Here is a 56665-nt window from a genome sequence, read left to right as displayed (position 1 = left end):
TCATGCTGTCGCGCATCGACGATCGCCGCGTCAAGCTGCTGCTGCGCATCACCACCATCGGCCGCCGCTTTTCCGATCCGCCGGCGGTGCGCCTGCGCCGCGCGCTCGAAAGCCTGGGGCCGATCTTCGTGAAGTTCGGCCAGATGCTGTCGACGCGTCGCGACGTGCTGCCGCCCGATTTCGCGATCGAGCTGACCAAGCTGCAGGACCAGGTGCCGCCCTTCGATTCGGCGCTGGCCATGTCGCTGGTCGAGAAATCGCTGGGCGCGCCGATCAGCGCGCTGTTCGACGAGTTCGACCCGGTGCCGGTGGCCAGCGCCTCGATCGCCCAGGTGCATTTCGCCAAGCTCAAGGAGGGCGCGCACGCCGGCAAGGAAGTGGCCGTCAAGGTGCTGCGCCCGAACATGCTGCCGGTGATCGACTCGGACATGGCGCTGCTGCGCGACATCGCCACCTGGGCCGAGCGGCTCTGGCCCGACAGCCGGCGCCTCAAGCCGCGCGAGGTGGTGGCCGAGTTCGACAAGTACCTGCACGACGAGCTCGACCTGATGCGCGAGGCCGCCAACGGCAGCCAGCTGCGCCGCAACTTCGCCGGGCTGGATCTGCTGCTGGTGCCGGAGATGTTCTGGGACTACAGTTCCTCCTCGGTGCTGGTGATGGAGCGCATGAAGGGCGTGCCGATCAGCCAGGTCGACACCTTGCGCGCGGCGGGCGTCGATATCCCCAAGCTGGCGCGCGAAGGCGTGGAGATCTTCTTCACCCAGGTGTTCCGCGACGGCTTCTTCCATGCCGACATGCACCCGGGCAACGTGTTCGTGAGCCTCGACCCGAACCATTTCGGCCGCTACATCGCGCTCGACTTCGGCATCGTCGGCGCGCTTTCCGACTTCGACAAGAATTACCTGGCGCAGAATTTCCTGGCCTTCTTCAAGCGCGACTACCATCGCGTCGCCACCCTGCACCTCGAGTCGGGCTGGGTGCCGCCGCATACGCGCGTCGAGGAGCTGGAGAGCGCGATCCGCGCGGTCTGCGAGCCGTATTTCGACCGCGCGCTGAAGGACATCTCGCTGGGCCAGGTACTGATGCGCCTGTTCTCCACATCGCGCCGCTTCAACGTCGAGATCCAGCCGCAACTGGTGCTGCTGCAGAAGACCATGCTCAACGTCGAGGGCCTGGGCCGTTCGCTGGACCCGGAGCTCGATCTCTGGAAGACCGCCAAGCCCTATCTCGAGCGCTGGATGACCGAGCAGATCGGCCTGCGCGGCTGGTACGAGCGCTTCAAGGTCGAGGCGCCGCAATGGAGCAAGACGCTGCCGCAACTGCCGCGCCTGATCCACCAGGCGTTCGCGGAGCGGCACGATTCGCCGCGCGGGCTCAGCGACGAGTTGATGCAGCAGATCCTGACCGAGCAGAAGCGCACCAACCGGCTGCTGCAGGCCCTGCTGGTGTTCGGGCTGGCGGTCGGCGTCGGCGCGATCGTGGCGCGCGTGCTGCTGGTGCTGGCGGCCGGCGCCTGAGCGCGGCGATCGACGGCGCCTGGCCGTGATCGGCGGTGAGTGTTCGCGGCGATGCTGCCGGCGGCGAAATCGGGAGAGCAGATGAGCGATACCAGCAAGCAGGCCGGCGCTTCGGCGCCGGCCTCGGCCGAGGTGCCGGCCGCAGCGATCGCCCCCGGCGCGGCAGCCGGCTTCGCGAGCCGCGATCCGGGCAGCGCCGCGTTCTGGGACGAACGTTTCGAACGCGGCTTCGTGCCCTGGGACCTGGCACGCGTGCCCGATGCGTTCGCCGCCTTCGCGGCCGCGCGTTCGCCGTGCCCGGTGCTGATCCCCGGCTGCGGCAGCGCGTACGAGGCGCTCTGGCTGGCGCGCGCCGGCTGGCCGGTGAAGGCGATCGATTTCTCGGCGAGCGCGGTGGCCGCCGCGCGCCGGCAACTGGGCGAGCATGCCGGGCTGGTGGAGGAGGCCGATTTCTTCGCCTACACGCCGCCGTTCCGGCCGCAATGGATCTACGAGCGCGCCTTCCTCTGCGCGCTGCCGCCCGCGCGCTGGGACGACTACGCGGCGCGCATGGCGGCGCTGCTGCCCGAGGGCGGTTTGCTGGCGGGTTGCTTCTTCATCGGCGCGACGTCCAAGGGACCGCCGTTCGGGATCGACCGCGATGCGCTCGATGCCTTGCTCGGCCGGTATTTCACGCTGGAGGAAGCGTGTCCGGTCACGGATTCGCTGCCGGTGTTCGACGGGCGCGAGCAATGGCTGAGCTGGCGCCGCCGCTCGGGGAGCTGAGCGGGCTTTCGGATATAATTCAAGGTTTTGCAAGACGTTTCTAGTTTCCGCGGGAAAAGATCATGCCGATTTACGCCTATCGTTGCGATGCATGCGGTTTCGCCAAGGACGTGCTCCAGAAGATGAGCGACGCGCCGCTGTCCGTTTGCCCGGAGTGCGGCAAGAATGCCTTTCGCAAGCAGGTCACCGCAGCCGGGTTCCAGTTGAAGGGCTCGGGCTGGTACGTGACCGACTTCCGGGGCGGTTCGGGCGGCACCAGCGCCGCTGCCACCGGCACGCCGGCCGAGGCCGGCGGCAGTACCTCCGGCGGGGACGCCGCGGCGGGCGCGGAGGCGGCCAAGCCCGCCGCCGCGCCGGCAGCGGCACCCGCGGCAGCGGCTCCGGCGGCGCCGGCCGCCGCCAGCGATACCTGACTCGTCCGGCGCCCGGTTCGGGCGGCGGCTTGTGCGTGCCGAGCTCCGGCGTGCTTACCTGACGGCAGATGATGAAGAAGACGACCCTCAAAACGGTATTCCTGACCGGCCTGCTGGTCCTCGTTCCGCTGGCGATCACGCTGTGGGTGCTCGGCTCGGTGATCGGCATCATGGACCAAACCTTGCTGCTGCTGCCCGAATCCTGGCAGCCCGAGCGGCTGCTGGGCTTCCACCTGCCCGGCATCGGCGCGGTCCTGACGCTGGCCTTCATCTTCATCGTCGGGCTGGCCACGCAGAATTTCATCGGCCAGAAGCTGGTCACGTGGTGGAATGCGGTGGTGCGGCACATCCCGGTGGTCGGGCCGATCTACACCAGCGTCAAGCAGGTCTCGGACACGCTGCTGTCGAGCAGCGGCAACGCCTTTCGCAAGGCGCTGCTGATCGAGTACCCGCGCCGCGGGTCTTATACGATCGCGTTTCTGACCGGCGTGCCGGGCGGCGACGTGGTCAACCACCTGAAGGAAGAGTACGTGAGCGTCTACGTGCCGACCACGCCGAATCCCACCTCGGGTTTCTTCCTGATGGTGCCGAAAAGCGAGGTGGTCGAGCTCGACATGTCGGTCGACGCCGCGCTGAAGTACATCGTTTCGATGGGCGTGGTCGCGCCTTCGGTGCCCGTGCCCGCACCGGCGCGGCCGCCCGTCGAGCCGCCGCTGTAATTTCCGGGCGCCAGCCGCGCCCCGTTGATCAAAAACCGAACGAAAGCAAACATCATGTCGATGCGAACTGAATACTGCGGTCTCGTGACCGAACACCTGCTGGGCCAAACCGTGTCGCTGTGCGGCTGGGTGCATCGCCGCCGCGATCACGGCGGTGTGATCTTCATCGACCTGCGCGATCGTGAAGGCCTCGTGCAGGTGGTGTGCGATCCGGATCGCGCCGAGATGTTCGCGACCGCCGAAGGCGTGCGCAACGAGTTCTGCATCCAGGTCAAGGGCCTGGTGCGCGGTCGTCCGGACGGCACGATCAACGCGGGCCTCAAGAGCGGCAAGATCGAGGTGCTGTGCCACGAGCTGACGGTGCTGAACCCGTCGGTCACGCCGCCGTTCCAGCTCGACGACGACAATCTCTCCGAAACCACGCGCCTCACGCATCGCGTGCTCGACCTGCGCCGCCCGCACATGCAGAACAACCTGCGCCTGCGTTACCGCGTGGCGATCGAGGTGCGCAAGTACCTCGACGAGCAGGGCTTCATCGACATCGAGACGCCGATGCTCACCAAGAGCACGCCGGAAGGCGCGCGCGACTACCTGGTGCCCTCGCGCGTCAACGCGGGCCAGTTCTTCGCGCTGCCGCAGTCGCCGCAGCTGTTCAAGCAGTTGCTGATGGTGGCGAACTTCGATCGCTACTACCAGATCACCAAGTGCTTCCGCGACGAGGACCTGCGCGCCGATCGCCAGCCCGAATTCACCCAGATCGACTGCGAGACCTCCTTCCTCGGCGAACAGGAGATTCGCGACCTGTTCGAGGAAATGATCCGCCACGTCTTCAAGAAGACGATCGGCGTCGAGCTCGACGCGAGCTTCCCGGTGATGCCGTATTCGGAAGCGATGGCGCGTTTCGGTTCGGACAAGCCGGACCTGCGCGTCAAGCTCGAATTCACCGAGCTGACCGATGCCATGAAGGACGTCGAGTTCAAGGTGTTCAGCACGCCGGCCAACTCGAAGGACGGCCGTGTCGCGGCGCTGCGCGTGCCCAAGGGCAGCGAGCTCACGCGCGGCGATATCGACGGCTACACCGAATTCGTGCGCATCTACGGCGCCAAGGGCTTGGCCTGGATCAAGGTCAACGAGAAGGCGAAGGGCCGCGACGGCCTGCAGAGCCCGATCGTCAAGAACCTGCACGACGCCTCGATCGCGGCGATGCTGGAGCGCACCGGCGCCCAGGACGGCGACATCATCTTCTTCGCGGCGGATCGCGCGAAGGTGGTCAACGACAGCCTCGGCGCGCTGCGCCTGAAGATCGGCCACTCGGAATTCGGCAAGGCCAACGGCCTGGTCGAGTCGGGCTGGAAGCCGCTGTGGGTGATCGACTTCCCGATGTTCGAGTACGACGAGGACGAGGTTCGCTACGTGGCCGCGCACCACCCGTTCACGAGCCCGAAGGACGAGCACCTCGAGTACCTCGAGACCGACCCGGGCCGTTGCCTGGCCAAGGCCTACGACATGGTGCTGAACGGCTGGGAAATCGGCGGCGGTTCGGTGCGGATCTTCCAGGAAGACGTGCAGAGCAAGGTGTTCCGCGCGCTGAAGATCGGGCCGGAGGAGGCGCAGGCGAAGTTCGGCTTCCTGCTCGACGCGCTGCAATACGGCGCGCCCCCGCACGGCGGCATCGCCTTCGGCCTGGACCGCATCGTCACGATGATGGCCGGCGCCGATTCGATCCGCGACGTGATCGCGTTCCCGAAGACCCAGCGCGCGCAGGATCTGCTCACGCAGGCGCCGAGCCCGGTCGACGAGCGCCAGCTCAAGGAACTGCATATCCGCCTGCGCCAGCCGGAAGCGCCGAAGGCCTGAGGCTTCGCGCTAGGCTGCGCATGAAAATAACCCTGCCGGCGGCAACGCCGGCAGGGTTTTTTATCGCCCGTCGATCGGGCACAGGGGCACAGCTAGGGCAGGCGCCGCGCTTCGGTACGCTTCAGGCGATCGCCAGGAAGCGCGCCAGGCAGGGGTTGCGATTCGCCGGCGACCAGACCAGCGCCTGCTCGATGGTCGGCGCGTCGACCAGCGGGCGGAACACCACGTCGGCCCATTGCGCGCGGCGCATCGATTCGGGCACCAGCGCGACGCCGACACCTTCGTCGACCAGCCCGAGCACGGTCTGCTGCAGTTGTACCTCGAGCCGGATGTTCGGCTCGAAGCCGCCCTGGCGGCAGTGGCCGACGATGGCCGCGCGCAAGGTCGGCGCGACCGATTCGACCGCCATCACGAAGGGCTCGCCGGCCAGTTCGGCGATCCGCAGTCGGCGGGCCCGTGCGCGCGGATGCTCGCGGGAGAGCGCCACGCACAGCGGCTCGGTGACCACGATGCGCTGCTCCAGCCCCTCGTGCGGCGGCCCGGGGAACAGGATCGCCGCGTCGATATGGCCGTTCAGCACCTGCTCGGCGAGATCGTTCGAGACCGTCTCGCGCAGGTGCAGCGCGACCTCCGGCCAGGCGGCGCCGAATTCGCGCGCGTAACGCGGCACCACGCTGTAGGCGGCGCACATCGTGAAGCCCACCGTCAGCTTGCCGGCTGCACCCGAGGCGGCCGCGCGCGCGTGGTGGGCGGCGCGCTCGACGGCGGCCAGGATCGCCTTCGCGTCGTCGCGAAAGCGCTCGCCGGCCGGCGTCAGCGTCACGCCGCGCGGGCCGCGCTCGACCAGGGTCACGCCCAGCGAGGCCTCCAGCGCCGCGATCTGGCGCGACAGCGGCGGCTGCGACAGATTCAGGCGCGTCGCGGCGCGGCCGAAATGACCCGTTTCGGCCAGCGCGACGAAATAGCGGAGCGGCTTGATATCGAGCACGATGCAGAAAAGGTATGAGTAGACACTAAAAATCGCATTGGATTGTATCAAGCGGGCGGGTTAGGCTCGTCGGTTTTCCCGCCCGGCCGTCACGCCGCCGGCGCTTTTCCGTTCCTCCTGCCTTGCCGAGTCTCGCCGTGTCCGCCACGCTGCCCATCCTGCTGCCGATCTTCGCGCTGATCCTGGCCGGTTTCCTCTGCCGCCGGCGCGGCTTGCTGGGCCCCAGCGCCGCCTCGGAGCTGAACCGCTTCGTGGTCTGGCTGGCGCTGCCGGCGCTGCTGTTCGACGTGATGGCGCATGCCACCTGGGCGCAGCTCGACCAGCCGCGCTTCATCGCCGCCTTCTCGATCGCCTGCGCCGCCGTGTTCGGCGCGGTGCTCGCACTGCGCCTGGCGCGCGGCCGGCCGCTCGCCGACGCCAGCGTCGACGCGATCGCGGCCGCCTACCCGAACACCGGCTACATCGGCTTTCCCCTGGCCCTGCTGGTGTTCGGCCCGCCCGGGCTGATGCCGACCACCATCGTCACCATCATCGTGGCCTGCGTGCTGTTCGGCTTCGCGATCGTGCTGATCGAGATCGGCCTGCAGAGCGAGCGCGCGCCGCACCGGCTGGCGCTGAAGGTGCTGGCCTCGCTGGGCCGCAATCCGCTGATCGTCTCGCCGATCGTCGGCGCGCTGGTATCCGCCGCGCATGTCGCGCCGCCGGCCAGCGTCGAGACCTTCCTCAAGCTGCTCGGCGGCGCGGCCAGCCCCTGCGCGCTGGTCAGCCTCGGCCTGTTCCTGGCCGAGAAGCGGCCCGCGCACGGCGTGCTGCCCGATGCGCTGCTGCTCACCGCGATCAAGCTGGTGGTGCAGCCGGCGCTGACCTGGTGGCTGTCGGCGCGCGTGTTCGGCCTGCCGCCGGTGCTGGTCGCGATGGCCGTGGTGCTGGCCGCGCTGCCGACCGGCACCGGGCCCTTTATGCTCGCCGAGTTCTATCGCCGCGAGCCGCAGGTGACATCGCGCACCATCCTGTTCTCGACGGTGGCCTCGATCGCCACGCTGTCCATGCTGCTGATCCTGCTGCCGCGCGCCTGACGTCGGCGTCTCGTCGGCGGTGCCGGGCGGTTCCGGCGGATTGCCGCGGGCCCCGTCCCGACACGCGCCGGCCTTCGTTTTGCGGTACAGTCTGCCGGTTCCGAAGCTGCCGGCCGGCAGGCTCGCCGAGCCCCGGCCGCCGAACCGCAAGACATGACGAAGCCACCGAAAATCCCCGAATCCGTCCTGGTCGTGATCCACACCGCCGCGCTCGACGTGCTGATCATCAAGCGCGCCGACCTGCCGGGTTTCTGGCAGTCCGTGACCGGCGCCAAGGACTGGCTCGACGAGCCGCTGGCCGCTACCGCCGTGCGCGAGGTGGGCGAGGAAACGGGCATCGTGGTGGGCGGCGAGGGCGTGCCGCCGGGCGCGCTCCACGACTGGCGCCACCAGATCGAATACAGCATCTACCCGCAATACCGGCATCGCTACGCGCCGGGCGTCACGCGCAACACCGAGCATTGGTTCAGCCTCGAGGTGCCGGCCGGCATCGCCGTGACACTCTCGCCGCGCGAGCATACCGATTACGTCTGGCTGCCCTATCGCGAGGCCGCCGCGCGCTGCTATTCGCCCTCCAACAGCGAGGCGATCCTGCAACTGCCGGCGCGCCTGGCGGCACGCGGGACATGAGCGCGGGCGGCCGGCTGCGCCTGACCCAGCTGCGGGACCTGTTCCTGCAGGAACGCGGGTCCTCGTCGCGGCTGGCGTTTTCCTCGGGCAATACCGTCACGCTCTGCGACGGCGGTGCCGAATTCTTCCCGGCCCTGGTGCGCCGCATCGACAGCGCCTCGCAATCGGTGCTGCTGGAAACCTACATCTTCTGCGACGACCCTGCCGGCCGCCTGGTCTCGGATGCGCTGCTGCGCGCCGCCGCCCGCGGCGTGCACGTGCGCGTGATCACCGACGGCATCGGCACGGCGCGCCTGCCGCTGTTCGAGACCTGGGGCGAGGCCGGCATCGAGCACCGCATCTACAACCGCTACCTGTTCGGCCGCTTCGGCTTCTCGCGCACGCATCGCAAGCTGGCCTGCGTCGACGATTCCCACGCGTTCTGCGGCGGCATCAACATCGTGGACGACTACGACCAGAACGGCGAGACGCTGCCGTATCCGCGCTGGGACTTCGCCGTCGAGCTGGCCGGCCCGGCGGTGGCCGACATCCGCGCCGCCTTAGAGGTGCAGTGGTACCGCGTGCGTACCGGCCACAAGCGCTATGCGCAATACGCGCCGCCGGTGGCGACCAGCGAGGCCTTCGCGGCGCGCTTCCGGCGCTGGATGCGCAGCCATCGCTGGATCAAGGCCGGCGCGCTGCGCAACATCAGCGAGCCGAGCGTGGCCTTCGTGGCGCGCGACAATGTGCTGAACCGCCGCGCGATCGAGAAGGCCTACCTTGCCGCGATCGGTCGCGCGCGCCAGGCGGTGGTGCTGGCCAATCCGTATTTCATGCCGGGTCGCAAGCTGCGCCGGGCGCTGACCAATGCGGCAAGACGCGGCATCGAGGTGAGGGTACTGATCGGTCGAAAGGAATTCGTGGCACTCGATACCGCCGTGCCATTCCTTTATCATGCCCTGCTGAGGGCGGGGGTCCGCGTCGCCGAGTACGATCGCACCATCTTGCACGGCAAGGTGGCGGTGGTCGACGACAACTGGGCGACGGTCGGCTCGTCCAACCTCGACGCGCTGAGCCTGATGCTCAACAACGAGGCGAACGTGGTGCTGGTCAAGCACGACGCCGAGATCCAGGCGCTGCGCGAGGCGATCGACGCGGCCTTCGCCGATGGCCGGGAGATCGATCCGGCCCGTTTCGCGGCCCGCCCGCCGATGGAGCGCCTGCTGAATTGGCTGGCCTACACGGTCTACCGCGGCGCGATGAAGCTGCTGACGGTGGGCGGCTACGACTGACGGCCGGCCGCACGCGCGATCATGACAGGCCGATGAAAGGCCGCCGACGGGCCCGTTCGTTGCGCGAACGCAGGCTACCCGGCCGGCATCCAAGGGGGCGGACAAGCCCTGCTTCCGGTTCCGCCCGAACCTGACAACAATAGCGGGGCGGTTAGACACCGGTATCTAATAATTTCCTTGTTCGAACGACGGCCGCACTCAATAATAGTACGGCCGTTCGATTTTCTGGATTACCCGTGAACGGTTTAGACATCAAGCTTATGCGAAAAGGCGAACAGACGCGTGCCGCGATACTCGAAGCAGCTTTGGACCTTGCCAGCCGGGACGGGCTGGAAGGTCTGACGATCGGCCTCTTGGCCGAGCGCATGCAGATGAGCAAGAGCGGCGTGTTCGCGCATTTCGGTTCGCGCGAGGACTTGCAGGTGGAGGTGGTTCGCGAGTATCACCGGCGCTTCGAGAGCGAGGTGTTCTTTCCGAGCCTGCGCGAGCCGCGCGGCCTGCCGCGCCTGCGTGCGATGCTGGCTCGCTGGATCGAGAAGCGCATCCAGGAAGTGACCACCGGATGCATCTACATCAGCGGCGCCGTCGAGTACGACGACCGGCCGGACAGCCCGGTGCGCGAGCAGTTGATCGCGAGCGTGACGGCCTGGCGCGCGGCGCTGCTGCGCGCGATTTCGCAGGCGAAGGACGAAGGCCATCTGCGCCCGGATACCGATCCGGACGTGATGCTCTTTGAGTTGTACAGCTTCACGCTCGGTCTGCACCATGACGCCCGTTTCCTGCATCTGCCGGATGGCGTGCGTCTGACGTGGGCCGCGCTGGAAAAGACGATCGTTTCGTATCAGAGCGAGAGCCGGTAGCGGTGCCCTGACGCCCGCGCGAGGCTCGAGCCAAGTGCCCTATCTTTGGAGAGAGTCATGGGACAGTACGTTGCCCCGCTGCGCGACATGCAATTCGTGCTGCATGAGTTGCTGAATGTCGAAGCCGAACTGAAGCAGATGCCGAAACACGCGGACCTCGATGCCGACACCATCAACCAGGTGCTCGAGGAAGCCGGCAAGTTCTGCGCCGAGGTGCTGTTCCCGCTCAACCAGGTGGGCGACCGCGAAGGCTGCAAATACGAGGGCGACGGCGTCGTCAAGACGCCGACCGGCTTCAAGGAAGCCTACCGGCAGTACATCGATGCCGGCTGGCCGGCGCTGGGCTGCGATCCCGACTACGGTGGCCAGGGGCTGCCCGCCTTCGTGAACAACGCGCTCTACGAGATGATGAACTCGGCGAACCAGGCCTGGACCATGTATCCCGGCCTCTCGCACGGCGCCTACGAATGCCTGCACGCGCACGGCGCCCCCGAACTCCAGCAGCAATACCTGCCGAAACTCGTATCGGGCGAATGGACCGGCACCATGTGCCTGACCGAGCCGCATTGCGGCACCGACCTCGGCATCCTGCGCACCAAGGCCGAGCCGATCACCGGCGGCGCCTATTCCATCAGCGGCACCAAGATCTTCATCTCCAGCGGCGAACACGACATGGCGAAGAACATCGTCCATCTCGTGCTGGCGCGCCTGCCGGATGCGCCGCAAGGCACCAAGGGCATCTCGCTGTTCATCGTGCCGAAGTTCATCCCCGACGCCTCGGGCGAACCGGGCGAGCGCAACGGCATCAAGTGCGGCTCGATCGAGCACAAGATGGGCATCCACGGCAACGCCACCTGCGTGATGAACCTCGACAACGCCACCGGCTGGCTGGTCGGCGAGCCGAACAAGGGCCTCAACGCCATGTTCGTGATGATGAACGCGGCGCGCCTCGGGGTCGGCATGCAGGGCCTGGGGCTGACCGAGGTCGCCTACCAGAACTCGCTGACCTACGCGAAGGAGCGCCTGCAGATGCGCTCGCTGACGGGCCCGAAGGCGCCGGAAAAGCCGGCCGACCCGATCATCGTGCACCCGGACGTGCGCCGCATGCTGCTCACGCAGAAGGCCTACGCCGAAGGTGCGCGCGCCTTCACCTACTGGTCGGCGCTGCAGATCGACAAGGAGCTCTCGCACGGCGACGAATCGGTGCGCAAGGAATCGGCCGACCTGGTCGCCCTGCTCACGCCGATCATCAAGGCCTTCCTAACCGACAACGCCTTCGAGTGCACCAACCACGCGATGCAGATCTACGGCGGCCACGGCTTCATCTCCGAGTGGGGCATGGAGCAATACGTGCGCGACGCGCGGATCAACATGATCTACGAAGGCACCAACTCGATCCAGTCGCTCGACCTGCTGGGCCGCAAAGTGCTCGGCGACATGGGCGCCAAGCTCAAGAAGTTCGGCGCGCTCGTCACCGAATTCGTCGAGGCCGAGGGCGTGAAGCCTGAGATGGCCGAGTTCGTCAATCCGCTGGCCGACATCGGCGAGAAGCTGCAGAAGCTGACGATGGAAATCGGCATGAAGGCGATGCAGAACCCGGACGAGGTGGGCGCCGCCGCCGTGCCTTACCTGCGCACCGCCGGCCATCTGGTGTTCGCCTACTTCTGGGCGCGCATGGCGCGCCTGGCGCTCGACAAGGAAAGCTCGGGCGATCCGTTCTACAAGTCGAAGCTGGCCACCGCGCGCTTCTACTTCGCGCGCCTGCTGCCGGAAACGGCGGCCACCATCCGCGCCGCGCGCGCCGGCTCGAAGACGCTGATGGAAGTCGACGAAGCGCTGTTCTGACGCGAGGCCCGGGCCGGCGGCCCGGGCGCCCCAGCACACTCACACGCCGCGCGTTCCGAAGCCCGCCTGCCGGGCGCGACGCGCGGTTCTTTCCGGAGGAGTCCCGTGAGCAATTTCATCATTCGCAAGGTCGCCGTGCTCGGCGCCGGCGTGATGGGCGCGCAGATCGCCGCGCATCTCGTCAACGCGCGCGTCCCGGTGCTGCTGTTCGATCTGCCGGCCAAGGAAGGCCCCAAGAACGGCATCGCGCTGAAGGCCATCGAGAATCTCAAGAAGCTGTCGCCAGCGCCGTTCGGCGTGAAGGACGACGCGAAGTACCTGGAGCCCGCGAATTACGAGGACGACCTCGCCAAGCTCGCCGAATGCGACCTGGTGATCGAGGCGATCGCCGAGCGCATGGACTGGAAGCACGACCTCTACAAGAAGGTCGCGCCGCACATCGGGCCGAAGGCGATCTTCGCCTCGAACACCTCGGGCCTGTCGATCACGGCGCTCTCGGACGGCTTCTCCGACGAGCTGAAGGCGCGCTTCAGCGGCGTGCACTTCTTCAATCCCCCGCGCTACATGCACCTCGTCGAGCTGATCCCGACCGCCCACACGCGGCCCGAGATCCTCGACCAGCTCGAGACCTTCCTGACCAGCGTGGTCGGCAAGGGCGTGGTGCGCGCCAAGGACACCCCGAACTTCATCGCCAACCGCGTCGGCATCTTCTCGATCCTCGCGGTGATCACCGAGGCCGCCAAGTTCGGCCTGCGCTTCGACGAAGTGGACGACTTGACCGGCGTGCGGCTGGGCCGCGCCAAGTCGGCGACCTTCCGCACCGCCGACGTGGTGGGCCTCGACACCATGGCCCACGTGATCAAGACGATGCAGGACAACCTCGCCGACGATCCGTTCTTCCCCGTCTATGAAACCCCGCCCGTGCTCGCCGAGCTGGTGAAGCAGGGCGCGCTCGGCCAGAAGACCGGCGCCGGCTTCTACAAGAAGGAAGGCAAGGCGATCAAGGTGCTCGATCCGAAGTCGGGCAGCTACGTCGACGGCGGCGCGAAGGCCGACGAGACCGTGGCGCGCATCCTCAAGCGCCCGCCCGCCGAGCGCCTCAAGCTGCTGCGCGAGACCTCGCATCCGCACGCGCAGTTCCTGTGGTCGGTGTTCCGCGACGTGTTCCACTACATCGGCTTCCACCTCGAGTCGATCGCCGACAACGCGCGCGACGTTGATCTGGCGATCCGCTGGGGCTTCGGCTGGAACGAAGGCCCGTTCGAGGGCTGGCAGGCCGCCGGCTGGAAGCAGGTGGCCGAGTGGGTGCAGGAGGACATCGCGGCGGGCAAGGCGCTCGCCAAGGTGCCGCTGCCCGCCTGGGTGCTGGAAGGCACGGTCGCCGAGAAGGGCGGTGTGCACACGGCCGAAGGTTCGTGGTCGCCGTCGGCGGGCAAGTACGTGCCGCGTTCCTCGCTGCCCGTCTACGAGCGACAGGTGTTCCGCGCGCCGCTGCTCGGCGAGGCCGGCCGCGATCCGCTTTCCTGGGGCAAGACGCTGTTCGAGACCGATTCGGTGCGTGCCTGGGTGGACGAGCGCGCGGGCGAGGACGACGTGGTGATCGTCTCGTTCAAGTCGAAGATGAACACCATCGGCCCGGGCGTGATCGACGGCCTGGCGCAGGCCATCGAACTGGCCGAGAAGGACTACAAGGGCGTGGTGATCTGGCAGCCGACCTCGCTCAAGCTCGGCACGCCGGGCGGCCCGTTCTCGGCCGGCGCGAACCTCGAGGAAGCCATGCCCGCCTTCATGATGGGCGGCGCCAAGGGCATCGAGCCGTTCGTCAAGAAGTTCCAGGAAGGCATGCTGCGCGTGAAGTACGCCAACGTGCCGGTGGTGGCGGCCGTCTCGGGCATCGCCCTGGGCGGCGGCTGCGAGCTGATGCTGCATAGCGCCAAGCGCGTGGTGCACGTCGAGAGCTACGTCGGCCTGGTGGAAGTGGGCGTGGGCCTGGTGCCGGCCGGCGGCGGCCTCAAGGAAGCGGCGCTGCGCGCGGCGGAAGCCGCCACGGCGGCTGGCGCGACCACCGAGATCCTCAAGTTCGTCACCAAGTCCTTCGAGAACGCTGCGATGGCCAAGGTATCCGCCTCGGCGCACGATGCGCGCGCGATGGGCTACGTGAAGCCCTCGGACACCATCGTGTTCAACGTCTTCGAACTGCTCGACGTGGCCAAGAAGGAAGCGCGGGCGCTGGCCGATACCGGCTACCGCGCGCCGCTCAAGGCCAAGGAAATCCCGGTGGCGGGCCGCTCGGCGATCTCGACCATCAAGGCGCAGCTGGTCAACATGCGCGACGGCCGCTTCATCAGCGAGCACGACTACCGCATCGCCAGCCGCATCGCGGAAGCGGTCTGCGGCGGCGACGTCGAGGCGGGCAGCACGGTCGACGAGGAATGGCTGCTCGCACTGGAGCGCCGCGCCTTCGTCGAGCTACTCGGCACGCAGAAGACGCAGGAGCGGATCATGGGCATGTTGCAGACCGGCAAGCCGGTGCGCAACTGAGCGGATCGCGAACAACCTTGCATGAGGCCGGCACGGGCGCGAGCGCGCCGCCGCCGGCCGACAGGAGCCACAAATGAGCAAACAGTTGCAAGACGCATACATCGTCGCCGCCAGCCGCACGCCGATCGGCAAGGCGCCGCGCGGCGCGTTCAAGAACACCCGGCCGGACGAGCTGCTGGTCCACGCGATCAAGTCGGCGGTCTCGCAGGTGCCGGGCCTCGACACCAAGCTGATCGAGGACGCCATCGTCGGCTGCGCGATCCCCGAGGCCGAGCAGGGCCTCAACGTGGCGCGCATGGGCGCGCTGCTGGCGGGCCTGCCGAACACGGTCGGCGGCGTCACGGTCAACCGCTTCTGCGCCTCCGGCATCACCGCGCTGGCGATGGCGGCGGACCGCATCCGCGTGGGCGAGTCGGACGCGCTGATCGCCGGCGGCTGCGAATCGATGAGCATGGTGCCGATGATGGGCAACAAGCCCTCGCTGTCGCCGCATATCTTCGACCGCAACGAGGACGTCGGCATCGCCTACGGCATGGGCCTGACCGCCGAGCGCGTGGCCGAGCAGTGGAAGGTGAGCCGCGAGGACCAGGACGCGTTCTCGGTGGAATCGCACCGCAAGGCCTTCGCCGCGCAGGAAGCCGGCGAATTCAACGACGAGATCTCGCCCTACACGATCACCGAGCGTTTCCCGAACCTGGCCACCGGCGAGGTCGAGATCCGCACGCGCGAGCTCAAGCTCGACGAAGGCCCGCGCGCCGACACTTCGCCCGAAGGCCTGGCCAAGCTGCGCACGGTGTTCGCCAACAAGGGCTCGGTGACGGCCGGCAACAGCTCGCAGACCTCGGACGGCGCCGGCGCGCTGATCGTGGTCTCGGAGAAGGTGCTCAAGCAGTTCAACCTCACGCCGCTGGCGCGCTTCGTGAGCTTCGCGGTGCGTGGCGTGCCGCCCGAGATCATGGGCATCGGCCCGAAGGAGGCGATCCCCGCCGCGCTGAAGGCCGCCGGCCTCAAGCAGGACGATCTCGACTGGATCGAGCTGAACGAGGCCTTCGCGGCGCAGTCGCTGGCCGTGATCCGCGATCTCGGCCTCGATCCCTCGAAGGTCAACCCGATGGGCGGCGCGATCGCGCTGGGCCACCCGCTGGGCGCGACCGGCGCGATCCGCGCGGCCACCGTGGTGCACGCGCTGCGTCGCCGCAACCTGAAGTACGGGATGGTCACGATGTGCGTCGGCACCGGGATGGGCGCCGCCGGCATCATCGAACGGCTGTAAGCGGGTCACGCACCCGATGACGGCGGTGCGCGGGCAGCTCGCTCGCGCACCGCTTTTTTTATCGAGCCAGAAGTTGAGGAGACGGTGAGATGGATATCCAGACCGACGTCGCGAACGGCGTCCTGACGATCACGATCGCGCGCCCCGCCAAGAAGAACGCGATCACCGCGGCGATGTACCAGGCGATGGCCGACGCGCTCGCCTCGGCCCAGGAGGACAGCGCCGTGCGCGCGATCCTGATTCGCGGCAGCGAGGGCAATTTCAGCGCTGGCAACGACCTGGAAGACTTCATGAAGGTCCCGCCGAACACGCCCGATGCGCCGGTGTTCCAGTTCCTGAACCGCATCAGCACGGCGGCCAAGCCGATCGTCGCGGCGGTGCCGGGCATCGCGGTGGGCGTGGGCGTGACCATGCTGCTGCATTGCGACCTGGTCTACGCGGCCGACACGGCCAAGCTGTCGCTGCCGTTCACCCAGCTCGGGCTGTGCCCCGAGGCGGCTTCGAGCCTCTTGCTGGCGCGCCTGACGGGCCACCAGGTCGCGGCCGAGAAGCTGATGCTCGGCGAGGCCTTCGACGCGCTGGAGGCGCATCGGATCGGCATCGTCAACCGCGTGCTGCCGGCCGCCGAACTCGACGCCTTCGCGCTCGCCCAGGCGCAGAAGCTGGCCGCCCTGCCGGCATCGTCGCTGCGTGTGACCAAGGCGCTGATGAAGCGCACCGGCAGCAATATCGAGGTGGCCGCGCGCATGGAGGAGGAGGCGAGGCATTTCGGCGAGATGTTGCGCGCGCCGGAAGCGCGCGAGGCGATCAGCGCCTTCTTCGAGAAGCGCAAGCCGGACTTTCGTCAGTTCGACTGAACAAGGCTGCGGCCGGGCCTTCAGGCCCGGTGGTCGTGCCTGCTCGGCGTCGCGCGCGGCCGCTTGATCGCGCGACGCTCAGGCCGTGCCGTAATCGACGTAGCCCGATTCGCGGCAGAAGCTGACCAGGCGCAGGCCCGCTTCCTTCGCGATCGCGATCGCCAGCGAGGAGGGCGCCGAGATCGTCGCTACCAGCGGAATGCCGACCCGGGCCGCCTTGCGCACCAGTTCGTAGCTCGCGCGGCTCGACAGGAACACGAAGCCGTCGGTCAGGTCGGCTCGCTTGAGCACCAGCTCGCCGATCAGCTTGTCCAATGCGTTGTGGCGGCCGACATCCTCGAACGCGGCCTGGATCGCGCCGCTGGCGTCGCACCAGGCCGCGGCGTGCAGGCCGCCGGTGAGCCGCGTCAGCGCCTGGTGAGCGGGCAGCGCGCGCGCCGCCTGGGCCAGCGCATCGGGCGCGAGCCGTTCGAGGAAACCGGTGACGGGCACCCGCTCGGGCGCCAGGTCGAGCAGGTCGATGCTCTCGATCCCGCATACGCCGCAGCCGGTGCGCCCGGCCAGCGCGCGGCGCCGGTCCTTGAGGGCGGCGAAGGCCTGCTGCACCACCTCGAGATGCACTTCCGCGTGCGGGATCGCTGCCTCGGTATGCAGCACCACCTCGATGTCCTTGATATCGGCACCGCGCGTGACGATCCCTTCCGAAATCGCGAAACCGACCGCGAACGCCTCCAGGTCGCGCGGCGTGCACATCATCACCGCGTGCGAGATGCCGTTGAACACCAGCGCGACCGGCCATTCCTGGCCGACCTGGTCGGCGGTGGCGGAGATCTCGCCGCCGCGATGGCGCGAGATCGCGACTTCGACGCTGCCGCTCGGTTCGTGGGTATCGATGGGGGAGGAATTCAAGGCGGGCTCCTGCGGGTTCGGCGGGGCCGGCGAGCGGGCTCGCGCGGACGGGTTCTACAATACCGGATCGCGGCGATTTTCGCCGGCCCCCGCCACCGCTCACGAGCTCCAGACGCGCCATGTCCCTCAGCGACGCTCCCTTGCTGTTCGCCTTCGAAATCGATTCGTCGGAGGATTTCACCTACATCCCGATGATCGTGCGCTTCCACCTGGATCGTGGCGGGCTGCGGATCTCGCTCGATCAATGGCAGTTGCTGCCGATCGAGGATCGCAAGCTGCTGGCGCGCTTTCCGGCCGACGTCCCGGTCGATCCGGACATGGCTGCCGACAGGGAAAGTCCCGAGCCGTCGCCGGGCGAGGTGGGCTTCAGCCAGGCCCTGGCCGAGATGCTGCGCACACATGGTTGCGGCGAGGCCGAGGTCTTCGCGCCCGAGCCGGCGCCCGCCTGGCAGTCGCTCGGGGCGCCGCCGGCCGCGCTCGCGGCGCAGTGCGCGTTGGCCGCGCTGCCGGTGCCGTCGCCCGCGCAATGGGCGGCGCTCGGCGGTTTCGAGCGATACGTGCTGGCCAAGCTGTCGCGCAAGCCCAAGCTCAATCACGACTTCGTGCCGGCGATGCGCGAATTCGGGCTGGCCGGCGCCTGAGCGCCGCGGCCGGGGCGGGAGGGTCCCGGCGACCCCGCGGCTTCAGGCGACGGGCGGCAGGGCGCGCGGACGGCGCTCCGAATCGGTGGCGACATAGGTCAGCGTCGCCTCGGTCACCTTGACCACCTCGCCGGCCAGGCCCATGCGCTGCGCATAGACCTCGACGCCGATCGTGATCGAGGTATTGCCGGTCTTGACGATGTTTGCGTAGAAGCTGACCAGATCGCCGACGAACACCGGCTGCTTGAACAGGAAGGAATTGACGGCGATGGTGGCGACCCGCCCGTTGGCGCGCCGGCTGGCCGGGATCGAGCCGGCGATGTCGACCTGGGACATGATCCAGCCGCCGAACACGTCGCCGTGCACGTTCGCATCGGACGGTTGCGGGACCACGCGCAGCGCGGGCTGCAGTTGCGGGAGTTGCGGCGACGAATCGGTCATGGCTGGGGTTCCACTGGCTGGGGCGCTCGCCTGGCGGGCGCCCGATGACGGACCGGGGCGCCGCGCCCGGTGGACAGCGGCGCGAACCGGCTTCTGCGACAATGCAGGATTCTGAAATTGTACGAGAAAGTGCGTGCCCGGCGTCGAGCCGACGGCATGCGCATCGTCCCCCCAATGCGCCGCTTCCCTGCTTCCCCCGAGCCCGCGCCGGCCGCCTCCGGGCCCCGCAACGACTGGCAGACGATCCGTTCGCTGCTGCCCTACCTGAGCACCTACAAGGGCCGCGTGCTGCTCGCGCTGTCCTGCCTGATCGGCGCTAAGCTGGCCAACCTGGGCGTGCCGATCGTGATGAAGCGGATCGTCGACGGGCTTTCCTCCGTGCAGCACCTGCAGGCGCTGGGTCGCGCCGAGCAGTCGGCGCCGCTGGTGCTGGCGGGCGGGCTGGGCTTGCTGGTGGTGGCCTATGCGCTGGTGCGGCTGTCCACCTCGCTGTTCACCGAGCTGCGCGAGATGCTGTTCGCCAAGGTCACCGAGAGCGCGGTGCGCCAGCTCGCGCTGCAGGTGTTCCGGCATCTGCACGGGCTGTCGCTGCGCTTCCACCTCGAGCGGCAGACCGGCGGCATGTCGCGCGATATCGAGCGCGGCACGCGCGGCATCCAGCAACTGATCTCCTACTCGCTCTACAGCATCCTGCCGACCCTGATCGAGGTCGGGCTGGTGCTGGGCTTCTTCGTGGTCAAGTACGACGCCTGGTACGCGGTGATCACGCTCGGCGCGCTGGCCGCCTACGTGGTGTTCACCATCAAGGTCACCGAGTGGCGCACGCATTTCCGGCGCACCATGAACGAGCTCGACTCGCGCGCCAATTCGCGCGCGATCGATTCGCTGATCAACTACGAGACGGTCAAGTACTTCGGCAACGAGGACTGGGAGGCGCGCCGCTACGACGAGAACCTGCAGCGCTACCGGCAGGCCGCGATCCGCTCGCAGCGCTCGCTGTCGCTGCTCAATTTCGGACAGCAGACCATCATCGGCGTGGGCCTGGTGCTGATCCTCTGGCGTGCCACCCAGGGCGTGCTGGCGGGGCGGCTCACGCTCGGCGACCTGGTGCTGATCAACACCTTCATGCTGCAGCTCTACATCCCGCTGAACTTCCTGGGCATCGTCTATCGCGAGCTCAAGCAGAGCCTGACCGACATGGACCGCATGTTCGTGCTGCTGTCGGCGCCGCAGGAGGTGGCCGATGCGCCCGGCGCGCCGGCGCTGGCGGTGCGCGGCGCGCAGGTGCGCTTCGAGCACGTGGATTTCTCCTACGAGCCGGCGCGGCAGATCCTGCACGACGTGAGCTTCACGATCGAGGCGGGCACCACCACGGCGGTGGTCGGCCACAGCGGTTCGGGCAAGTCGACGCTCTCGCGCCTGCTGTTCCGCTTCTACGATCTCGACCGCGACGGTGGCGGCGCGATCCTGATCGACGGCCAGGACCTGCGCGACGTGAGCCAGGATTCGCTGCGCGCGGCGATCGGCATCGTGCCGCAGGACACCGTGCTGTTCAACGACTCGATCCACTACAACATCGCCTACGGCCGTCCCAGCGCCACCCGCGAGGAAGTGATCGCGGCCGCGCGCGCGGCCCATATCCACGCCTTCGTCGAGAGCCTGCCGATGGGTTACGACACCACCGTCGGCGAGCGCGGGCTGAAGCTGTCGGGCGGCGAGAAGCAGCGTGTCGCGATCGCGCGGACCATCCTGAAGAATCCGCCGATCCTGGTGTTCGACGAGGCCACCTCGGCGCTCGATTCGCGCTCGGAGCGGGCGATCCAACAGGAGCTGGAGCAGATCGCCCGGCATCGCACCACGCTGGTGATCGCGCATCGACTGTCCACCGTCGTGCATGCGGCGCAGATCATCGTGATGGATCGCGGGCGGATCGTCGAACGCGGCACGCACCAGGAGCTGGTGCGCGCGGGCGGTCACTATGCGCAGATGTGGGCGCTGCAACAGCAGCAGCGCGAGGCGGCCGAGGTGGCGCCCGACGCGGGGCAATCCTTGCCGCCGGCGATCGGCCACGCCTGACGCGGCTTGGTGGCAGCATCCGCGTTCGCGCGGGGCGCCGGCCAACTGCCGGCCGCCGGGCCGGGTCGCCCGCCGCCGCCAAATCCTACTGGCGGCCGCGCAGCCTGGCGTCGAGCGCGCCGAGTTGGGCCGGCGTGCCGACGTTCTCCCAGATGCCCTCGTACAGCTCGCCGCTGGCGAGCCCCGCCGCGATCGTGTCGCGGTAGTAGGGCGTCAGCGCGCGGCGCGTGCCGCGCGGCAGGTCGGCGAACATGCGCAGGTCGTACAGGCCGATATTGCCGAAGGTGAAGCGCGCCGCCGCGCCGTCGAGCGCGAGCCGCCCGTCGTCTTCCAGCGCGAAATCGCCGGCGGGATGGAAGGGCGGGTTCGGCACCATCACCAGGTGCATGCCGGGTGTCGCTTGCGCGGCCATCGCGGCGGCGCGCTCGCGCAGCGAGGCGTAGTCGAATTCGCAGAACACGTCGCCGCTGACCGCCACGAACACCGGCGAGCGGGCGCCGCCGTGGTCCTCCTCGCCGGCCAGCAGCGGCAGCGCCTGGGCGATGCCGCCGGCCGTCTCCAGCGCCTCGCCCTCGGGCGAGTAGCGCAACTGCACGCCCCAGCGCGAGCCGTCGCCGAGCGCGGCCTCGATCTGCTCGCCCAGCCAGGCATGGTTGATCACGATGCGCTCGAAGCCGGCCGCCGCCAGCCTTTCGATCTGCCAGACGATCAGCGGCTTGCCGCCGACCTCGAGCAGGGGTTTGGGCCGCAGGTCGGTGAGCGGGCGCATCCGTTCGCCGCGTCCGGCGGCAAAGATCATCGCGGTATCGAGCACGGCGGTCATGTCGGGCAAGGGCGGATAAGGTCGGGTAACGACGGGTAGGGCGAGGTAAGGCTTGTCGGGCGCGGCGGCAGGCGATTCCGCATTCAGAACGTGTAGCCGACCTCGACGGACGACTGTCCCTCGAGCTCGTCGAGCAGGTTCGCGAACGGCGCGAGCGGCCGGTAGCGCTGCGCCACCTTGCGCGCGTAGGCGAGGAAGCGCGGCAGGTCGTCGAGGTAACGCGGCTTGCCGTCCCGGTAGTGGATGCGCGGGAACAGCCCGAGCACCTTGATATGGCGCTGCAGGCCGGTCCATTCGAGCTGGCGGTAGAACTCGCCGAAATCGGCGTCGACCGGCAGGCCGGCCTTCCTGGCCTGCTCCCAGTAATAGGCGAAGCAGTCGAGCTCGAACTCCTCGTCCCAGCTGATGAAGGCATCGCGCAGCAGCGAGACGACATCGTAGGCTAGCGGCCCCCAGACCGCGTCCTGGAAGTCCAGCACGCCGGGATTCGGCTCGCAGATCATCAGGTTGCGTGGCATGAAGTCACGCAGCATATAGCCATGGGGCTGCGACAACGAGTTCGCCACCAGCAGGGCGAAGGTTCGGTCGAGCACGCCGCGCTGGCGCTCGTCGAGCGTCCTGCCCAGGTGGCGGCCGACGTACCACTCGGGCATCAGCTCCATCTCGCGGCGCAGGAAAGCCTCGTCGAAGACGGGCAGCACGCCTTCGCGCGAGCTGAGCTGCCAGCGCACCAGCGCATCGATGGCGGCTCGCAGCAAGGGCTTCGCGGCGGCGGTATCGGCCGGGGCGAGCGCGCCGATGTAGGTGGCGGTGCCGAGGTCGGAAACCAGCATGAAGCCCGCTTCCAGGTCGACTTCGAGCACCCGCGGCGCATGCAGGCCGGCGGCCGCGAGCAGCCCGGCGATCTGCACGAACTCGCGGCATTTCTCGGGCGGCGGCGCATCCACCGCGATCGCCGTGCCGCCGGGTTCGGTGCCGCTCGCGAGCCGGAAATAGCGCCGGAAGCTGGCGTCGGCCGAGGCCGGGGCGAGCGTGTCGAGCGCCAGCGCGTGGCGGTCCGCGTGCGTCGCCAGCCAGGCGCGCAGTTGATCGAGGCGGCTGTCGGCGGCGGGAGCGGGAGACTGGGCGGGGGAAGGGGGCGTCATCGAAACGGAAACTCGGGGGAGGGGGGAACGTCTTGCCATATAATACCCCACGACTTTTTTGACGCGTCCCGTGTCAATCCCCGCCGGTCGCGGGTTCGCAGCGCGCCTGCGGCCCCTCGTTGCCCCCGCCGATCGCCTTGGCTCGTGTGCGCCCCGTCGCCGTCACGGCTTGATCGCGTGGTCCGCGATGCGCGAACGCCGGGGCCTGACGGGGCCGATTCGCCCGATATCGATGCCGCCTAAACTGATTTTCCCGCTCGTATCCCGCGAGCCCGCGATGCGCAAGCGACGCCTCGCGGTCGCCCTGCTCGCCGTCCCCGGCTTCGTGCCCGCGGTCGCCCAGGCGCAGCTCGCGGGCGCGGCCGCGGATCCGCAGCCGCTCGGAGCGTCGCCGTGGGACCTGCGTCTGGCGCCCCAGCTCGAGGAGCATCCGCTGCGTCCCGGCTCGAAGCCGGCCGGTTTCGTGCTGGCCGACCACACCAGCGGCACCACCGATCAGGACCTGGCCGCCAAGGGCTCGGCGGAGTTGCGACGCGGCACCACCGTCGTCAAGGCCGATGCGCTGCACTACGATCAGGACACCGACATGGCCGATGCCTATGGCAAGGTCACGGTGTCGGGCAACGGCTCGACCTTCTACGGCCCGGAAGCGCACCTGAAGGTCGAGGCGAACCAGGGCACGATGGCCACGCCGAAGTACCGCTTCACGGCCACCGGCGGCTCGGGCAGCGCGCAACAGGCGGAGCTGCTCGACAGCGAGCGCTCGGTGATGACCGATGCGACCTACTCGGCCTGCCAGTGCGCGAACCCGGCCTGGTACATCAAGGGCAGCCGCTTCGAATTCGACACCGGCGCGGACGAGGGCGTGGCGCGCAACGGCACGCTGTTTTTCCAGGGCGTGCCGATCTTCGCGAGCCCCTGGCTGACCTTCCCGCTGTCGGGCGAGCGGCGCAGCGGCTTCCTGCCGCCGACCTTCTCGCTGAGTTCGACCAATGGTTTCGAACTGGCGGTGCCGTACTACTTCAACATCGCGCCGAACCGCGACCTGACGCTGACGCCGGAGCTCATCTCCAAGCGCGGCGTGTTCACGCGGGCCGAGTATCGCTACCTGTCGCCGACCTACTCGGGCGGCATCACTGGCGAGTTCCTGCCGGACGACCGGGTCGCGCATCGCAATCGCTACGCGCTCTACATCCAGCATCAGCAGAGCTTCGGCAACGGTTTCGGCGGCTACGTTTACTACAACAAGGTGTCGGACCAAGCCTACCCGGGCGATCTCGGGTCGACCAACCAGTTCGCCAACGGCACCCAGACGCTGTACCAGCAGGAAGCCGGCCTGACCTACAACAACGGTCCCTGGTCGATCCTCACGCGCTACCAGCACTGGCAGACGCTGCAGCCGTCGATCGCGCCTTACGGACGCGAGCCGCAGTTGAACGTGAAGTACGCGAAGTACAACGTCGGCGGCTTCGACTTCGGCGCCGAGGCCGACTACACGCGTTTCAAGATCACCACGGCGGACCAGCCCGAAGGCGATCGCGTGATGTTCAACCCGTACGTCTCGTACGGCGTCTACGGTCCCGGCTACTTCATCGTGCCGAAGGCGCAGCTGCACCTCGCCTCGTACGACCTGACCAACACCACGGGCGGTGTCCCGGGCCAGCCGAAGCGCTTCACCTACTCGATCCCGACGCTGTCGCTCGACACCGGGCTGGTGTTCGACCGCTCGGTGCGCCTGTTCGGGCAGGACTTCATCCAGACGCTGGAGCCGAGGCTCTACTACGTCTACACGCCGTACCGCAACCAGCTCGACGCGCCGCTGTTCGACACGGCCGAATCGGATTTCGGGCTGGCCGAGATCTTCACCACCAACACCTTCGTCGGCAACGACCGGATCTCGGACGAGAACCGCCTGACCGCGGCGCTCACCACGCGTTTCCTGGACGCCGCCACCGGCGACGAGCGCGCGCGCTTCGTGATCGCGCAGCAGTACTACTTCACCGACCAGCGCGTCACGCTCGACCCGACCCAGGCGCCGACCCAGGCGCGGCACTCGGACCTGATCGTCGGCGCCTCGCTCAAGCTCGGCGCCGGCTTCGCGTCGGAGACGGCCTTCCAGTACAACGCCGACAACAACCAGCTGGTGAAGTCGAGCATCGGCTTCGGCTACAGCCCAGGCGAGCGGCGCGTGCTCAACGTCGCCTATCGCTACACGCGGGCCAACGCCTCGACCCTGGTCAACGAGCCGATCAACCAGATCCTGGTTTCCGGCCAGTGGCCGCTGACCCAGCACCTCTACGCGGTCGGCCGCTTCAACTACGATCTGGCCGGCAAGCGCGTGGTCGACGGTCTACTCGGCTTCCAGTACGATGCCGACTGCTGGGCAGTGGGCGTGGGCGTGCAGCGCACCGCCAACGGCGTGAACCTTTCCGGTCAGCAGAGCTCGGCCACGCGCTTCATGGCGCAGCTGACCCTGAAGGGACTGTCGAACATCGACAATGGCCTGGTGGCCGCCTTCAAGGGCGGTGTCCCCGGCTACACGCCGCTGCCGCCGGCCCCGCCGCCGCAGGCCCGATTCAGCAACTATGACTAACTTTCGCCCTGACGCGGCGCCGGCCCAGCCAGCTTTCAATGGAGTCTTTGTGGCAATGAAGAAATCCCTTCGCTTCGCAGCAATCGTGTCGGGCCTCGCGGCCGTCATGTCGCTGCTGTCCGTCACGCCGGCGGCCGCGCAGGCGCTCGGTTCGAGCGGCGCGACGCTGGCCGACGAGGTCGTGGCGGTCGTCAACAACGGCGTGATCACGGCACGCGAGCTCGACCAGCGGGTCGGCCTGATCTCGCGCCGGCTGCAGCAGCAGAAGGTGCCGGTGCCGCCGCCCGACGAGCTGCGCTCGCAGGTGCTCAACCAGATGGTGGTCGAGCGGATCCAGCTGCAGAAGGCCAAGGACGACGGGATCGAGGTCAGCGACGCCACCGTGCAGAGCACGCTGCAGCGCCTGGCCGCCGCCAACGGCATGACGGTCGACCAGTACCGCGCCCAGCTCGAGGCGCTCGGCGTGCCCTGGAGCACCTTCTCCGGCGACGCGCGCAACGAGCTGATCCTCTCGCGCCTGCGCGAGAAGGAAGTCGACAGCAAGATCACCGTGACCGACGCCGAGGTGGCCAGCTACATCGCCAGCCAGCGCGGCCCGAATTCGGGTTCGCAGCAGGACGTGCGGCTCGAGCACATCTTCGTGGCCGCGCCGCAGAACGCGCCGCAGGACCAGATCGACACCGCGCAGAAGAAGGCCGACGGCCTGCTCAAGCAGGCGCTGGCTTCCGGCGCCGACTTCGAGAAGCTCGCCAGGAATTCCTCCGAGGCGAAGGACGCCAAGACCGGCGGCGATCTCGGCTTCAAGGCGCCCGGCTCGCTGCCGGCCGACGTGGTGCAGGCGGTTTCGCAACTGCGCCCCGGCCAGGTCAGCCCGAACCTGATCCGCGTGCCGGACGGCTTCGAGATCGTGCGCCTGGTCGACCGCCGCCCGGCCTCGGGTACCGTGGGTGCCTCGCCCAAGATCGTGCAGACCCACGTGCGCCACATCCTGTTGCGCGTGGGCGAGGGCAAGTCCGAATCGCAGGCGCGCCAGCAACTGATCGACATCCGCAACCAGATCGAGGCGGGCGGCGATTTCGCCAACTTCGCGCGCACCTATTCGCAGGACGGCTCGGCCTCGCAGGGCGGCGATCTCGGCTGGATCAGCCCGGGCGAGACGGTGCCGGAATTCGAGCGCGCCATGAGCCAGCTGCAGGACGGCCAGATCAGCCAGCCGGTGCGCACCGAATACGGCTACCACCTGATCCAGGTGCTGGGCCGCCGCGACGCGGAAGGCTCGGTGCAGAAGCAGATGGACATCGCACGCCAGGCGATCGGCCAGCGCAAGGCCGAGCAGGCCTATGCCGACTGGCTGCGCGAGCTGCGCGATTCGTCCTACGTGCAGATCAAGATCGGCCAGCCGCAACCCTGAGCCCCGCCGTCATGCGAGCCGCCCAGCCCCTGCGCATCGCGATCACGACCGGCGAGCCGGCCGGGGTCGGCCCGGAGCTGAGCGCGCGCGCGCTGGCCCAGGCGGCCGATCGCTGGCCTGACGCGCGCTTCGAGGTGTTGTGCGACGCGGCGCTGTTCGCCGAGCGCGCGGCGGCGGTCGGCGTGGATGCCGAGCGGCTCGGCGCCGATGGCCGCGTGAAACTCGCGCATCGGCCGCTCGCGGTGCCTGCGCAAGCGGGCCGGCTCGATGCCGGCAACGGTCTTTACGTGCTGGGCCTGCTCGATGCGGCGATCGACGGCGCGCTGGCGGGCGACTACGACGCGATCGTCACCGCGCCGCTGCAGAAGAGCACCATCAACGACGCCGGCGTGCCCTTCACCGGCCATACCGAATACCTGGCCGAGCGCACCGCCACGCCGCGCGTGGTGATGATGCTGGCGGGCACCGGAGAGCGGCCCTTGCGCGTCGCGCTGGCCACCACGCACCTGCCGCTCAGGGACGTTTCCGCCGCGCTCTCGATCGAGGGGCTGGTCGAGACGCTGAGCATCATCGACGGCGACCTGCGCCGCCATTTCGGCCTCGCCGCGCCGCGCATCCTGGTCACCGGGCTCAATCCGCACGCGGGCGAGAACGGCTACCTGGGCCGCGAGGAAATCGACGTGATCTCGCCGGCGCTGGCGCGCGCGCAGCAGGCCGGCATCGACGCGCGCGGCCCCTATCCGGCCGACACGCTGTTCCAGCCGCGTTATCTCGAGCAGGCCGACTGCGTGCTCGCGATGTTCCATGACCAGGGCCTGCCGGTCCTCAAGTACGCCACCTTCGGCGAGGGCATCAATGTCACGCTCGGCCTGCCGATCGTGCGCACCTCGGTCGACCATGGCACGGCGCTCGACCTGGCCGGTTCCGGCCGCGCCGATTGCGGCAGCATGATCGCGGCGCTCGATACCGCCGTCGCGATGGCGCGCCACCGCCTCCAGGCACGCGCGGACTGAATTCCCGGTCCGCCTTTTTTCGTTTTTCCGGATTCGATGTCGAACAGCAGACAGCACCAGGGACACTTCGCGCGCAAGCGCTTCGGGCAGAATTTTCTCGTCGATCTCGGCGTGATCGATTCGATCGTCAATGCGATTCGCCCCGAGCGCGGCGAGCGCATGGTCGAGATCGGGCCGGGCCTCGGCGCGTTGACGGGCCCCGTGATCGAGCGCCTGGCCACGCCGGAATCGCCGCTGCACGCGGTCGAGCTCGACCGCGACCTGATCGGCCGCCTCAAGCAGCGCTTCGGCGAGCGGCTCGAACTGCACGCGGGCGACGCGCTCGCCTTCGACTTCGGCTCGCTGGCGCTGCCCGGCGACAAGCCCTCGCTGCGCATCATCGGCAACCTGCCCTACAACATCTCCAGCCCGCTGCTGTTCCACCTGATGGACTTCGCCGAGCGCGTGGTCGACCAGCACTTCATGCTGCAGAACGAGGTGGTCGAGCGGATGGTGGCCGAGCCGGGCAGCAAGGCCTTCAGCCGCCTGTCGGTGATGCTGCAGTACCGCTACGTGATGGACAAGCTGATCGACGTGCCGCCCGAATCGTTCCAGCCGCCGCCGAAGGTCGATTCGGCGATCGTGCGGATGATTCCCTACGCGCCGCACGAGCTGGCCGCGGTCGATGTCGCGGTGCTCGGCGAGGTGGTCACGGCCGCCTTCTCGCAGCGCCGCAAGATGCTGCGCAACACGCTCGGCGCCTATCGCGACGCGATCGATTTCGATGCGCTCGGCTTCGACCTGGCGCGCCGCGCCGAGGATGTCGGGGTCGACGAATACGTGGGCCTGGCCCAGGCGGTATCGGCCGCGCGCCCGGCCGGCTGAGGCTTGCTGGCGGCGGGCGCGGCCGAAGGGCGCCTGTAAGCCGTTCGATTTGCGCCCGGCGAAAATTCTCCGCGTCTGGTAAATTCGGCCGTTCCCAGAAGACTGTTCCCCACGGAGTCCCCCCATGCGAATGCTGCACACGATGCTGCGCGTCGGCGATCTCGACCGCTCGATCCAGTTCTACACCGAGCTGCTCGGGATGAAGCTGCTGCGCCGCGACGACTACCCGGAAGGCAAGTTCACGCTCGCCTTCGTCGGTTACGAGGAAGAAAGCGCGGGCACGGTGATCGAGCTGACCCACAACTGGGATACGCCGTCCTACGAACTCGGCAACGGTTTCGGCCACCTCGCGATCGAGGTCGACGATGCCTACGCGGCCTGCGACCGGATCAAGGCCCAGGGCGGCAAGGTCACGCGCGAGGCCGGCCCGATGAAGCACGGCACCACCGTGATCGCCTTCGTCGAGGATCCGGACGGCTACAAGATCGAGTTCATCCAGCGCAAGACGCAGCACTGAACCATCGGGCGGGCGCCTCGCGCCCGCTGCCGCCGGCCTTGAAAGGCCATGAAAAAACGGCGTTCCGCTTCATGCGGAGCGCCGTTTTGCATGGCAGCCGGAAAACGAGCGGGGCGCGTTCAGAGCGCCGGCAGCAGCTCGGGCGGATGATGCTTGAGCGTGTGCCGCGCCTCGCGGAATTCGGGAAAGATCGATTCGACGGTCTGCCAGAACGCGGGGCTGTGGTTCATCTCGCGCAGGTGCGCGAGCTCGTGCGCGACCACGTAGTCGACGATCGACATCGGGAAGTGCACCAGGCGCCAGTTCAGGCGGATCTTGCCGTCGCTGGAGCAACTACCCCAGCGCGTCGAGGCCGAGGACAGCGCGTAGGCACGGTAGCTCACGCCGAGCTTCTGTGCATAAACCGGCAGGCGCTCGCCGAAGATACGCTTGGCCTCGCCCTGCAGCCAGCCCTGCACGCGATCCTTGATCTGCTGGGCGTCGGCATGCGCGGGCAGGCCCAGCGCCAGCACGGCGCGCTCGGCGTCATAGGCCAGCGTGCCGTCGGCCGAGGCGATGGTGATCGCCACCGGCTTGCCGAGATAGGGAATCTGCGCGCCGTCCTTCCAGTCGATCTGCGGCAGCGCGCGCTGCTCGATGCGGGTTTGCCACTCGGCCAGCTTGGCGAAGATCCAGCGCCGCTTCTCGGCGATCGCCGCCTCGATGTCGGTGAGCGTGACCCAGCGCGGCGCCGTGATCGACAGGCCGCTGCCGTCGATCGCGAAGCCGATGGTGCGCCGCGCCGAGCGCTTGAGCCGGTATTCGAGCACGCGCCCGTCCAGCGTCAGCTTTCGCAGCGAGCGGTCGCGCTCGGGCGAGGGTGAAGCGGGAGGCGCGGGCGCGAGCGGTCCGTCGAACAGCGGCAGATCGAGCTGGTGGTGATCGAGTGCGACGACGGCGGGCCGTGGCCTGGGACGCTTGGGCATCAGATCGCTTCGTTGGGCGTTGCGCAATATGAATGAAACCTTGGATCAGAGTCGTGCGGCGCCGGCCGATCGGGCGTTGCCGTTCGCGTCGCCGCTTTCGTGGCGGTAGGCATCCGGATCGATGCGGCGCATTTCCGTTTCGATCCACTGCTCGACGCGAAGGTTCAGCTGGTCCGGCGTGAGGCCGCGCGAATCGATCGGCTTGCCGATCGACACCGTGACTATACCCGGATACTTGTTGAACGAATTGCGCGGCCAGACGCGGCCGGCGTTATGGGCGATCGGCACCACCGGCACGCCGGTGCCCACCGCGAAGCGCGCGCCGCCCGTCTTGTACTTGCCCTGGCGCCCGGTCGGGGTGCGCGTGCCCTCGGGGAACATGATCACCCAGGCGCCGTCGGCGAGGCGGCTCTTGCCCTGGCGGATCACCGAGTCGAAGGCGTTCTTCCCTTCCTTGCGATTGATGTTGACCATGTGCAGCAGGCCCAGCGCCCAGCCGAAGAAGGGCACGTAGAGCAGCTCGCGCTTGAACACGTAGCAGAGCGGACGCGGCATCAGGGCCGGGAAGGCCAGTGTCTCCCAGGCCGACTGGTGCTTGGAGAGCAGCACGGCGGGGCCGTCGGGCAGGTTCTCCATGCCCTCGATGCGGTAGTCGATGCCGTTGAGCACGCGCACCACGGCGAGCGTCGAGCGGCACCAGCCGGCCGCCATCCAGTAGCGCGCATGCGGGCGCATGAACGGGAACGCGATGAAGCAGGCGGTCGCGTAGGGCACCGTGTAGAGCACGAAATAGACGAGTAGCAGCAGCGAACGGAGGAAAAGCATCGGCGTGGGCTCGGGCGTTGACGGAAGGCGCGCGCGGCGAGGGCGGCGTCAGTCCTGTGGCTGGGACAGAAAATCGAGCGCGAAGGCGCGCAGGTCGTCGTGCACGCGCGTGCCTTCGGGCAGCTTGCCGGCCGCGAGCGTCTTGCGGCCCTTGCCGGTGAGCACCAGGTGCGGGCGAAAGCCCACCGCGACGCCGGCCTGCAGGTCGCGCAGCGCGTCGCCGACGATCGGCGTCTGATCCGGCTCGATCTCGAAGCGCTGCGTGATCATGGTCATCATGCCCGGCTTCGGCTTGCGGCAATCGCAGTTGTCGCTGGCCGTGTGCGGGCAGTAGAACACCGCGTCGATGCGCGCGCCGACCGCGGCGGCCGCCTTGTGCATCTTCAGGTGCATGGCGTTGAGCGCGGCCATGTCGAACAGGCCGCGCCCGATCCCCGACTGGTTGGTTGCGACCACCACGCGGTAGCCCGCGTGGTTGAGCCGCGCGATCGCCTCGAGGCTGCCGGGCAGCGCGATCCATTCGTCGGGCGTCTTGATGAAGGCGTCCGAATCGACGTTGATGACGCCGTCCCGATCGAGGACGACGAGCTTGCGGTTGGCACCCGTCGGCATGACGTATCTCCTGGCAGCGCGTGGCGTGACGATGGGCCGCTCAGGCGGCCAGCTTCGAGATGTCGGCGACGCAGTTCATCTGCTGGTGCAGCGCCGACAGCAAGGCGAGCCGGTTGGCACGCAGCGCCGGATCCTCGGCATTGACCATCACGTCGTTGAAGAAGGTGTCGACCGGCGCGCGCAGCGCGGCCAGCGCCGACAGCGCGCCGGTGTAGTCGCGCGCGGCGAGCTGCGACTGCACGCGCGGCGCGACCTCGGCCAGCTGCGCGGCCAGCGCCTGCTCGGCCGGCTCGGCCAGCAGCGCCGGCTGGATCGCGCCGGGCGCGGCGCCTTCCGACTTCTTCAGGATGTTCGAGATCCGCTTGTTGGCGGCCGCCAGCGCCTCGGCCTCGGCCAGGCGTGTGAACTCGCGCACCGCGTCCAGGCGCGCGATCAGCTCGTCGATGCGGGTCGGCTCGAGGCCCAGCACCGCGTCGATCTCGCCGGCGCTGTAGCCGCGCTCGCGCAGCAGGCCGCGCAGTCGATCGAGGAAGAAGGCGAAGATCGCGTCGGTCGAATCGGCCACCCCGGCGATGCCGGCGAAGCTCGCCTGGGCGGCGCGCAGCAGCTCGACGATATCGAGCGGCAGTTGCTTCTCGAGCAGCAGGCGCAGCACGCCCAGCGCGTGACGGCGCAGCGCGAACGGGTCCTTTTCGCCGGTCGGCGCGAGGCCGATGCCCCAGATGCCGACCAGGGTCTCGAGCTTGTCGGCCAGCGCCACCGCGGTGCTGACGGCGGCCTCGGGCAGCGTGTCGCCCGAGAAGCGCGGCTGGTAGTGCTCGGTGCAGGCAACGGCCACCTCTTCCGGCTCGCCGTCGTGGCGCGCGTAGTAGGTGCCCATGGTGCCCTGCAGCTCGGGGAACTCGCCGACCATGTCGGTCAGCAGGTCGGCCTTGGCCAGGCGCGCGGCGCGTTGCGCCAGCGCCGGGTCGGCGCCGATCGCCGGCGCGATGCCGGCCGCGATCGCCTCGATGCGCTCGACGCGCGCGAGCTGCGAGCCCAGCTTGTTGTGATAGACCACGTTGGCCAGGCGCGGCACGCGATCGGCCAGGCGCGTCTTCTTGTCGGTCTCGAAGAAGAACTTGGCATCGGCCAGGCGCGGGCGCACCACGCGCTCGTTGCCCTCGACGATCTCCACCGGCGTGGCCGTCTCGATGTTCGAGACGATCAGGAAGCGCGAGCGCAGCTTGCCGGCCGCGTCGGTCAGCGCGAAGTACTTCTGGTTGGTCTGCATGGTCAGGATCAGGCATTCCTGCGGCACTTGCAGGAACTCGTCCTCGAAGCGGCAGGCATAGACCACCGGCCATTCGACCAGCGAGGCGACCTCGTCGAGCAGGGCCTCGGGCATCACAACCGTGTCGCCGCCGGCCTGCTCGGCCAGCGCGGTGCGGATCTGTTCCTTGCGGTCGACGAAGTGCGCGATCACGCGGCCGCGTTCGCGCAGCGTCTCGGCGTAGCCGGCGGCCGAGCCGATCGCGACCGCGCCGCTCGACAGGAAGCGGTGGCCGAGCGTGGTGTCGCCGGCATCGATGCCGAACGCGGAGACCGGCACCACGTCCGTGTCGTGCAGCACCGTGAGGCGATGCACCGGGCGCACGAACTGCACGTCGCTGCCGTCGGGGCGCTGGTAGGTCATCACCTTGGGAATCGGCAGTTTGTCGAGCGTTTCCTTGAGCGCGGCCTGCAGGCCGTCGGCGAGCGTGGCGCCCGGCGCCGAGTAGTTCAGGAAGAAGGCCTCGGCCTTGCCGTCCTGGGCGCGTTCGAGATCGGCGATGCCCAGCTCGGGGCGACCGAGCGCGGCCAGCTTCTTGGCCAGCGGCGGCGTCGGGTTGCCGTTCGCGTCGAGCGCGACCGACACCGGCAGCACTTTCTCGCGGACCTGGCGCTCCGGCGCGACGGCGCGCACGTTGAGGATCAGCACCGCCAGGCGGCGCGGCGTGGCGAAGCGTTCGAATACGGCTTCGCCGTCGATCAGGTCGCGCGCGGCGAGGCGCTGGGCCAGGCCTTCGGCGAAGGCGTCGCCGAGACGCGCGAGCGCCTTGGGCGGCAGTTCCTCGGTCAGCAGTTCGACCAGCAGGGGAGCGGTATGGGTGTGCGTCATGATGGGGGGAATCTCGTCAGTCCTGATCGATCTTGCGTTCGGCCTTGAGGGGCGGCACCCAGCCGGGCTGGGCCGCGTCCTGCGCGTCGGTGGTGAGGCCCGGCACGCCGCGCACCGGGTTGCCGATCATCGGGAAGCCGAGCGCCTCGCGCGATTCGTAGTAGGACTGCGCGACCAGGCGCGACAGCGCGCGAATCCGGCCGATGTAGGCCGCGCGCTCGGTGACCGAGATCGCGCCGCGCGCATCGAGCAGGTTGAAGGTGTGGCCAGCCTTCAGCACCAGTTCGTAGGCGGGCAGGGCGAGCTTCGCCTCGATCATGCGCTTCGCTTCCGACTCGTAGCTGTTGAAGAAGCCGAATAGCAGCTCGACGTTGGCGTGCTCGAAGTTGTAGGTCGACTGCTCGACCTCGTTCTGGTGGTAGACGTCGCCGTAGCTGAGGCGGCGGATCTCCGGGCCGTTCGGGCCCAGTTCCTCCCATTCGGTCCAGACCAGGTCGTAGACGTTCTCGACCTTCTGCAGGTACATCGCCAGCCGTTCCAGCCCGTAGGTGATCTCGCCCAGCACCGGCTTGCAGTCCAGGCCGCCGGCCTGCTGGAAGTAGGTGAACTGGGTGACTTCCATGCCGTTGAGCCAGACTTCCCAGCCCAGGCCCCAGGCGCCCAGCGTCGGGTTTTCCCAATCGTCCTCGACGAAGCGCACGTCGTTCTGCTTGAGGTCGAAGCCGAGTGCTTCCAGCGAGCCGAGGTACAGGTCGAGGATGTTCTCCGGCGCCGGCTTCATCACCACCTGGTACTGGTAGTAGTGCTGCAGGCGGTTCGGGTTCTCGCCGTAGCGGCCGTCCTTCGGGCGGCGCGAGGGCTGCACGTAGGCCGCGCGCCACGGCTCGGGGCCGATCGCGCGCAGGAAGGTGTGGACGTGCGAGGTGCCTGCGCCGACTTCCATGTCGATCGGCTGGAGCAGGGCACAGCCCTGCTTGTCCCAGTAGGACTGGAGCGTCAGGATGATTTGCTGAAACGTGAGCATGAGGGGCCTTCGTGGGCGCTGCGGGCTGCGAATCGGGCGCCGGCGCGAGCGGGCTCGACCGGCGCGCCAGTCCGGCGCGCGGCTTGGCTGGGCGTAAAACGCGTAATTTTACCGGATCGGCGCGACACTGCGGCCGGAACGCCCGCGCGCGGCGGCGGGCGCGCCGATTGCGGGCCGGCGGCGGTGGATTCGATGGCGCGTTCGACGCGTCGCGCGCCGGATTCGCGGTGGCGTCGAGAGGCAGCGGCCGCGCGCCCGGGAGAGGGCGCCGCTCTTCGTCGTGGCCTGTATCGAGCGCCGCATGCGCGGTACCTGCCACGCCCGCACGTACCGCCCGCGCGGCGTGCGAATCGCGAGGCGCACGGTAAGATGCCGCATCCGCCCAGCCGACCCACGGACCGCCGCCGCTCATGTTCAGAACGCCCGTCGACCCGCAGTTCCCCTTCTACCCGCCGCTGCTCGAATTCCTGCGCGAGGCCGTCGCCGCCGGCGAGGCCGGCCGCGCCGAGGCGCGCGCGACATGGCTCGACGCGGCCTCGCGGCTGCATTCGCTCGACTACGAGGCGCTCGCGCGGCTCACCGTGACCCTGCTCGAACACCAGCGCTACGGCGACGCGGCTGAATTCGCGAGCTGCCTGTGGCGCGTCGAGCCCGAGGTGGCCGCGCTCGCCTTCAACTGCGGTTACGCGTTGCAGATGGGCGGCCGCCATGCCGAGGCGATCGCGCCGTACCGGCGCGCGCTGGAACTCGCGCCCGATTGGCCCTCGCTGCGCAACAACCTGGCGATCGCGGTGCGGATCTCGGGCGGCGACCCGGCCGAGGAACTGGCGCTGCTGGAGCAGGCCGTCGCCGCCAACGCGCGCGACGAGCAGGCCTGGATCAACCTGGTGGTCGCCTACCGGGCCCGCTACGATCTGGCGCGCTCGATCGCGGCGGCCGAGCGCGCGCTGGCGCTGGCCCCCGACAGCGCGCTGGCGCAGAACAATGCCTCCTGCGCCTACAAGGAGGCGCAGCGCTGGGACGAGGCCGAGCGCTGCGCGCGCCGCGCGCTGGCGCTGTCGCCCGACGACGCCTCGTTCCGTTTCAACCTGGCCATCATCGAACTCGCGCGCGGCAACTTCGCCGACGGCTGGCTGGGCCACGAGGCGCGCTGGCAGGGCTCGAGCGAGCTGCGCGGCGGCCATCCCGCGCTGAACGCGCCGCGCTGGCGCGGCGAGCCGCTGGCCGGCAAGACCTTGCTGGTGTGGGGCGAGCAGGGCATGGGCGACCTGCTGCAGTTTTGCCGCGCGATTCCGCTGCTGGCCGAGCACGTGCACCGCGAGGGCGGCCGGCTGGCCTGGAATTCCTTCCCGCAAATGGGTGAGCTGCTGTCGCGCAGCCTCGGCGCGCATGTCGATCTCTATTCGAGCGACGTCTCGCTCGATCGCCTGCCCGCCGCCGACTACCAACTGCCGATCGGCAGCGTGCCCTGGCAGCTCGGCCTGCCCGACGCGGCCAGCGGCGCGAGCGTGCCCTACCTGCGTGCCGACACGGCCGCGTGCGACGCCTGGCGTGCGCGCTTCGCGGCCGAGGCGCGGCCCGGCGAGCGCCTGCGGGTCGGGCTGGCCTGGACCGGCAGCGCCGGCCATCAGCGCAATCCGTTCCGGCGCGTGGGCCTCGATCGCTACACGGCGGCCTTCGCCGGCATCGAGGGCGTGAGCTTCCATTCGCTGCAGCCCGGGCTCGGTGCCGAGGTCGAGGCCGCGCGCGCCGCCGGCCTGCCGATCGTCGATCATTCGGCCGAATGGCGCAGCTTCGACGACACCGCCGCCTATCTGGGCGCGCTGGACCTGGTGATCACGGTCTGCACCTCGATCGCCCATCTGAGCGGCGCGCTGGGCCAGGCGAGCTGGGTGCTGCTCGACGTCAATCCGCATTGGGTCTGGCAGCACGAGCGCCGCGACAGCCCGCTCTATCCCTCGGCGACGCTGTACCGGCAAGCGGCCTTCATGCAATGGACGCCGGTGCTCGAGGCGGTCGCGCGGGACCTGCGTGCGCTGGCTGGCGCGGACGGCGCCTGGTAAGGCGCGCTACGCGCGCCGGGGCGGGAAGGGAAACGAGGGGAGGCGAGACGGCCGCAGGATCAGGGCCGATCGGCAACCCGGCGTCAGGAAGCGAACCGGCGCCGCGCGAGCGGCGGCGATTCAATCCCGCGATCAGCCGCGCCGGCGCAGGCGCGGGCCGGCCAGCAGCGCGAAGCCGAGCAGCACCAGGGCGAGCGCGAGCACGATCGCATTGCCGCTGGCGACGAAGGGCGTGATGCCCTGGGTGCCCTCGACGGTCACGTCGAGCGAGCCCAGCGTGAAGGGCTTGAGACGCCCGATCACGCGGCCGTGCGCGTCGATCGCGGCGGTCATGCCGGTATTGGTGGCGCGCAGCATCGGCCGGCCGGTTTCGAGCGAGCGCATGCGCGCGATCTGCAGATGCTGGTCGAGCGCGATGGTGTCGCCGAACCAGGCGAGGTTGGTGACATTGACCAGGATGCCCGGCGAGGGCGCGTTGTCGCGCACCGTGGCGGCGATCTCCTCGCCGAAGATGTCCTCGTAGCAGATGTCGGCCATCACCGGCTGGTTGTGCACCAGGAACGGTGCCTGCACCGGCGCGCCGCGCGCGAAGTCGCCCAGCGGCATCTTCATCAGCCGGACGAACCAGTGGAAGCCCCAGGGGATGAACTCGCCGAAGGGCACCAGGTGGTGCTTGTCGTAGTGATAGATGTCGGTCGAGCCCGGCGTCACGCCATACAGGCTGTTGGTGTAGTCGGTCAGGCTGCCGTCGGGCAGCACCTTGTCGCCCACCGCGCCGAACAGCACCGAGGTACCGGTCTTGTCGACGAAGCTGCGCACCGCCTTGGCGAAGGGTAGCGGAATGTCCTGGATCATCACCGCGATCGCCGTCTCGGGCGTGACCACCAGGTCGGCCGGCTTCTCGGTGATCATCGTCGTGTACATCTTGATCGCCGCGTCGATGCCGGCCTGCTCGAACTTGACGTCCTGCTTGACGTTGCCCTGCAGCAGGCGCACCCGCAGCGGCTGGTTCTCGGGCTGGGTCCAGGGCACCAGCGGCAGCAGCAGGCCGGCGGCCACCAGCGCGGCGGCCAGCGTGGCCGGCGCGAGCGCGCCGCCACGTCCTTCACGGGCACGCACCACCGCATTGACCACCAGCGCCGCGAACAGCGCCAGCACCCAGCCGATCCCATAGACACCGACGAGTGGCGCATAGCCGGCGAACGGCCCGTCCACCTGCGGATAACCGCTGGCCAGCCACGGGAAGCCGGTAAACACCGTGCCGCGCGCCCATTCGCCGATCGCCCAGGCGCTCGCGAACGCCAAGGCGCCGTGCCAGCTCGGCGCGAACGCGCGCCCGGCGCGCTTGCCCGAAGCCAGCGCCCAGGCCAGCGCGGACAGCGCCGGATAAACCGCCAGGTACAGGCAGAACAGCACCAGCGCGCCCCCCGCGATCCAGGCGGCCATCTCGCCATACACGTGCATGCTGATGTACAGCCACCAGATACCGGACAGGAAATTGCCGAAGCCGAAGGCGGCGCCGGTCAGCGTGGCCTGCCAGCGCGTGCCGCAGCGCGCGAGCTGGGCGAAGAACCAGACGAACACCAGCAACTGGAGCCAGCCGCCGTGTGGAGTGGGGGCGAAGCTGAGGGTATTGGCCGCGCCGGCGAGCAGCGCGGCGGGGAAATGCCAGCCGGGCAGCGCGCGGCCGCCGGAGCCGCCCGAGGCGAAGGTGGCGCCGCGCCGCGCGCGGGTCGGGAACGATTCGGCCATGTGGTCGAAGGGTGGAGCGTTGAGGGAGGCCGGACGATCAGTCGTCGCCGGTCGATTCGCCGCGGCGGCCGGCGAGCGGGTCGCGGCGCACCAGCAGCACGTGGATCTGACGCGCGTCGCCGCGCTGGATCTCGAAGATCAGCTTGCCCAGCCGCAGCTTCTCGCCGCGATGCGGGACCCGGCCGAAATGGTGGGTGATCAGCCCGCCGATGGTATCGACCTCGTCGTCGGGGAAATCGGTGCCGAACGTCTCGTTGAACTGGGTGATCTCGGTGAGCGCGCGCACGCGGTAGCGGCCGTCCGGCGCCGAGATGATATTGCCGGCTTCCTCGTCGAAGTCGTATTCGTCCTCGATGTCGCCGACGATCTGCTCCAGCACGTCCTCGATGGTGATCAGGCCGGCCACGCCGCCGTATTCGTCCACCACGATCGCGAGGTGGTTGCGGTTCACGCGGAAGTCGTGCAGCAGCACGTTCAGGCGCTTCGACTCCGGGATGAACACGGCCGGGCGCAGCATGCCGCGCACATCGAATTCCTCTTCGGCGTAGAAGCGCAGCAGGTCCTTCGCGAGCAGCACGCCGATCACGTTGTCGCGGTTCTCTTCGTAGACGGGGTAGCGCGAGTGGGCCTTCTCGAGCACGAAGGGGATGAAATCCTCGGGCTTGTCGGCGATGTTGATCGCGTCCATCTGGGCGCGGGGCACCATGATGTCGCGCGCGCAGAGGTCGGAAACCTGGAACACGCCCTCGATCATCGAGAGCGAATCGGCGTCGATCAGGTTGCGCTCGTGCGCGTCTTGCAGGATTTCGAGCAGTTCGCCGCGCGATTCGGGCTCGGGCGAGATGAAGTCGGTCAGGCGTTCGAGCAGCGAGCGCTTTTCGGGAGGTTTGTCGGTGGACTTTCGACTGGGATACGAATCGTTCATGGTGGTGCGCCCGGCAGGTGCGCAGGCGCGTTGTCACGGAGTTGGGAAGGATACACCAAGGGCGTGGCGCTGCCGTGTCGGCCGGATGGCGGACGCGGCGGCCTGCCCGGCGGCGCTGGGCCCATCCTAACCCGGAATCGGCGCGGGCCCAAGGCGGGCCAAAAATCGCGCTTCGCGGGCGCCGCGAACGAAATGAACGGCGCGGGCGGCTCGGCCGGTCGGGTTCAGGCGCAGCGCGCCAGCAGCGCTTCCAGCGCGCGATCGGGGATCCCGCTCTCGCGCAGCGCGGCGACGGTGCGCGTCACGTAGTCGAGGGTGGTGCCGTAGCGGCCCTCGGCGGAGCCGAACACGGCGCGGAACACCTCGTCGGACAGCTTGCCGGTATAGGTGGGCGCCTCGCGGCGCATCACGAAGGCCAGCGCCCGCACGCGCTGGCCGGTGCTCAGCGTGCAGGGCAGCCAGGCGGGCCGGTACGAACCCATCGGCATCTCGCGCTTCCAGAGCGTTTCGAGATGCGGCATCGCGCTGGAGCCGGCGATCCGGAACGCCACGCCGCTGCAGGAGCCGCCGCGATCGAGCGCCAGCACCAGGCCCGGCCGTTCCGGCGTGCCGCGGTTCACGCGCGACCACAGGTAGAGCCCGCGATGGTAGCCGTGCACGCGGCCATGCACCTTCTCGACGGTCGGCAGCCCCGGGTTCCAGATCAGCGAGCCATAACCGAACAGCCAGAGATCGGCGCGGCGATCCCAGTCGGCGAGGCTCGCGTCCAGCGAGCTGGCGAGTTCGTCCTCGCTGAGCAGCCGGCCGCTGCCGATCGGGGGCGGGTAGGCGTTGGAGGCGGGAATCGGGGTGCTCACGGAATCCTGGCGGCCGCAGGCGGCTCGGGTTGATCGGGGAAGGAACGGATGACGCGACGGACCCGGGCCTTACAGATAGGGGTTCGGGAAACCGAGCTTGGCGAGGATGTCGATCTCGAGCGCCTCCATCTCGGCGGCGTCTTCCTCGCCGCGCTCGTGATCATACCCCTGCGCGTGCAGCGCGCCGTGCACCAGCAGGTGCGCGTAGTGGGCCACCAGCGACTTGTCCTGCTCGCCGGCCTCCTTCTCGACCACCGGGCAGCACAGCACGAGATCGCCGATGGTGGTGCCGTCGGGCGCCTGGTCGTAGGCGAAGGTCAGCACGTTGGTGGGGTAGTCCTTCTTGCGATAGCCGCCGTTCAGCTCGCGGCCTTCCTTCTCGCCGACGAAGCGCACCGTCAGTTGCGCATCGGAGAACAGCGCGGTGGACAGCCATTCGGCGATCAGCTTGGGCTTGGGCAGCTTCTTGCGCTGCGAGGCGGCGATCTCGTCGCCGTATTGCACCACTAGCTCGAGCTCGGGCTCGCCGGCGGGCTCCGCGTCGGAGCCGGCGGCCGGCTCGGCGGCCGGCGCGGTGCCGACCTCGGGCGAGGGCTCGGCGCCGACCGACAGCGTCAGGCTGTCGTAGTGCTCCGGGCGCAGGGTCAGGGTGACGCGCTGGCCGGCATCGGCATGCTGCGCGACGATCGCGATCGAGGCTTCGCCCGAGGCGCCCGACAGGTCGAACATCAGCGCGCGGCCATCGGGAAAATCGATGCGCAGGCCTTGCGTCTCGACCGACTTGACCTTGCCGCGGGCGTCGAACAGCGATACGCGCGGCGCGCCCGGGGCGGCGGCCTGGTCAGGCTTGCGGGACTTGTGGGAGCGGGAGGATTTCATGTTGGCGGCGTGGAACGGAATCGCCTGAGCATACACCAAACGGCCAGCCGTTTCGTCCGCCGGAAACGCCTTGCGCGGCGACTGGCGCGGCCCTCGCGCGCCGCCTCGGCGGCCCGGCCCGGCGGGCCTCGGCGCCGATCAGGCGGGGCTCGCCGAGGGGCGCTGGGGTGACGAAATGCGACGGCCTGCCGCGCGGCAGGCCGTCTCCAGATGCGGGCCCGGCGCGGCCTTGCCCGGCCGCGCCGCTCGCTCAGTCGTCCTTGTGCTGGGCGTGGAAGTCGTCGTAGGCCTCGACGATCCGCGCGACCAGCGGATGCCGCACCACGTCGGCGCTGGTGAAGCGCGTGAGCGCGATGCCGCGCACCTGGCCGAGCACCTGCTGTGCCTCGATCAGCCCGCTCTTGTGGCCGCGCGGCAGGTCGACCTGGGTGGTGTCGCCGGTGACCACGGCCTTCGAGCCGAAGCCGATCCTGGTCAGGAACATCTTCATCTGCTCGGGCGTGGTGTTCTGCGCCTCGTCGAGGATGATGAAGGCGTGGTTCAGGGTGCGGCCGCGCATGTAGGCGAGCGGCGCGATCTCGATCATCTGGCGCTCGAACATCTTGGCGGTCTTGTCGAAGCCGAGCAGGTCGTAGAGCGCGTCGTAGAGCGGGCGCAGGTAGGGGTCCACCTTCTGCGACAGGTCGCCCGGCAGGAAGCCGAGCCGCTCGCCGGCTTCCACGGCCGGGCGCGTCAGCACGATGCGCTTGACCTGGTCGCGCTCCAGCGCGTCCACCGCGCAGGCCACCGCCAGGTAGGTCTTGCCGGTGCCGGCAGGCCCGATGCCGAAGGTCACGTCGTGCGAGAGGATCTGCTTGAGGTACTCGCGCTGCGCCGGGGTGCGCCCGCGCAGGTCCGAGCGGCGCGTGTAGAGCTTGGGCGCCGGCTCCTCGTCGAGTGCCGCGCCGGCCTCGCCCTCGGCCGCGCTCGGCTGGTCGAAGGGATGGTCGGGGTCGCCGCGAAAGCGCACGTCGAGCGTCGGCTCGGCCGATGCGCCCCGCGCGCCGTTGCCGAGCTGGCGCGTCTCGACCAGGGCAAGCTGGATGTCGTCGAGCGAGAGCGGATCGCGCGCGCGGTTGTAGAAGTTCTCCAGCGCGGCCAGCGCGAGCTTGGCGCCGCGGCCGCGGATCGCGATCCGGTGGCCGCGGCGCTGCAGCGTCACGTCGAGCGCCTGCTCGATCTGCCGCAGGTTCTCGTCCAGCGGTCCGCAGAGATTGGCGAGGCGCGCGTTGTCGTCGCGCGGCGCGGTGAATTCCAGGGCTTGGGTGGCTTTCAAGGTGGCGTGGGCTTCCTGCGCTGGGCGCTCGGTGTCAGTGGGTGGCGGTGCTGGCTTCGTCGTGCGCGAGCACCAGCTCGCCGCGCAGCGAATGCGGGTAGGCATGGTTGATCCGCACGTCGATCATCTGGCCGATCAGGCGCGCATGCGAGGCGAGCGGTGCCGGGAAGTTGACCACGCGGTTGTTCTCGGTGCGTCCTGCCAGCTCGTTCGGATCCTTGCGCGACGGGCCTTCCACCAGGATCCGCTCGATCCGGCCGACCATCGACGCGCTGATGCGCGCGACATTCTCCTCGATGGTGGCCTGCAGATGTTGCAGGCGTTTGAGCTTGACCTCGCGCGGCGTGTCGTCGTGCAGGCTGGCCGCCGGCGTGCCGGGGCGCGGGCTGTAGATGAACGAGAAGCTGGTGTCGTAGCTCATCTCGTGCACCAGTTGCATGGTCTTGTCGAAATCGGCCTCGGTCTCGCCGGGGAAGCCGATGATGATGTCGGTCGACAGCGACAGATCGGGGCGGATCGCGCGCAGCTTGCGGATCAGCGACTTGTACTCGAGCACCGTGTAGCCGCGCTTCATGGCCATTAGGATGCGGTCCGAGCCGTGCTGGACCGGCAGGTGCAGGTGGTTCACCAGCTTGGGTACGCGCGCGTAGACGTCGAGCAGGCGCTGGGTGAATTCCTTCGGATGCGAGGTGGTGTAGCGGATCCGCTCGATGCCGGGCAGCTCGGCCACGTATTCGATCAGGGTGGCGAAGTCGGCGATTTCCTCCGAGCCCTGGGTCAGCGCGCCGCGATAGGCGTTGACGTTCTGGCCCAGCAGGGTCACCTCGCGCACGCCCTGGTCGGCGAGGCCCGCGATCTCGGTGAGCACGTCGTCGAGCGGGCGCGAGACCTCGTCGCCGCGCGTGTAGGGCACCACGCAGTAGCTGCAGTACTTGCTGCAGCCTTCCATGATCGACACGAAGGCGCTCGGGCCCTCGACGCGCGCCGGCGGCAGGTGGTCGAACTTCTCGATCTCGGGGAAGCTGATGTCGACCTGCGAGCGGCCGCTGGCGCGGCGCGCGTCGATCATCTGCGGCAGGCGGTGCAGCGTCTGCGGGCCGAACACCACGTCCACGTAGGGCGCGCGCGCGACGATCGCCGCGCCTTCCTGGCTCGCCACGCAACCGCCCACGCCGACGATCAGGTTCGGATTCGCTTCCTTCAGTTCGCGCACCCGGCCGAGATCGGAGAACACCTTCTCCTGCGCCTTCTCGCGCACCGAGCAGGTATTGAACAGGATCACGTCCGCGTCCTCGGGCCGGTCCGTCTTCACGAGGCCTTCGGAGGCATTGAGCACGTCCACCATCTTGTCCGAGTCGTACTCGTTCATCTGGCAGCCGAAGGTCTTGATGTAGATTTTTTTCGTCATCTGGGTTCGCCGTTCGCAGTGGTTGACCTGGGGGCGTCATTGCGGGTGAATCGGGACGGTCGGCCCGGGGCGCGTCGCGCCTTGCATCGCCGGCGCTTGGCCGGCATGCGGCAGCGGGGCGGGATGGGGACCGTCGGGGAAAGCTTTCCATTATAGCTTTTCGAATTCCGGATCGCCGGCGGCGGCGAGCCGGCTCGCGCCTGGCGGTTGCGCCGTCGCGACATGGGAAAGCTTCGGATTCGACCCTTTGACGACACGGCGGTTCGCGGCGCGGCGCTGTCATGAAGATCGCTGAAGATTCCTCTGCGATGCTGATAACAGTGTGAAGATAACTTCGTTTGCCGCCCCGGACCCCGATGCTAGTCTTGCCTGCAATCGAGTTCGCTGCGCGCATCCGGCGCGCTGGAGGCTACCCATGCACACATCCCTCGCGCTGGTGCGCGACCGCGAAGCCGCGGATTCCGCCGCCGCCGCCGTCGCGGCGTTGGCCGCGGCGCCGCACGAATCCTTCGACGCGCTGGAGCGTCTGGTCGGCGTCAACCTGGCCCGGCTGCGCGCCGAGCGCCAGCTCTCGCTGGACGCGCTGGCGCGCCTGTCCGGCGTATCGCGCGCGATGCTCGCGCAGATCGAATCGGCGCGCAGCGTGCCTTCGATCAAGGTGCTCTGCAAGGTCGCGGCGGCGCTGAAGGTCTCGGTGGCCGCCTTCCTGCGGCGCCACGCGGTGCTCGGCTTCGAGCACCTGCCGGCTGAGCGCGCGGTGCGCGTGGTGGCCTCCAACGGCCGCTTCTCGTCGCGCGCGCTGTATCCGGAAGGCGAGCCCGCCACGGCCGAGTTCCACGAGTTGCGCGTCGCGCCGCTGCATACCGAAACCGGCGTGCGCCGCGCGCCGGGCACCACCATCAACCTGGTGGTCAGCGAAGGCACGCTCGAGCTGTCGGTGCACGACCGTCGCCAATTGCTGGCGACCGGCGACGCGATCGTGTTCGATGCCGACCAGCCCTACACGCTGCGCAATCCCGGCGATTCGGAAGCGCGCGCGTTCCGCGTGACCGTCAACGCCGAGGTGCCGCCGCGCTGGGACCTGCCGACGCAGTGAGCGGCTTCGGCCGTCGAGCCGCGACGAGCGGTTGCACGCGCAACCATCGGCGCTCGCCGGCTACCTGGGCCTGCCAACGAAAACGGCGCGATACGACAGCTGATTCCTGTCGTATCGCGCCGTTTTGCATTCCGGCCGATAGGTATCGCGCCTAGGACTGCACGTCGCCGAATTCGCCGCGCATGCCGGCCGCGACCAGCGCCGGCAGCTCCCGCATCGAGCGCAGGATGCGCGTGACGCCCATCTTGCGCAGCACGCCTTCGTAACCGTCGGGGATATGGCTCGCGCCGACGAAGGCGATCGTCTTCATGCCGGCCGCGCGCGCGGCGGTCAACCCAGAGACGCTGTCCTCCACCACCAGGCAGCGCGAGGGCTCGACGCCGAGCGCGCGCGCCGCGTGCAGGTAGACATCGGGATAGGGCTTGGGCCGCGCGACCTGCTCGGCGCAATACACGCGCTCGCCGAACACTTCGCTCAGCGCGGCGCGCTTGAGCGAATTGCGCACGCGTTCGCCGCGCGCGTTCGAGACCACCGCCGCCGGCAGCGGCACCTGCAGCAGCGCCTCGCGCACGCCGGTGATCGGCGCGAGCGCGCGTGCCAGCTCGGCCTCGACGGCGTGATCGACGGTGGCGACGAAATTCTCGGGCAGGGTGATGCCGTGCCGGGCCTCGAGTGAGGCGAGGAACAGGGAGGTGAGCTGGCCGAAGGCGGCCGCCGCGTCGGCGGCGAAGTCGATCGACGGGAACGCGGCGCCGAGCACCTGCAGCAGCACGCGGTCGGCAATCACTTCGCTGTCGACGAGCACGCCGTCGCAGTCGCAGATCAGGTGGTCGAGCATGGAAATCGGCACGAAGCCTACGCTAGGGTGACGACTCGCCATCATACGTGCTTTCGAATCGCCGGCAGGACGTCAGGCGCGATTCATCACGCCGTCGACTTTTTGTTATGGGATTGTTGCGCCGGACGAGTCAGCGGCTCGCATCGCGAGGCGTGGAAACCGGCTCGCGATCGATGCCCGAGGCGATGACGGAGCACGCGAGCCGCGCGCTCCGTCATGCCCTGGCCTCAATGCGCCTGGTGCAGGAACAGGTACAGCCAGGCCGCCGCGGCGCCCCCCGCCAGCGGCCCCAGCACGGGGATCCAGGCATAGCGCCAGTCGCTGTCGCGCTTGCCCGGGATCGGCAGCAGCGCGTGCATGATGCGCGGCGACAGATCGCGCGCCGGGCTCATCGCGTAACCGGTCGGCCCGCCCAGCGAGATGCCGATGCCGAGCACCAGCAGCCCCACCGGCAGCGCGTCGAGCGCGCCGAGCCCGACCTGCGGCGCGGCCAGGTAGAGCACGCCGAGGATCAGCACGAAGGTGCAGATCGCCTCGGTCAACACGTTGTGCGTGACGCTGCGGATCGCGGGCGCGGTGCAGAACACGGCGAGCTTGAGATCGGGGTCGACCTCCTTGGCGAAATGCTGTCGATAGGCGAGCCAGACCAGCAGTGCGCCGGCCATGCCGCCCAGCATCTGCGCGGCGATGTAGCCGCCCACCTTGGCCCAGGCGAACTTGCCCGCCAGCGCGAGGCTGATGGTGACGATCGGGTTGAGGTGCGCGCCGCTGAACTTCGCGGTGACGTAGACGGCCACGAACACGGCCATCGCCCAGCCCATCACGATCACGATCAGGTCCGCGCCGCGGCCCTTGGTTTTCGCGAGGAGCACGTTGGCGACCGCGCCGTTGCCGAGCAGCACGAGGATGGCCGTGCCGATGAACTCCGCAATATAAGGTGACATTTTGGGTGTCTCTCTACCAGTGCGGCGGACTCGCGCGATGCACGGTCCGCCTGCTCGTTATGAATAGGGTCTTGTTGTTGCCGGCCGCCGCGCGCGAGGCGGCTGCCTCGTCACACGGCGCCGCGGCGCGTCGTTTAGCGCGTGTCGTCGGCCCAGGCCTTGGCGGCGCGTACCGCGCGCTGCCAGCCGGCCAGCGCCGTGCTGACCTGCTCGGCCGGCATCGACGGCGAGAAACGCGTGTCGAGCTGCCATTGGCTGCGCACCTCGTCGAGGTTCTGCCAGTAGCCGATCGCCAGGCCCGCCAGGTAGGCCGCGCCGAGCGCCGTGGTCTCGGTGATCTGCGGGCGCACCGCGTCCACGCCGAGCAGGTCCGCCTGGAACTGCATCAGCAGGTTGTTGGCGCTGGCGCCGCCGTCCACCCGCAGCTCGCCGATGCTGATGCCCGAATCGGCTTCCATCGCCGCCAGCACGTCGAGCGACTGGTAGGCGATCGAGTCGAGCGCCGCGCGCGCCAGGTGGGCGTCGCTGGTGCCGCGCGTGACGCCGAACAGCGAGCCGCGCGCGCGGGCGTTCCAGTGCGGCGCGCCCAGGCCGGCGAAGGCCGGCACCAGGTAGACGCCGTCGGTATGCGGCACGCTGGCCGCCAGCTTCTCGATCTCGCTGGCCGACTTGATGATGCCCAGGCCGTCGCGCAGCCATTGCACCACCGCGCCGGCGATGAAGATGCTGCCTTCCAGCGCGTAGTTCACCTGGTCGCCGACCTGCCAGGCGATGGTGGTCACCAGGTTGTTCTTCGACTCGATCGGCTTGTCGCCGGTGTTCATCATCAGGAAGCAGCCGGTGCCGTAGGTGTTCTTCACCATCCCCGAGCTGGTGCACATCTGGCCGAACAGGGCCGCCTGCTGGTCGCCCGCGATGCCGGCCAGCGGCAGCTTGGAGGCGAACACGGTGGTCTTGGTGTGGCCGTAGATCTCGGAGGAGGCGCGCACCTCGGGCAGCATGCTGCGCGGGATGTCGAGCGCGGCCAGCAGCTCGTCGTCCCACTGGCGCGTATGGATGTTGAACAGCATGCTGCGCGAGGCGTTGGTCACGTCGGTGACGTGCAGCTCGTGCTTGGTGAAGTTCCAGACCAGCCAGCTATCGACCGTGCCGAACGCGAGCCGGCCCTGGCGCGCCTTCTCGCGCGCGCCCTCGACGTTGTCGAGGATCCAGCGGATCTTGGTACCGGAGAAGTAGGAGTCGATCGGCAGGCCGGTCTTGGCGCGCACCATCGCTTCCAGGCCGTCGGCCTTGAGCGAGTCGCAGAAGTCGGCGGTGCGGCGGTCCTGCCACACGATCGCGTTGTAGATCGGCTGGCCGGTCTCGCGATCCCAGACGATGGTGGTCTCGCGCTGGTTGGTGATGCCGATCGCCGCGATCGCGGTGCCGTTCAGGCCCACGCGCGTGACCGCCTCGGCGGCGACGCCGGCCTGGGTCGACCAGATTTCCTGGGGATCGTGCTCCACCCAGCCCGGGCGAGGATAGATCTGCTCGAACTCCTTCTGGGCGATCGATACGATGTTGCCCTGGCGATCGAACAGCATCGCGCGCGAGCTCGTCGTGCCCTGGTCGAGTGCGAGGATGTATTGACCCTGCATCTGTCTCATCTCCATTCGGTACGTAATTGTGATTCGCGCGGCCTTCGCGGCGGCGCGTGCTGCTCTCTATCCCGCGCGGCTTGCGGCCTGCCGCGCGTTTCTACCTTCGGTGCAACTTCTTTGTCTGGTTACCGTTCGGGCCGTCAGTGCACGACGCGTCGCGCGGCGGGCTCGGCCGCCGGGGCTGCCTCGCCGCCTTGCGCGAACCAGGCGTCGATCGCGGCGGTGACCGTCTCCAGCGTGCCGGGCGCGACATGCAGGCCCAGCTTCGAGCGGCGCCACAGCACGTCGTCGGCGCGGGTCGCCCACTCGCTGTCGCGCAGGTGGCACAGTTCGGCTTCGTGGATGCCCGGTGCGATTTCGGCGCCGAGCCCGGCCAGCGAGCTGGCGCCGGCCACGATGCGTTCGGCGCGGGTGCCGTAGGCGCGCGCGTAACGGCGCGCCAGCGCGGCCGGCAACCAGGCATGGCGTTTCGCGAAGGCTTCGGCGAACGGCGCGAAGCGCGCGTTGGCGATATCGCCGCCCGGCAGCGGCTGGCCGGCGGTCCAGGCCGCGCGGCCCGAGCCGAGCGCCTCGACCAGCATGCCGGCCGCGTCCTCGGCCAGCTTGCGGAAGGTGGTGATCTTGCCGCCGAACACCGACAGCAGCGGCGCGCCCTGGCCGTCGTCCATCTCGAGCTTGTAGTCGCGCGTGACGGCCGAGGGGTTGTCGGCGTTCTCGTCCTCGAGCAGCGGGCGCACGCCGGAATAGGTCCAGCGCACGTCGGCCGGCGAGATCTTCTGCTTGAAGTAGCGGTTGATCGAGTCGCAGAGATATTGCGTCTCGTCGCGGTCGATCGCCACCTTCGAGGGATCGTCGTGATACTCGACGTCGGTGGTGCCGATCAGCGTGAAATCCTGCTCGTAGGGGATCGCGAAGATGATCCGCTTGTCGGGATTCTGGAAGATGTAGGCGTGGTCGTGATCGAACAGGCGGCGCGTGACGATATGGCTGCCCTTCACCAGCCGCACGCTGTGGCGCGCGTCGCGGCCCAGCGCGCCGTGCAGCACCGAGCCGACCCAGGGGCCGGCCGCGTTGGCGATCGCGCGGGCGCGCACCTCGCGGCTCGAGCCGTCGGCGCGCTGCAGGGTGGCGATCCATTCGCCGTTCTCGCGACGCGCGGCCACGAGGCGCGTGCGCGTCAGGATCTCGGCGCCGCGTTCGTGCGCGTCCAGCGCGTTGAGCACCACCAGGCGCGCGTCGTCGACCCAGCCGTCCGAGTAGACGAAGCCGCGCCGGATCGAATCGACCAGCGGCGCGCCGGCCGCATGGCGGGCCATGGTGATGCCGCGCGAGCCGGGCAGCAGTTCGCGCCTGGCGAGGTGGTCGTAGAGGAACAGGCCGATGCGGATCAGCCAGGCCGGGCGCAGGTTCGGCATGTGCGGCATGACGAAGCGCAGCGGCCAGATGATGTGGGGCGCGGCGCGCAGCAGCGTCTCGCGCTCCTGCAGGGCCTTGCGGACCAGCCCGAATTCCTTGTACTCGAGATAGCGCAGCCCGCCGTGGATCAGCTTGGTGCTGGACGAGGAGGTGTGCGAGGCCAGGTCGTCCTGCTCGCAAAGGAGCACGGACAGGCCGCGCCCGGCCGCGTCGCGCGCGATGCCCGCGCCGTTGATGCCGCCGCCGATCACGAGCACGTCGTACCGAGTCTGTTCGCTCACTGCTGCCCTCTGTCTCTAGTCGAACTCAAATTTTTCGAATTCGAAATTTAATGAACAAAACCGAAAAAGTAAAGTTCGTTTAAGAGGGTCGGTAGCGCGCGTCGCCGAGCGGGACGATACTGGCGCATTGTCTTCAACGAGGAGGAAACATGCGTCAGGTCATGGTGGCGGGCGCGCTGGCGCTGCTGGCGGGCTGTTCGACCGTGCCGCTGCCCGGCGGCTGGAGCGGCGAGCCGACGTTCGACACGCTGCAGCGCGCCTGCGGCGAGGTGCAGGATTACGGCGCCGACGGCGCCTCGGTCTATGCCGCGCTCTACGACGCCTGGGTCGCGAAGCGGCACGGCAAGCTCGACGATGCGCAGTTCTGCGCGTTTTCGAAACAGATCGCCGCGCGCCATGCCGAGCTCGGCGCGCAGCCCGACGCGGCGGCGCGGGCTGGCTGGATCGATTACCTGAACACGGCGCGGGCGCAGGCGATCAGCTGGCGCTCGAAGGTCGATCCGACCTTGCGGGGCGGTTGAGGCGGGGCTGGGGCGAGCGGAGGGGTTCAGGGACGGCATCAGGTACGGGCTTTAGTCAGGCCGGGAGCCGCGCCGCCGGACCGCCGTATCGTGCCCATTGCCCGCGTTCCTCGATTCTTGCCCGTAAACGAAAACGACCGCCATCCAGGGACGGCGGTCGCGAGCCGGCGGGGCTCGTCGTTCGCTTCAGGAATAACGTACTTTGATCGATCGGAGCGCCGCGTCACCGCTTTCGGTGACGCAGTAGCGACGGCCCGAACCGAGGGCTTCCAGGCGTACCAGTTGCTGCTCGAGCAGCGCATCCAGTTCGTCGCGTTCCATCTCGGCCTGATCCGGCGCGTCCTTGACGAGCAGCAGGGTGGCGAATTCATGCGGACTCAGCATCGTTCTCTCCAGACAAACCAGACGCCTCACGGCCGGACGACGTCCGGGACGCGTTACCCAGCAAGGAAGGCGTGGGGGGACATGCTTACCATGGCGCACGCGGCACACGGGCGCCGGGGATTCGGAGTGTAGTCAACGGGGCAAGGAACGCCAAATACGACCCCGAAAATTTTCCCATTGACAATTGGTCACAATTCAAGCGGCCGAGGCGACGCGGCAACTTCTTGATTTCACTTGAAGTTCGCGCTGCGACGCAGCAAGGGGCGGGGCTGCGAGGCAGTCGCGGCCGGACGCGCAATGTCGTTCAGTCGGCCAGGTAGACCTGGGTGCCGGCGGCGGCGATGGTCTCGCCCATTTCCTCGGGCGGCGCCTTGTCGGTGAACAGCGCGTGGACCTGCGACAGGTGCCCCTGCCGCACCAGGGCCGGGCGGCCGAACTTGGAGTGGTCGGTGACCAGGTAGACGGTGCGCGCGTGCTGGATGATCGCCTCGGCCACCCGCACCTCGCGCGTGTCGAAGTCGCGCAGGGTGCCGTCGGTCTCGATCGCCGAGGTGCCGATGATCGCGTAGTCGACCTTGAACTGGCGGATGAAGTCGATCGCCAGCTCGCCGACGATGCCCTTGTCCCAGGGCCGCACGATGCCGCCCGTGATCAGCACCTCGCACTCGGGGTAGCCGCTCATCATGCTGGCCACGTTGAGGTTGTTGGTGATCACGCGCAGGCCGCGATGGCGATTCAGGGCTCGCGCGACTTCCTCGGTGGTGGTGCCGAGGTTGATGAACAGCGAGGCCTGGTCGGGGATGTGCGTGGCGGCGAGCGCCGCGATGCGCCGTTTCTCGTCGTGGAACATGCGCTGGCGGGCGCTGTAGGACACGTTCTCCGAGCTGGTCGGCAGGCTCGCGCCGCCGTGGTAGCGGCGCAGCAGGTTCAGGTCGGCCAGCCAGTTGACGTCGCGGCGGATCGTCTGCGGCGTCACGTCGAAGTGGGCGGCCAGGTCCTCCACCGTCACGAAGCCGTCCCGTTGCACCCAGTCGAGCAGCTCCTGCTGGCGCGCGTTGAGCGAGAGGCGGGGGTCTCGTGTCGTCATGGTTCGTTCGAAAGCGGGGGAAACGGGCTCCCATTGTAAGCAATGTGCGCGAACGAACATTTCGTTTTCGCGACATCGATCGGTGCGCCGGCTCCGCGCGGGGCCTCCCGTCCATCCCGGGCGAGGGTGCCGTCGCACGAGGACGCCGCTCCTGGCGGCGGGCTTCCCGTGCCCTGCGCACGGCGCCGGCGCGGGTATCGACGATGCGCGCATCGTGGTGCCGGGCGGGCAGCGCGGGCGCATCTTCGCGCGGCCGCCGGATCATTGCGCCGCGCGAAGCCATGCCGATGTCTTGCGCCTTCGCAGATTCGAATTGAATTGCAGCCGACTTTCGAATTACCGGTCTAACATTGCGCAATAGACTGCGAGGAACTGCGCGTGTGCGGGGCGGTCAGTGACTGAAGCACGCTCGGGAACTTCCGGCTAACATAAGCGGATCCAGATCGAATTTCATTCATATCCGCTTCGTCCGAGCGGGCCGCGAGGCCGCCAGGCACCTGCCGCTGAGCCTGGGGCAAGCCGCGCCGCCGGAACGAAGCGCTTGGGAGCACGACGATGCTGGCTGAAACCAAGCATGTGATGCCCTGGCGCATCGAAGACATCGACCTCTCGCGGATCGACCGCGCGAAGGCCGCCGCCAACGAAGACCTGCTGCTGCTGTTGTGCGCGGCCTCGTTCATCGAGAGCGGCTCCGATCTCTACACCAGCAACCTGAGCCAATTCTTCGGCGACGATCCCGAGGTGGCGGGCTGGCTCAACGAGCAGTGGGAGCACGAGGAACTGCAGCACGGCCGCGCGCTGAAGGCCTATATCGGCCACGTGTGGCCCGAGTTCGACTGGGACCTCGCCTTCCACAACTTCTTCGACGAATACTCGAAGACCTGCTCGCTGGAAGCCTTCGAGAAGACGCGTGCGCTCGAGATGGTGGCGCGCTGCGTGGTCGAGACCGGCACCGCCACGCTCTATCGCGCGATCAACGAGTGCTCGGACGAGCCGGTGCTCAAGGAAATCACCAACAACATCCGCACCGACGAAGTGCGCCACTACAAGCACTTCTTCAAGTATTTCAAGAAGTACAACGAGGTCGAGGGCAATGGCCGCTGGGCCGTGCTCGGCGCGCTGATGCGCCGCGTGCTCGAGATCCGCAACGAGGATTCGGAGATCGCGCTGCGCCACGTGTTCGCGATCCGCTATCCCGACAAGGTGCGTGACTCGGCCTACAACCGCGAGCGCGCGGCCCGCGTCAACGCGCTGGTGCGCCGCAACCTGTCGGCCGACATGTGCATCAAGATGCTGCTCAAGCCGCTCGACCTGCCTTCGCGGATCCAGCCCGGCGTGCAGTATCCGCTGACCAAGCTGACCCAGCACGTGTTCTTCCGTTGATCCGCATGTCCGGCGCGCGTCCTGCGCGCGCCTTTTCCATTCCCGGGGAGTCCATGATGACCGCGACCGATCGCGCCGCGCTCGAGCGCTGGCATTTCGATAGCTGGTCGCCGGCCTGCCGCGCGTTGTTCGACGGCGAGGCGCTCGGCGACAAGCTGCGCTTCACGGCCTCGCTGATCGTGATCGATCGCGAGGCGGACCCCGTCGACGCGCGTACCACCCTGCTCAGCGTCGGCGAGCTCTATGCGCCCGATGGCGAGACGCTGTTCCTCGCGTTGTGGCCGCGTTCGCGCGGCGCGCAGTTGCTGGCCAGGGAGCGCGCCGCGGTGCTCAGCTTCGTGGCCGACGGCGCCTTCCACCAGGCGCGGCTGCGTGTCGAGCCGGCCGGCGTGACGGGCGATCGCCCGGCCGACGACGGCACCGCGGTGGCCGGGCTGGCCTGCTTCCGCGCGCGCCTGGCCGGCGGCGACGCGCAGCGCGTCGGTTATGCGCGGCTGACCTCGGGCATCGAGTTCGAGCTGGACGACCAGCGCGAGGCCGTGCTCGCGCGCTGGACGCGCCAGATCGAGCAGATCCGCCTGATCGCGGCCGCCTTGCCGGGCTGAACGGTTTGGGGAGAGTGGGCTGAGACGCACCGCGCGAACGCGCGATGGCGGGTGCGGGCGCGGCGACGCGCGCCGCCGCGCCGGTGAAGCGAATCCGGTCGAGAACGGGCGGTCCCTGCATGACGCATGCGGGGACCGCCCGTTTTTCGTTCAGTGGCCGCGCTGGCCGCTGCGCGAGGAGCGGTTGCGGTTCGCGTGCCCCGCATTGGCATTGCCGCCGCCGTTGCCGCCCTGGCCACCGCCCGGTCGGCCGCCGCCTGCCGGACGCGGCTTGGCCGCGGTCGCGGCGCCGCCGCCACCACCGCCGGCCTTGACCGGCTTCGCGGCAGGCTTGGGCGCCGCTTTCGCCGCCGGCTTGGCGGCCGGCTTCGCGCCGCCCGGCTGGGCGCCGTCACGGCGCGCCGCGCCTTGCCCCCGCCCCTGGCCTTGCGGCTGGCGAGCGCCGCCGCCACCGCCGCCCCCGCGCTGCTGTTGCTGGCCACGGCGCTGGATCGGTTCCGGCTTGGCGTTCGGATCGGGCTCGAAGCCGGCGATCACTTCCTGCGGGATCTCGCGCTTGATCAGCTTCTCGATGTCGCGCAGCAGTTGCTTCTCGTCGACGCAGACCAGCGAGACCGCCTCGCCGTTGGCGCCCGCGCGGCCGGTTCGGCCGATGCGGTGCACGTAGTCTTCCGGCACGTTCGGCAGCTCGTAGTTGACCACGTGCGGCAACTGGTCGATATCGATGCCGCGTGCGGCGATATCGGTGGCCACCAGCACCTGCAGCGTGCCGGCCTTGAACTCGGTCAGCGCGCGCGTGCGGGCCGACTGGCTCTTGTTGCCGTGGATCGCCAGCGCGCTGATGCCGTCCTTGCCGAGCTGCTCGGCCAGGCGGTTGGCGCCGTGCTTGGTGCGCGTGAACACCAGCACCTGGAACCAGTTGTGCTCGCGGATCAGGTGGGTGAGCAGCTCGCGCTTGCGGTCACGGTCGACCGGGTAGATCTTCTGCGCGATGGTCTCGGCCGTGGTGTTGCGGCGCGCCACCTCGATCAGGGCCGGCGAGTCGAGCAGGCTGTCGGCCAGCGCCTTGATCTCGTCGGAGAAGGTGGCCGAGAACAGCAGGTTCTGGCGCTTGGCGGGCAGGCGCGCGAGCACCCGCTTGATGTCGTGGATGAAGCCCATGTCGAGCATGCGATCGGCTTCGTCGAGCACCAGGATGTCGAGCTGCGAGACATCGATGGTCTTCTGCTGCATGTGGTCGAGCAGGCGGCCCGGCGTTGCCACCACGATGTCCACGCCGCGCTTGAGCGCGTCGATCTGCGGATTGATGCTCACGCCGCCGAACATCACGGTCGAGCGCAGCTTCAGGTACTTGCCGTAGGCGCGCACGCTCTCCTCGACCTGGGCGGCCAGTTCGCGCGTCGGCGTGAGGATCAGCGCGCGCACGGCGCGCTTGCCGCCGGCCTGCGCGGCGGCATTCGCATTGAGGCGCTGCAGGATCGGCAGCGTGAAGCCGGCGGTCTTGCCGGTGCCGGTCTGGGCGCCGGCGAGCAGGTCGCCGCCGCCGAGCACGGCGGGGATCGCCTGGGTCTGGATCGGGGTCGGTTCGGTATAGCCGAGTTCGTTGACGGCCCGCACGAGGGGTTCGGCGAGGCCGAGGGAAGCAAAAGACATAAACTCTCTTGGTGTTCGAAAAATGACGCCGCCCGACTGGCCGATACGCGACCGGTTGGGCGGCGTCATCTTCATACAAAAAACAAATAGGGCGTGGCCGCGGTTGCCCGCAGCCACGCCCCGTGTGATGTGAACCGTTCGTCAGTCGAGCGGTGCGGAACGCAGATCGCTCACCTGCTGCGGCGAGATCGGCGAACCGTTGTTGCCCCAGGCCGATCGGATATACGACACGACGGCTGCAACCTCTTGATTCGACAGGGCTTGCGCGAACGGCGGCATCCCGTATGGACGCGGATTCCGGAACGTGCTGGGCGGGTAACCGCCGTTGAGCACCATCCGGATCGGGTTCACTGCAGACTCCATCATAATCGAATGGTTTCCGGCGAGCGGCGGATACGAGGGCGGCTTGCCCTGGCCGGAGGCACCGTGACAGGTCGCGCAGTTGTCCGCGTAGAGCTTGCGGCCCTGTTCCAGCAACTGGTCGCCGAACTTCTGTGAGGGCTCGTATTGCAGGTTGGTCGGCGCGTTGCCCTTCTGTGGAATCGACTTCAGGTAGACCGACATCGAGCGCGCGTCGTCGTCCGACATGTACTGCAGACTGTTGTGCACCACGTCGGCCATCGGCCCGAACACCGCGCCGCGCATCGACACGCCGGCCTGCAGCAGGTCGGTCAGCTCCTGCACGTGCCAGTCGCCGAGGCCGAACTCGGTGTCGTTGGTCAGCGAGGGCGCGTACCAGTTCTGCAGCGGGATCAGCCCGCCGGCGAAGGCCGAGGAGCTGCGCGGCGCGCCCATCAGGTTGATCGAGGTATGGCACATGCTGCAGTGGCCCAGGCCCTCGACCAGGTAGGCGCCGCGGTTCCATTCCACCGACTTGGTCGGGTCCGGCTTGAATTCCCCCTCCTTGAAGAACAGCGTGCGCCAGCCGATCAGCAGGTTGCGGTTGTTGAACGGGAATTTCAGCTCGTGCGGGCGGCTCGCCGTGTTGACCGCCGGCACCGAGCGCA

Annotated in this window: 49 protein-coding genes (2 of these 49 running past the window's edge); 25 read left to right on the top strand and 24 right to left on the bottom strand. The window is 68.8% G+C overall.

The window, feature by feature from the left end:
* The 5 genes from ubiB to aspS all read left to right on the top strand — a co-directional run.
* On the top strand, positions 1 to 1517 hold the 3' portion of the coding sequence (gene ubiB / locus BM43_RS21425) for a ubiquinone biosynthesis regulatory protein kinase UbiB (protein WP_013699360.1). Its footprint begins 61 nt before the window's first position; 1517 of the gene's 1578 nt are visible here — the last part of the coding sequence; its start codon lies off the left edge, out of view; it ends in the stop codon at positions 1515 to 1517.
* A gap of 81 nt (positions 1518 to 1598) precedes the next feature.
* A complete protein-coding gene (locus BM43_RS21420; RefSeq protein WP_036052998.1) occupies positions 1599 to 2282 on the top strand; it encodes a class I SAM-dependent methyltransferase in 684 nt (227 codons plus the stop codon).
* A gap of 62 nt (positions 2283 to 2344) precedes the next feature.
* Positions 2345 to 2695 (top strand): FmdB family zinc ribbon protein, encoded by a 351-nt coding sequence (locus BM43_RS21415; RefSeq protein WP_036049227.1) that lies wholly within the window; start codon positions 2345 to 2347, stop codon positions 2693 to 2695.
* Between the two features lie 68 nt (positions 2696 to 2763).
* Positions 2764 to 3414: a DUF502 domain-containing protein gene (locus BM43_RS21410; protein WP_017919281.1), complete on the top strand. Its 651-nt coding sequence runs from the start codon at positions 2764 to 2766 to the stop codon at positions 3412 to 3414.
* A gap of 54 nt (positions 3415 to 3468) precedes the next feature.
* Positions 3469 to 5271 carry an aspartate--tRNA ligase gene (gene aspS, locus BM43_RS21405; RefSeq protein WP_036049230.1) on the top strand — a complete coding sequence of 601 codons (1803 nt, stop codon included), beginning with the start codon at positions 3469 to 3471 and terminating at the stop codon, positions 5269 to 5271.
* A 121-nt stretch (positions 5272 to 5392) separates the two neighbouring features.
* Here the strand turns inward: aspS and BM43_RS21400 are convergent, their stop codons facing one another.
* Complete coding sequence (locus tag BM43_RS21400) at positions 5393 to 6259, bottom strand: LysR family transcriptional regulator (protein WP_025096874.1); 867 nt, start codon at positions 6257 to 6259, stop codon at positions 5393 to 5395.
* Positions 6260 to 6396: 137 nt separating this feature from the next.
* Between BM43_RS21400 and BM43_RS21395 the strand changes: the two genes are divergently transcribed.
* The 8 genes from BM43_RS21395 (at position 6397) to BM43_RS21360 (ending at position 16612) form a co-directional block, all read left to right on the top strand.
* Positions 6397 to 7335 carry an AEC family transporter gene (locus BM43_RS21395; RefSeq protein ID WP_017919283.1) on the top strand — a complete coding sequence of 313 codons (939 nt, stop codon included), beginning with the start codon at positions 6397 to 6399 and terminating at the stop codon, positions 7333 to 7335.
* Between the two features lie 153 nt (positions 7336 to 7488).
* Positions 7489 to 7965, top strand: a complete 477-nt coding sequence (nudB, locus tag BM43_RS21390) for a dihydroneopterin triphosphate diphosphatase (protein ID WP_013699353.1) — start codon at positions 7489 to 7491, stop codon at positions 7963 to 7965.
* Positions 7962 to 9236: a cardiolipin synthase ClsB gene (gene clsB / locus BM43_RS21385; protein ID WP_036049233.1), complete on the top strand. Its 1275-nt coding sequence runs from the start codon at positions 7962 to 7964 to the stop codon at positions 9234 to 9236. The genes nudB and clsB overlap by 4 nt, the downstream gene beginning before the upstream one ends.
* 260 nt (positions 9237 to 9496) lie before the next feature.
* Complete coding sequence (locus BM43_RS21380; RefSeq protein ID WP_013699351.1) at positions 9497 to 10096, top strand: TetR/AcrR family transcriptional regulator; 600 nt, start codon at positions 9497 to 9499, stop codon at positions 10094 to 10096.
* A gap of 57 nt (positions 10097 to 10153) precedes the next feature.
* On the top strand, positions 10154 to 11941 hold the full coding sequence (locus BM43_RS21375; protein WP_036049235.1) for an acyl-CoA dehydrogenase C-terminal domain-containing protein: 1788 nt from the start codon (positions 10154 to 10156) through the stop codon (positions 11939 to 11941).
* Between the two features lie 105 nt (positions 11942 to 12046).
* Positions 12047 to 14482, top strand: a complete 2436-nt coding sequence (locus tag BM43_RS21370) for a 3-hydroxyacyl-CoA dehydrogenase/enoyl-CoA hydratase family protein (protein WP_036049237.1) — start codon at positions 12047 to 12049, stop codon at positions 14480 to 14482.
* 73 nt (positions 14483 to 14555) lie between these two features.
* On the top strand, positions 14556 to 15755 hold the full coding sequence (locus tag BM43_RS21365) for an acetyl-CoA C-acyltransferase (RefSeq protein WP_036049238.1): 1200 nt from the start codon (positions 14556 to 14558) through the stop codon (positions 15753 to 15755).
* A gap of 89 nt (positions 15756 to 15844) precedes the next feature.
* Positions 15845 to 16612 carry an enoyl-CoA hydratase gene (locus BM43_RS21360; protein ID WP_036049239.1) on the top strand — a complete coding sequence of 256 codons (768 nt, stop codon included), beginning with the start codon at positions 15845 to 15847 and terminating at the stop codon, positions 16610 to 16612.
* Between the two features lie 78 nt (positions 16613 to 16690).
* Here BM43_RS21360 and fdhD read toward each other — a convergent pair whose 3' ends face one another.
* Positions 16691 to 17521 carry a formate dehydrogenase accessory sulfurtransferase FdhD gene (gene fdhD / locus BM43_RS21355; RefSeq protein WP_036049240.1) on the bottom strand — a complete coding sequence of 277 codons (831 nt, stop codon included), beginning with the start codon at positions 17519 to 17521 and terminating at the stop codon, positions 16691 to 16693.
* 119 nt (positions 17522 to 17640) lie between these two features.
* Between fdhD and BM43_RS21350 the strand changes: the two genes are divergently transcribed.
* On the top strand, positions 17641 to 18162 hold the full coding sequence (locus tag BM43_RS21350) for a nitrate reductase associated protein (RefSeq protein WP_036036116.1): 522 nt from the start codon (positions 17641 to 17643) through the stop codon (positions 18160 to 18162).
* Between the two features lie 42 nt (positions 18163 to 18204).
* Here the strand turns inward: BM43_RS21350 and BM43_RS21345 are convergent, their stop codons facing one another.
* Entirely contained in the window at positions 18205 to 18603 is a 399-nt protein-coding gene (locus BM43_RS21345; RefSeq protein WP_036049241.1) for an acyl-CoA thioesterase, read from the bottom strand.
* A 174-nt stretch (positions 18604 to 18777) separates the two neighbouring features.
* On the opposite strand from BM43_RS21345, the gene BM43_RS21340 reads away from it, so the two are divergent.
* Entirely contained in the window at positions 18778 to 20679 is a 1902-nt protein-coding gene (locus BM43_RS21340; protein ID WP_013699343.1) for an ABCB family ABC transporter ATP-binding protein/permease, read from the top strand.
* 85 nt (positions 20680 to 20764) lie between these two features.
* Here BM43_RS21340 and murU read toward each other — a convergent pair whose 3' ends face one another.
* Both murU and BM43_RS21330 read right to left on the bottom strand, forming a co-directional pair.
* Complete coding sequence (gene murU / locus BM43_RS21335) at positions 20765 to 21502, bottom strand: N-acetylmuramate alpha-1-phosphate uridylyltransferase MurU (RefSeq protein ID WP_036049242.1); 738 nt, start codon at positions 21500 to 21502, stop codon at positions 20765 to 20767.
* A gap of 83 nt (positions 21503 to 21585) precedes the next feature.
* Positions 21586 to 22647, bottom strand: a complete 1062-nt coding sequence (locus BM43_RS21330) for an aminoglycoside phosphotransferase family protein (RefSeq protein ID WP_042284480.1) — start codon at positions 22645 to 22647, stop codon at positions 21586 to 21588.
* 232 nt (positions 22648 to 22879) lie between these two features.
* Between BM43_RS21330 and BM43_RS21325 the strand changes: the two genes are divergently transcribed.
* From BM43_RS21325 to gloA, 5 genes are all read left to right on the top strand, one after another.
* Entirely contained in the window at positions 22880 to 25240 is a 2361-nt protein-coding gene (locus BM43_RS21325) for an LPS-assembly protein LptD (RefSeq protein ID WP_036053000.1), read from the top strand.
* Positions 25241 to 25295: 55 nt separating this feature from the next.
* The gene (locus BM43_RS21320; protein ID WP_036049244.1) at positions 25296 to 26651 is read left to right on the top strand and encodes a peptidylprolyl isomerase; all 1356 of its coding nucleotides are present in this window, start codon (positions 25296 to 25298) and stop codon (positions 26649 to 26651) included.
* A gap of 11 nt (positions 26652 to 26662) precedes the next feature.
* The gene (gene pdxA, locus BM43_RS21315; RefSeq protein ID WP_036049245.1) at positions 26663 to 27664 is read left to right on the top strand and encodes a 4-hydroxythreonine-4-phosphate dehydrogenase PdxA; all 1002 of its coding nucleotides are present in this window, start codon (positions 26663 to 26665) and stop codon (positions 27662 to 27664) included.
* 36 nt (positions 27665 to 27700) lie between these two features.
* Positions 27701 to 28528, top strand: a complete 828-nt coding sequence (gene rsmA / locus BM43_RS21310; RefSeq protein WP_017921056.1) for a 16S rRNA (adenine(1518)-N(6)/adenine(1519)-N(6))-dimethyltransferase RsmA — start codon at positions 27701 to 27703, stop codon at positions 28526 to 28528.
* 124 nt (positions 28529 to 28652) lie between these two features.
* The gene (gene gloA, locus BM43_RS21305; protein ID WP_013699336.1) at positions 28653 to 29045 is read left to right on the top strand and encodes a lactoylglutathione lyase; all 393 of its coding nucleotides are present in this window, start codon (positions 28653 to 28655) and stop codon (positions 29043 to 29045) included.
* A 119-nt stretch (positions 29046 to 29164) separates the two neighbouring features.
* On the opposite strand, the gene BM43_RS21300 is transcribed toward gloA, so the two are convergent.
* The 5 genes from BM43_RS21300 to glyQ are packed head-to-tail and all read right to left on the bottom strand — an operon-like array spanning position 29165 to position 34611.
* Positions 29165 to 30010, bottom strand: a complete 846-nt coding sequence (locus tag BM43_RS21300; RefSeq protein WP_013699335.1) for a M48 family metallopeptidase — start codon at positions 30008 to 30010, stop codon at positions 29165 to 29167.
* Between the two features lie 45 nt (positions 30011 to 30055).
* The gene (locus BM43_RS21295; RefSeq protein ID WP_036033242.1) at positions 30056 to 30835 is read right to left on the bottom strand and encodes a lysophospholipid acyltransferase family protein; all 780 of its coding nucleotides are present in this window, start codon (positions 30833 to 30835) and stop codon (positions 30056 to 30058) included.
* 48 nt (positions 30836 to 30883) lie between these two features.
* Positions 30884 to 31447 carry a D-glycero-beta-D-manno-heptose 1,7-bisphosphate 7-phosphatase gene (gene gmhB / locus BM43_RS21290; RefSeq protein WP_013699333.1) on the bottom strand — a complete coding sequence of 188 codons (564 nt, stop codon included), beginning with the start codon at positions 31445 to 31447 and terminating at the stop codon, positions 30884 to 30886.
* A gap of 40 nt (positions 31448 to 31487) precedes the next feature.
* Complete coding sequence (gene glyS, locus BM43_RS21285) at positions 31488 to 33587, bottom strand: glycine--tRNA ligase subunit beta (protein ID WP_025096891.1); 2100 nt, start codon at positions 33585 to 33587, stop codon at positions 31488 to 31490.
* Between the two features lie 16 nt (positions 33588 to 33603).
* On the bottom strand, positions 33604 to 34611 hold the full coding sequence (gene glyQ / locus BM43_RS21280; RefSeq protein WP_017921059.1) for a glycine--tRNA ligase subunit alpha: 1008 nt from the start codon (positions 34609 to 34611) through the stop codon (positions 33604 to 33606).
* Positions 34612 to 35021: 410 nt separating this feature from the next.
* Here glyQ and BM43_RS21275 point away from each other — a divergent pair, with 410 nt between their 5' ends.
* A complete protein-coding gene (locus tag BM43_RS21275; RefSeq protein ID WP_036049246.1) occupies positions 35022 to 36674 on the top strand; it encodes a tetratricopeptide repeat protein in 1653 nt (550 codons plus the stop codon).
* Between the two features lie 132 nt (positions 36675 to 36806).
* Here the strand turns inward: BM43_RS21275 and lnt are convergent, their stop codons facing one another.
* The 6 genes from lnt to miaB form a co-directional block, all read right to left on the bottom strand.
* Positions 36807 to 38426 carry an apolipoprotein N-acyltransferase gene (gene lnt, locus BM43_RS21270; RefSeq protein WP_013699329.1) on the bottom strand — a complete coding sequence of 540 codons (1620 nt, stop codon included), beginning with the start codon at positions 38424 to 38426 and terminating at the stop codon, positions 36807 to 36809.
* Positions 38427 to 38463: 37 nt separating this feature from the next.
* Positions 38464 to 39351, bottom strand: a complete 888-nt coding sequence (locus tag BM43_RS21265; protein WP_036049247.1) for a CorC family transporter — start codon at positions 39349 to 39351, stop codon at positions 38464 to 38466.
* 224 nt (positions 39352 to 39575) lie between these two features.
* The gene (locus BM43_RS21260) at positions 39576 to 40208 is read right to left on the bottom strand and encodes a gamma-glutamylcyclotransferase (protein ID WP_013699327.1); all 633 of its coding nucleotides are present in this window, start codon (positions 40206 to 40208) and stop codon (positions 39576 to 39578) included.
* Between the two features lie 69 nt (positions 40209 to 40277).
* Positions 40278 to 41087 carry an rRNA maturation RNase YbeY gene (gene ybeY, locus BM43_RS21255; RefSeq protein ID WP_036053001.1) on the bottom strand — a complete coding sequence of 270 codons (810 nt, stop codon included), beginning with the start codon at positions 41085 to 41087 and terminating at the stop codon, positions 40278 to 40280.
* A gap of 250 nt (positions 41088 to 41337) precedes the next feature.
* Complete coding sequence (locus BM43_RS21250; protein ID WP_036049248.1) at positions 41338 to 42402, bottom strand: PhoH family protein; 1065 nt, start codon at positions 42400 to 42402, stop codon at positions 41338 to 41340.
* A 34-nt stretch (positions 42403 to 42436) separates the two neighbouring features.
* The gene (gene miaB / locus BM43_RS21245; RefSeq protein WP_036049250.1) at positions 42437 to 43810 is read right to left on the bottom strand and encodes a tRNA (N6-isopentenyl adenosine(37)-C2)-methylthiotransferase MiaB; all 1374 of its coding nucleotides are present in this window, start codon (positions 43808 to 43810) and stop codon (positions 42437 to 42439) included.
* A gap of 415 nt (positions 43811 to 44225) precedes the next feature.
* On the opposite strand from miaB, the gene BM43_RS21240 reads away from it, so the two are divergent.
* Complete coding sequence (locus tag BM43_RS21240; RefSeq protein WP_036033254.1) at positions 44226 to 44906, top strand: helix-turn-helix domain-containing protein; 681 nt, start codon at positions 44226 to 44228, stop codon at positions 44904 to 44906.
* A 151-nt stretch (positions 44907 to 45057) separates the two neighbouring features.
* Here the strand turns inward: BM43_RS21240 and BM43_RS21235 are convergent, their stop codons facing one another.
* From BM43_RS21235 to glpD, 4 genes are all read right to left on the bottom strand, one after another.
* The gene (locus BM43_RS21235) at positions 45058 to 45744 is read right to left on the bottom strand and encodes an HAD family hydrolase (RefSeq protein WP_036049252.1); all 687 of its coding nucleotides are present in this window, start codon (positions 45742 to 45744) and stop codon (positions 45058 to 45060) included.
* 227 nt (positions 45745 to 45971) lie between these two features.
* Complete coding sequence (locus tag BM43_RS21230) at positions 45972 to 46688, bottom strand: MIP/aquaporin family protein (RefSeq protein ID WP_013699321.1); 717 nt, start codon at positions 46686 to 46688, stop codon at positions 45972 to 45974.
* Between the two features lie 134 nt (positions 46689 to 46822).
* Complete coding sequence (gene glpK / locus BM43_RS21225) at positions 46823 to 48325, bottom strand: glycerol kinase GlpK (protein WP_013699320.1); 1503 nt, start codon at positions 48323 to 48325, stop codon at positions 46823 to 46825.
* Between the two features lie 143 nt (positions 48326 to 48468).
* Positions 48469 to 50025 (bottom strand): glycerol-3-phosphate dehydrogenase, encoded by a 1557-nt coding sequence (gene glpD, locus BM43_RS21220; RefSeq protein ID WP_036049254.1) that lies wholly within the window; start codon positions 50023 to 50025, stop codon positions 48469 to 48471.
* Between the two features lie 149 nt (positions 50026 to 50174).
* Between glpD and BM43_RS21215 the strand changes: the two genes are divergently transcribed.
* Positions 50175 to 50546 carry a hypothetical protein gene (locus BM43_RS21215; RefSeq protein ID WP_036049255.1) on the top strand — a complete coding sequence of 124 codons (372 nt, stop codon included), beginning with the start codon at positions 50175 to 50177 and terminating at the stop codon, positions 50544 to 50546.
* 186 nt (positions 50547 to 50732) lie between these two features.
* On the opposite strand, the gene BM43_RS21210 is transcribed toward BM43_RS21215, so the two are convergent.
* Positions 50733 to 50930 (bottom strand): phage tail assembly chaperone, encoded by a 198-nt coding sequence (locus BM43_RS21210; protein WP_013699317.1) that lies wholly within the window; start codon positions 50928 to 50930, stop codon positions 50733 to 50735.
* Between the two features lie 304 nt (positions 50931 to 51234).
* Positions 51235 to 52017: a DeoR/GlpR family DNA-binding transcription regulator gene (locus BM43_RS21205; RefSeq protein WP_013699316.1), complete on the bottom strand. Its 783-nt coding sequence runs from the start codon at positions 52015 to 52017 to the stop codon at positions 51235 to 51237.
* 555 nt (positions 52018 to 52572) lie between these two features.
* On the opposite strand from BM43_RS21205, the gene BM43_RS21200 reads away from it, so the two are divergent.
* A complete protein-coding gene (locus BM43_RS21200; protein ID WP_036033260.1) occupies positions 52573 to 53400 on the top strand; it encodes a ferritin-like domain-containing protein in 828 nt (275 codons plus the stop codon).
* Between the two features lie 56 nt (positions 53401 to 53456).
* Entirely contained in the window at positions 53457 to 54005 is a 549-nt protein-coding gene (locus BM43_RS21195; protein WP_036049258.1) for a hypothetical protein, read from the top strand.
* 150 nt (positions 54006 to 54155) lie between these two features.
* Here BM43_RS21195 and BM43_RS21190 read toward each other — a convergent pair whose 3' ends face one another.
* Entirely contained in the window at positions 54156 to 55658 is a 1503-nt protein-coding gene (locus BM43_RS21190) for a DEAD/DEAH box helicase (RefSeq protein WP_036049260.1), read from the bottom strand.
* A 141-nt stretch (positions 55659 to 55799) separates the two neighbouring features.
* Positions 55800 to 56665 carry the 3' portion of a cytochrome c gene (locus tag BM43_RS21185; protein ID WP_036049261.1) on the bottom strand. The gene runs 451 nt beyond the window's last position, so only the last 866 of its 1317 coding nucleotides appear in the window; the start codon falls outside the window, past its right edge; its stop codon occupies positions 55800 to 55802.

It is taken from the genome of Burkholderia gladioli (assembly GCF_000959725.1).
GTDB classification, from domain to species: Bacteria; Pseudomonadota; Gammaproteobacteria; order Burkholderiales; family Burkholderiaceae; genus Burkholderia; species Burkholderia gladioli.
The sequence above is the reverse complement of the archived record's forward strand: the minus strand, read 5'-3'. Positions and strand labels throughout refer to the sequence as shown.

Bases quoted from the DNA above. Each gene is read 5' to 3' on its own strand.
- clsB (WP_036049233.1), top strand. From the start codon at position 7,962: ATGAGCGCGGGCGGCCGGCTGCGCCTGACCCAGCTGCGGGACCTGTTC.
- BM43_RS21325 (WP_036053000.1), top strand. From the start codon at position 22,880: ATGCCGCCTAAACTGATTTTCCCGCTCGTATCCCGCGAGCCCGCGATG.
- pdxA (WP_036049245.1), top strand. From the start codon at position 26,663: ATGCGAGCCGCCCAGCCCCTGCGCATCGCGATCACGACCGGCGAGCCG.
- BM43_RS21330 (WP_042284480.1), bottom strand. From the start codon at position 22,647: ATGACGCCCCCTTCCCCCGCCCAGTCTCCCGCTCCCGCCGCCGACAGC.
- BM43_RS21190 (WP_036049260.1), bottom strand. From the start codon at position 55,658: ATGTCTTTTGCTTCCCTCGGCCTCGCCGAACCCCTCGTGCGGGCCGTC.
- BM43_RS21215 (WP_036049255.1), top strand. From the start codon at position 50,175: ATGCGTCAGGTCATGGTGGCGGGCGCGCTGGCGCTGCTGGCGGGCTGT.
- BM43_RS21340 (WP_013699343.1), top strand. From the start codon at position 18,778: ATGCGCCGCTTCCCTGCTTCCCCCGAGCCCGCGCCGGCCGCCTCCGGG.
- BM43_RS21345 (WP_036049241.1), bottom strand. From the start codon at position 18,603: ATGACCGATTCGTCGCCGCAACTCCCGCAACTGCAGCCCGCGCTGCGC.
- BM43_RS21295 (WP_036033242.1), bottom strand. From the start codon at position 30,835: ATGCTTTTCCTCCGTTCGCTGCTGCTACTCGTCTATTTCGTGCTCTAC.
- BM43_RS21240 (WP_036033254.1), top strand. From the start codon at position 44,226: ATGCACACATCCCTCGCGCTGGTGCGCGACCGCGAAGCCGCGGATTCC.
- glyS (WP_025096891.1), bottom strand. From the start codon at position 33,587: ATGACGCACACCCATACCGCTCCCCTGCTGGTCGAACTGCTGACCGAG.
- BM43_RS21230 (WP_013699321.1), bottom strand. From the start codon at position 46,688: ATGTCACCTTATATTGCGGAGTTCATCGGCACGGCCATCCTCGTGCTG.
- BM43_RS21300 (WP_013699335.1), bottom strand. From the start codon at position 30,010: ATGCCCAAGCGTCCCAGGCCACGGCCCGCCGTCGTCGCACTCGATCAC.
- aspS (WP_036049230.1), top strand. From the start codon at position 3,469: ATGTCGATGCGAACTGAATACTGCGGTCTCGTGACCGAACACCTGCTG.
- glyQ (WP_017921059.1), bottom strand. From the start codon at position 34,611: ATGCTCACGTTTCAGCAAATCATCCTGACGCTCCAGTCCTACTGGGAC.
- BM43_RS21375 (WP_036049235.1), top strand. From the start codon at position 10,154: ATGGGACAGTACGTTGCCCCGCTGCGCGACATGCAATTCGTGCTGCAT.
- BM43_RS21350 (WP_036036116.1), top strand. From the start codon at position 17,641: ATGTCCCTCAGCGACGCTCCCTTGCTGTTCGCCTTCGAAATCGATTCG.
- BM43_RS21205 (WP_013699316.1), bottom strand. From the start codon at position 52,017: ATGACGACACGAGACCCCCGCCTCTCGCTCAACGCGCGCCAGCAGGAG.
- BM43_RS21275 (WP_036049246.1), top strand. From the start codon at position 35,022: ATGTTCAGAACGCCCGTCGACCCGCAGTTCCCCTTCTACCCGCCGCTG.
- rsmA (WP_017921056.1), top strand. From the start codon at position 27,701: ATGTCGAACAGCAGACAGCACCAGGGACACTTCGCGCGCAAGCGCTTC.
- BM43_RS21420 (WP_036052998.1), top strand. From the start codon at position 1,599: ATGAGCGATACCAGCAAGCAGGCCGGCGCTTCGGCGCCGGCCTCGGCC.
- murU (WP_036049242.1), bottom strand. From the start codon at position 21,502: ATGACCGCCGTGCTCGATACCGCGATGATCTTTGCCGCCGGACGCGGC.
- BM43_RS21200 (WP_036033260.1), top strand. From the start codon at position 52,573: ATGCTGGCTGAAACCAAGCATGTGATGCCCTGGCGCATCGAAGACATC.
- BM43_RS21410 (WP_017919281.1), top strand. From the start codon at position 2,764: ATGATGAAGAAGACGACCCTCAAAACGGTATTCCTGACCGGCCTGCTG.
- BM43_RS21380 (WP_013699351.1), top strand. From the start codon at position 9,497: ATGCGAAAAGGCGAACAGACGCGTGCCGCGATACTCGAAGCAGCTTTG.
- BM43_RS21415 (WP_036049227.1), top strand. From the start codon at position 2,345: ATGCCGATTTACGCCTATCGTTGCGATGCATGCGGTTTCGCCAAGGAC.
- BM43_RS21365 (WP_036049238.1), top strand. From the start codon at position 14,556: ATGAGCAAACAGTTGCAAGACGCATACATCGTCGCCGCCAGCCGCACG.
- BM43_RS21360 (WP_036049239.1), top strand. From the start codon at position 15,845: ATGGATATCCAGACCGACGTCGCGAACGGCGTCCTGACGATCACGATC.
- gloA (WP_013699336.1), top strand. From the start codon at position 28,653: ATGCGAATGCTGCACACGATGCTGCGCGTCGGCGATCTCGACCGCTCG.
- gmhB (WP_013699333.1), bottom strand. From the start codon at position 31,447: ATGCCGACGGGTGCCAACCGCAAGCTCGTCGTCCTCGATCGGGACGGC.
- glpK (WP_013699320.1), bottom strand. From the start codon at position 48,325: ATGCAGGGTCAATACATCCTCGCACTCGACCAGGGCACGACGAGCTCG.
- miaB (WP_036049250.1), bottom strand. From the start codon at position 43,810: ATGACGAAAAAAATCTACATCAAGACCTTCGGCTGCCAGATGAACGAG.
- lnt (WP_013699329.1), bottom strand. From the start codon at position 38,426: ATGGCCGAATCGTTCCCGACCCGCGCGCGGCGCGGCGCCACCTTCGCC.
- ybeY (WP_036053001.1), bottom strand. From the start codon at position 41,087: ATGAAATCCTCCCGCTCCCACAAGTCCCGCAAGCCTGACCAGGCCGCC.
- BM43_RS21320 (WP_036049244.1), top strand. From the start codon at position 25,296: ATGAAGAAATCCCTTCGCTTCGCAGCAATCGTGTCGGGCCTCGCGGCC.
- BM43_RS21265 (WP_036049247.1), bottom strand. From the start codon at position 39,351: ATGAACGATTCGTATCCCAGTCGAAAGTCCACCGACAAACCTCCCGAA.
- nudB (WP_013699353.1), top strand. From the start codon at position 7,489: ATGACGAAGCCACCGAAAATCCCCGAATCCGTCCTGGTCGTGATCCAC.
- BM43_RS21210 (WP_013699317.1), bottom strand. From the start codon at position 50,930: ATGCTGAGTCCGCATGAATTCGCCACCCTGCTGCTCGTCAAGGACGCG.
- BM43_RS21195 (WP_036049258.1), top strand. From the start codon at position 53,457: ATGACCGCGACCGATCGCGCCGCGCTCGAGCGCTGGCATTTCGATAGC.
- BM43_RS21235 (WP_036049252.1), bottom strand. From the start codon at position 45,744: ATGCTCGACCACCTGATCTGCGACTGCGACGGCGTGCTCGTCGACAGC.